The organism is uncultured Massilia sp. (assembly GCF_913773735.1).
Classification (GTDB): domain Bacteria; phylum Pseudomonadota; class Gammaproteobacteria; order Burkholderiales; family Burkholderiaceae_D; genus Telluria.
Window position 1 is genome coordinate 56,352 of the sequence record NZ_CAJYEB010000003.1, and the last position, 54,634, is coordinate 110,985.

At 68.6% G+C, this 54,634-nt stretch carries 55 protein-coding genes and 1 pseudogene (2 of these 56 only partly in view); 30 read left to right on the forward strand and 26 right to left on the reverse strand.

Translation table 11 applies throughout. The features are described from left to right. Positions 1 to 718 carry the 3' portion of a molybdenum ABC transporter ATP-binding protein gene (gene modC, locus QZ749_RS01480; protein WP_296942509.1) on the forward strand. The gene continues 356 nt to the left of window position 1, outside the view, so the window shows 718 of its 1,074 coding nt (coding positions 357–1,074); its start codon lies beyond the left edge, outside the window; its stop codon occupies positions 716 to 718. Between the two features lie 149 nt (positions 719 to 867). Here modC and QZ749_RS01485 read toward each other — a convergent pair whose 3' ends face one another. The 3 genes from QZ749_RS01485 to QZ749_RS01495 form a co-directional block, all read right to left on the reverse strand. Then, positions 868 to 1,533: a beta/gamma crystallin-related protein gene (locus tag QZ749_RS01485; protein ID WP_296942511.1), complete on the reverse strand. Its 666-nt coding sequence runs from the start codon at positions 1,531 to 1,533 to the stop codon at positions 868 to 870. A gap of 99 nt (positions 1,534 to 1,632) precedes the next feature. Next, positions 1,633 to 2,004 (reverse strand): hypothetical protein, encoded by a 372-nt coding sequence (locus QZ749_RS01490; protein ID WP_296942512.1) that lies wholly within the window; start codon positions 2,002 to 2,004, stop codon positions 1,633 to 1,635. Between the two features lie 137 nt (positions 2,005 to 2,141). Then, positions 2,142 to 2,504 (reverse strand): MerR family transcriptional regulator, encoded by a 363-nt coding sequence (locus tag QZ749_RS01495; protein WP_296942514.1) that lies wholly within the window; start codon positions 2,502 to 2,504, stop codon positions 2,142 to 2,144. A 77-nt stretch (positions 2,505 to 2,581) separates the two neighbouring features. On the opposite strand from QZ749_RS01495, the gene QZ749_RS01500 reads away from it, so the two are divergent. Further along, positions 2,582 to 3,010, forward strand: coding sequence for a hypothetical protein (locus QZ749_RS01500; protein ID WP_296942516.1), 429 nt, complete (start codon positions 2,582 to 2,584; stop codon positions 3,008 to 3,010). Here QZ749_RS01500 and QZ749_RS01505 read toward each other — a convergent pair. After that, positions 2,967 to 3,866 (reverse strand): LysR family transcriptional regulator ArgP, encoded by a 900-nt coding sequence (locus tag QZ749_RS01505; protein WP_296942518.1) that lies wholly within the window; start codon positions 3,864 to 3,866, stop codon positions 2,967 to 2,969. The genes QZ749_RS01500 and QZ749_RS01505 overlap by 44 nt on opposite strands. Positions 3,867 to 3,971: 105 nt before the next feature. Here QZ749_RS01505 and QZ749_RS01510 point away from each other — a divergent pair, with 105 nt between their 5' ends. Continuing rightward, positions 3,972 to 4,616, forward strand: coding sequence for a LysE/ArgO family amino acid transporter (locus QZ749_RS01510; RefSeq protein ID WP_296942520.1), 645 nt, complete (start codon positions 3,972 to 3,974; stop codon positions 4,614 to 4,616). Between the two features lie 36 nt (positions 4,617 to 4,652). On the opposite strand, the gene QZ749_RS01515 is transcribed toward QZ749_RS01510, so the two are convergent. Both QZ749_RS01515 and QZ749_RS01520 read right to left on the reverse strand, forming a co-directional pair. Further along, complete coding sequence (locus tag QZ749_RS01515; RefSeq protein ID WP_296942522.1) at positions 4,653 to 4,964, reverse strand: c-type cytochrome; 312 nt, start codon at positions 4,962 to 4,964, stop codon at positions 4,653 to 4,655. A gap of 31 nt (positions 4,965 to 4,995) precedes the next feature. Further along, positions 4,996 to 6,024, reverse strand: coding sequence for an XdhC family protein (locus QZ749_RS01520; RefSeq protein ID WP_296942524.1), 1,029 nt, complete (start codon positions 6,022 to 6,024; stop codon positions 4,996 to 4,998). Between the two features lie 234 nt (positions 6,025 to 6,258). Between QZ749_RS01520 and QZ749_RS01525 the strand changes: the two genes are divergently transcribed. Both QZ749_RS01525 and QZ749_RS01530 read left to right on the forward strand, forming a co-directional pair. Next, positions 6,259 to 7,209, forward strand: coding sequence for a LysR family transcriptional regulator (locus tag QZ749_RS01525; RefSeq protein ID WP_296942526.1), 951 nt, complete (start codon positions 6,259 to 6,261; stop codon positions 7,207 to 7,209). 66 nt (positions 7,210 to 7,275) lie between these two features. Then, complete coding sequence (locus tag QZ749_RS01530; protein WP_296942528.1) at positions 7,276 to 8,070, forward strand: glutaminyl-peptide cyclotransferase; 795 nt, start codon at positions 7,276 to 7,278, stop codon at positions 8,068 to 8,070. Positions 8,071 to 8,373: 303 nt separating this feature from the next. Here the strand turns inward: QZ749_RS01530 and QZ749_RS01535 are convergent, their stop codons facing one another. The 5 genes and pseudogenes from QZ749_RS01535 to QZ749_RS01555 all read right to left on the reverse strand — a co-directional run bounded on the left by QZ749_RS01535 (position 8,374) and on the right by QZ749_RS01555 (position 14,543). After that, complete coding sequence (locus QZ749_RS01535) at positions 8,374 to 10,164, reverse strand: DUF885 domain-containing protein (protein ID WP_296942530.1); 1,791 nt, start codon at positions 10,162 to 10,164, stop codon at positions 8,374 to 8,376. 71 nt (positions 10,165 to 10,235) lie between these two features. After that, positions 10,236 to 10,373, reverse strand: a complete 138-nt coding sequence (locus QZ749_RS01540) for a DUF2269 family protein (protein ID WP_373896767.1) — start codon at positions 10,371 to 10,373, stop codon at positions 10,236 to 10,238. A 17-nt stretch (positions 10,374 to 10,390) separates the two neighbouring features. Next, positions 10,391 to 10,456: pseudogene (locus tag QZ749_RS01545) on the reverse strand (hypothetical protein); the annotation flags it as partial. A 267-nt stretch (positions 10,457 to 10,723) separates the two neighbouring features. Continuing rightward, on the reverse strand, positions 10,724 to 13,180 hold the full coding sequence (locus tag QZ749_RS01550) for a TonB-dependent siderophore receptor (RefSeq protein WP_296942532.1): 2,457 nt from the start codon (positions 13,178 to 13,180) through the stop codon (positions 10,724 to 10,726). 430 nt (positions 13,181 to 13,610) lie between these two features. Then, on the reverse strand, positions 13,611 to 14,543 hold the full coding sequence (locus QZ749_RS01555; protein WP_296942534.1) for a DUF808 domain-containing protein: 933 nt from the start codon (positions 14,541 to 14,543) through the stop codon (positions 13,611 to 13,613). 202 nt (positions 14,544 to 14,745) lie between these two features. Between QZ749_RS01555 and QZ749_RS01560 the strand changes: the two genes are divergently transcribed. The 7 genes from QZ749_RS01560 (at position 14,746) to lipA (ending at position 20,660) form a co-directional block, all read left to right on the forward strand. Continuing rightward, the gene (locus QZ749_RS01560) at positions 14,746 to 14,973 is read left to right on the forward strand and encodes a BrnA antitoxin family protein (RefSeq protein WP_296942536.1); all 228 of its coding nucleotides are present in this window, start codon (positions 14,746 to 14,748) and stop codon (positions 14,971 to 14,973) included. Between the two features lie 110 nt (positions 14,974 to 15,083). Next, entirely contained in the window at positions 15,084 to 15,368 is a 285-nt protein-coding gene (locus QZ749_RS01565; protein WP_296942538.1) for an HU family DNA-binding protein, read from the forward strand. Between the two features lie 121 nt (positions 15,369 to 15,489). Beyond that, entirely contained in the window at positions 15,490 to 16,128 is a 639-nt protein-coding gene (locus QZ749_RS01570) for a LysE family transporter (protein ID WP_296942795.1), read from the forward strand. Between the two features lie 129 nt (positions 16,129 to 16,257). Next, a complete protein-coding gene (locus QZ749_RS01575) occupies positions 16,258 to 18,417 on the forward strand; it encodes a DUF6600 domain-containing protein (RefSeq protein WP_296942540.1) in 2,160 nt (719 codons plus the stop codon). A gap of 135 nt (positions 18,418 to 18,552) precedes the next feature. After that, positions 18,553 to 18,819: a DUF493 family protein gene (locus QZ749_RS01580; protein WP_290414612.1), complete on the forward strand. Its 267-nt coding sequence runs from the start codon at positions 18,553 to 18,555 to the stop codon at positions 18,817 to 18,819. Positions 18,820 to 18,925: 106 nt separating this feature from the next. Continuing rightward, positions 18,926 to 19,642: a lipoyl(octanoyl) transferase LipB gene (gene lipB, locus QZ749_RS01585; protein ID WP_296942543.1), complete on the forward strand. Its 717-nt coding sequence runs from the start codon at positions 18,926 to 18,928 to the stop codon at positions 19,640 to 19,642. A 25-nt stretch (positions 19,643 to 19,667) separates the two neighbouring features. Continuing rightward, entirely contained in the window at positions 19,668 to 20,660 is a 993-nt protein-coding gene (lipA, locus tag QZ749_RS01590) for a lipoyl synthase (protein WP_296942545.1), read from the forward strand. Positions 20,661 to 20,856: 196 nt separating this feature from the next. On the opposite strand, the gene QZ749_RS01595 is transcribed toward lipA, so the two are convergent. The 4 genes from QZ749_RS01595 to QZ749_RS01610 all read right to left on the reverse strand — a co-directional run bounded on the left by QZ749_RS01595 (position 20,857) and on the right by QZ749_RS01610 (position 26,104). Beyond that, positions 20,857 to 21,141, reverse strand: a complete 285-nt coding sequence (locus tag QZ749_RS01595; protein ID WP_296942547.1) for a formate dehydrogenase subunit delta — start codon at positions 21,139 to 21,141, stop codon at positions 20,857 to 20,859. Between the two features lie 10 nt (positions 21,142 to 21,151). Further along, positions 21,152 to 23,962, reverse strand: a complete 2,811-nt coding sequence (gene fdhF, locus QZ749_RS01600) for a formate dehydrogenase subunit alpha (RefSeq protein ID WP_296942797.1) — start codon at positions 23,960 to 23,962, stop codon at positions 21,152 to 21,154. Positions 23,963 to 24,023: 61 nt separating this feature from the next. After that, positions 24,024 to 25,592, reverse strand: a complete 1,569-nt coding sequence (locus QZ749_RS01605; protein WP_296942549.1) for an NADH-quinone oxidoreductase subunit NuoF — start codon at positions 25,590 to 25,592, stop codon at positions 24,024 to 24,026. After that, entirely contained in the window at positions 25,589 to 26,104 is a 516-nt protein-coding gene (locus QZ749_RS01610) for an NAD(P)H-dependent oxidoreductase subunit E (protein WP_296942550.1), read from the reverse strand. The genes QZ749_RS01605 and QZ749_RS01610 overlap by 4 nt, the downstream gene beginning before the upstream one ends. A gap of 113 nt (positions 26,105 to 26,217) precedes the next feature. On the opposite strand from QZ749_RS01610, the gene QZ749_RS01615 reads away from it, so the two are divergent. Both QZ749_RS01615 and frc (QZ749_RS01620) read left to right on the forward strand, forming a co-directional pair. After that, a complete protein-coding gene (locus QZ749_RS01615; RefSeq protein WP_296942552.1) occupies positions 26,218 to 27,282 on the forward strand; it encodes a substrate-binding domain-containing protein in 1,065 nt (354 codons plus the stop codon). A 131-nt stretch (positions 27,283 to 27,413) separates the two neighbouring features. Then, on the forward strand, positions 27,414 to 28,661 hold the full coding sequence (gene frc / locus QZ749_RS01620; protein ID WP_296942554.1) for a formyl-CoA transferase: 1,248 nt from the start codon (positions 27,414 to 27,416) through the stop codon (positions 28,659 to 28,661). Between the two features lie 30 nt (positions 28,662 to 28,691). Here frc (QZ749_RS01620) and QZ749_RS01625 read toward each other — a convergent pair whose 3' ends face one another. After that, on the reverse strand, positions 28,692 to 29,606 hold the full coding sequence (locus QZ749_RS01625; RefSeq protein WP_296942556.1) for a LysR family transcriptional regulator: 915 nt from the start codon (positions 29,604 to 29,606) through the stop codon (positions 28,692 to 28,694). A 137-nt stretch (positions 29,607 to 29,743) separates the two neighbouring features. Between QZ749_RS01625 and gcl the strand changes: the two genes are divergently transcribed. Genes gcl through QZ749_RS01645 form a run of 4 tightly spaced genes read left to right on the forward strand, consistent with a single transcriptional unit; the run spans position 29,744 to position 34,153 of the window. Then, positions 29,744 to 31,486: a glyoxylate carboligase gene (gcl, locus tag QZ749_RS01630; protein ID WP_296942799.1), complete on the forward strand. Its 1,743-nt coding sequence runs from the start codon at positions 29,744 to 29,746 to the stop codon at positions 31,484 to 31,486. A 27-nt stretch (positions 31,487 to 31,513) separates the two neighbouring features. Continuing rightward, positions 31,514 to 32,290 (forward strand): hydroxypyruvate isomerase, encoded by a 777-nt coding sequence (gene hyi, locus QZ749_RS01635; protein ID WP_296942557.1) that lies wholly within the window; start codon positions 31,514 to 31,516, stop codon positions 32,288 to 32,290. Positions 32,291 to 32,316: 26 nt separating this feature from the next. After that, positions 32,317 to 33,204 (forward strand): 2-hydroxy-3-oxopropionate reductase, encoded by an 888-nt coding sequence (locus tag QZ749_RS01640; RefSeq protein WP_296942559.1) that lies wholly within the window; start codon positions 32,317 to 32,319, stop codon positions 33,202 to 33,204. 7 nt (positions 33,205 to 33,211) lie between these two features. Further along, complete coding sequence (locus QZ749_RS01645; RefSeq protein ID WP_296942561.1) at positions 33,212 to 34,153, forward strand: histone deacetylase family protein; 942 nt, start codon at positions 33,212 to 33,214, stop codon at positions 34,151 to 34,153. Positions 34,154 to 34,204: 51 nt separating this feature from the next. Here the strand turns inward: QZ749_RS01645 and QZ749_RS01650 are convergent, their stop codons facing one another. Then, positions 34,205 to 35,140, reverse strand: a complete 936-nt coding sequence (locus QZ749_RS01650) for a LysR family transcriptional regulator (protein ID WP_296942563.1) — start codon at positions 35,138 to 35,140, stop codon at positions 34,205 to 34,207. Positions 35,141 to 35,260: 120 nt separating this feature from the next. Here QZ749_RS01650 and QZ749_RS01655 point away from each other — a divergent pair, with 120 nt between their 5' ends. The 4 genes from QZ749_RS01655 to QZ749_RS01670 all read left to right on the forward strand — a co-directional run bounded on the left by QZ749_RS01655 (position 35,261) and on the right by QZ749_RS01670 (position 39,160). Then, positions 35,261 to 35,590 (forward strand): hypothetical protein, encoded by a 330-nt coding sequence (locus QZ749_RS01655; protein ID WP_296942565.1) that lies wholly within the window; start codon positions 35,261 to 35,263, stop codon positions 35,588 to 35,590. Between the two features lie 348 nt (positions 35,591 to 35,938). After that, the gene (gene oxlT, locus QZ749_RS01660; RefSeq protein WP_296942567.1) at positions 35,939 to 37,285 is read left to right on the forward strand and encodes an oxalate/formate MFS antiporter; all 1,347 of its coding nucleotides are present in this window, start codon (positions 35,939 to 35,941) and stop codon (positions 37,283 to 37,285) included. A 76-nt stretch (positions 37,286 to 37,361) separates the two neighbouring features. Continuing rightward, positions 37,362 to 38,129 carry a fumarylacetoacetate hydrolase family protein gene (locus QZ749_RS01665; protein ID WP_296942569.1) on the forward strand — a complete coding sequence of 256 codons (768 nt, stop codon included), beginning with the start codon at positions 37,362 to 37,364 and terminating at the stop codon, positions 38,127 to 38,129. Positions 38,130 to 38,146: 17 nt separating this feature from the next. Beyond that, positions 38,147 to 39,160 (forward strand): 2-dehydropantoate 2-reductase, encoded by a 1,014-nt coding sequence (locus QZ749_RS01670; protein WP_296942571.1) that lies wholly within the window; start codon positions 38,147 to 38,149, stop codon positions 39,158 to 39,160. A 100-nt stretch (positions 39,161 to 39,260) separates the two neighbouring features. Here QZ749_RS01670 and QZ749_RS01675 read toward each other — a convergent pair whose 3' ends face one another. Together QZ749_RS01675 and QZ749_RS01680 are read right to left on the reverse strand one after the other, a co-directional pair. After that, positions 39,261 to 39,407: a hypothetical protein gene (locus QZ749_RS01675; protein WP_296942573.1), complete on the reverse strand. Its 147-nt coding sequence runs from the start codon at positions 39,405 to 39,407 to the stop codon at positions 39,261 to 39,263. Between the two features lie 177 nt (positions 39,408 to 39,584). Next, positions 39,585 to 40,193 carry a Crp/Fnr family transcriptional regulator gene (locus QZ749_RS01680; protein ID WP_296942575.1) on the reverse strand — a complete coding sequence of 203 codons (609 nt, stop codon included), beginning with the start codon at positions 40,191 to 40,193 and terminating at the stop codon, positions 39,585 to 39,587. Between the two features lie 182 nt (positions 40,194 to 40,375). On the opposite strand from QZ749_RS01680, the gene oxc reads away from it, so the two are divergent. The 7 genes from oxc to QZ749_RS01715 all read left to right on the forward strand — a co-directional run bounded on the left by oxc (position 40,376) and on the right by QZ749_RS01715 (position 48,966). Then, positions 40,376 to 42,079, forward strand: coding sequence for an oxalyl-CoA decarboxylase (oxc, locus tag QZ749_RS01685; RefSeq protein ID WP_296942577.1), 1,704 nt, complete (start codon positions 40,376 to 40,378; stop codon positions 42,077 to 42,079). Positions 42,080 to 42,174: 95 nt separating this feature from the next. Further along, the gene (frc, locus tag QZ749_RS01690; protein ID WP_296942579.1) at positions 42,175 to 43,425 is read left to right on the forward strand and encodes a formyl-CoA transferase; all 1,251 of its coding nucleotides are present in this window, start codon (positions 42,175 to 42,177) and stop codon (positions 43,423 to 43,425) included. A 69-nt stretch (positions 43,426 to 43,494) separates the two neighbouring features. Next, on the forward strand, positions 43,495 to 43,947 hold the full coding sequence (locus tag QZ749_RS01695) for a PAS domain-containing protein (protein WP_296942580.1): 453 nt from the start codon (positions 43,495 to 43,497) through the stop codon (positions 43,945 to 43,947). A 171-nt stretch (positions 43,948 to 44,118) separates the two neighbouring features. Continuing rightward, positions 44,119 to 46,281 carry a TonB-dependent siderophore receptor gene (locus QZ749_RS01700; protein ID WP_296942582.1) on the forward strand — a complete coding sequence of 721 codons (2,163 nt, stop codon included), beginning with the start codon at positions 44,119 to 44,121 and terminating at the stop codon, positions 46,279 to 46,281. Between the two features lie 21 nt (positions 46,282 to 46,302). Next, complete coding sequence (locus QZ749_RS01705; protein WP_296942584.1) at positions 46,303 to 46,596, forward strand: hypothetical protein; 294 nt, start codon at positions 46,303 to 46,305, stop codon at positions 46,594 to 46,596. A 2-nt stretch (positions 46,597 to 46,598) separates the two neighbouring features. Then, complete coding sequence (locus tag QZ749_RS01710; protein WP_296942586.1) at positions 46,599 to 46,898, forward strand: hypothetical protein; 300 nt, start codon at positions 46,599 to 46,601, stop codon at positions 46,896 to 46,898. A gap of 76 nt (positions 46,899 to 46,974) precedes the next feature. Next, complete coding sequence (locus tag QZ749_RS01715) at positions 46,975 to 48,966, forward strand: helicase-related protein (protein WP_296942588.1); 1,992 nt, start codon at positions 46,975 to 46,977, stop codon at positions 48,964 to 48,966. 6 nt (positions 48,967 to 48,972) lie between these two features. On the opposite strand, the gene QZ749_RS01720 is transcribed toward QZ749_RS01715, so the two are convergent. The 7 genes from QZ749_RS01720 to QZ749_RS01750 form a co-directional block, all read right to left on the reverse strand. Further along, positions 48,973 to 49,665, reverse strand: a complete 693-nt coding sequence (locus QZ749_RS01720; RefSeq protein WP_296942590.1) for an MgtC/SapB family protein — start codon at positions 49,663 to 49,665, stop codon at positions 48,973 to 48,975. Between the two features lie 80 nt (positions 49,666 to 49,745). Beyond that, the gene (locus QZ749_RS01725) at positions 49,746 to 50,384 is read right to left on the reverse strand and encodes a hypothetical protein (protein ID WP_296942592.1); all 639 of its coding nucleotides are present in this window, start codon (positions 50,382 to 50,384) and stop codon (positions 49,746 to 49,748) included. A 204-nt stretch (positions 50,385 to 50,588) separates the two neighbouring features. Further along, positions 50,589 to 51,107 (reverse strand): peroxiredoxin, encoded by a 519-nt coding sequence (locus QZ749_RS01730; RefSeq protein WP_296942594.1) that lies wholly within the window; start codon positions 51,105 to 51,107, stop codon positions 50,589 to 50,591. Between the two features lie 65 nt (positions 51,108 to 51,172). Further along, positions 51,173 to 51,820, reverse strand: a complete 648-nt coding sequence (locus tag QZ749_RS01735; RefSeq protein WP_296942596.1) for a BON domain-containing protein — start codon at positions 51,818 to 51,820, stop codon at positions 51,173 to 51,175. Then, a complete protein-coding gene (locus tag QZ749_RS01740) occupies positions 51,810 to 52,406 on the reverse strand; it encodes a phosphoheptose isomerase (RefSeq protein WP_296942598.1) in 597 nt (198 codons plus the stop codon). Before QZ749_RS01740 ends, QZ749_RS01735 begins: the two co-directional genes overlap by 11 nt. 56 nt (positions 52,407 to 52,462) lie before the next feature. Further along, positions 52,463 to 52,822: a YraN family protein gene (locus QZ749_RS01745; protein WP_296942600.1), complete on the reverse strand. Its 360-nt coding sequence runs from the start codon at positions 52,820 to 52,822 to the stop codon at positions 52,463 to 52,465. Between the two features lies 1 nt (position 52,823). Next, positions 52,824 to 54,029, reverse strand: a complete 1,206-nt coding sequence (locus QZ749_RS01750) for a penicillin-binding protein activator (RefSeq protein WP_296942602.1) — start codon at positions 54,027 to 54,029, stop codon at positions 52,824 to 52,826. 173 nt (positions 54,030 to 54,202) lie between these two features. On the opposite strand from QZ749_RS01750, the gene rsmI reads away from it, so the two are divergent. Continuing rightward, a protein-coding gene (gene rsmI / locus QZ749_RS01755) for a 16S rRNA (cytidine(1402)-2'-O)-methyltransferase (RefSeq protein ID WP_296942604.1) crosses the window boundary here: on the forward strand, positions 54,203 to 54,634 show its beginning. It continues 474 nt past the right edge of the window; 432 of the gene's 906 nt are visible here — the first part of the coding sequence; the start codon lies at positions 54,203 to 54,205; its stop codon lies off the right edge, out of view.

Consider the following 54,634-nt stretch of genomic DNA (forward strand, 5'->3'; position numbering starts at 1 on the left):
GCTGCTCGGCATCGGCCACCTGCTGGACCGGCGTCCACACCAGCTGTCGGGCGGCGAGCGCCAGCGCGCGGCCATCGCGCGCGCCCTGCTGGCGTCGCCGCGCCTGCTGCTGATGGACGAACCATTGGCGGCCCTCGACCTGCGCCGCAAGCAGGAAATCCTGCCCTATCTCGAGCGCATGCACGCGGAGCTGGCGATCCCGATCGTCTACGTCAGCCACGCCCCGGACGAGGTGGCGCGCCTGGCCGACCACCTGGTGCTGCTGGATGCCGGCAAGGTCGTCGCCAGCGGTCCCCTGGGCGAGACGCTGGCGCGCGCCGACCTGCCGCCCGCGTTCGCCGACGATGCCGGCGTGGTGCTCGACACGGTACTGGCCGGCCACGCGCCGGACGCGCTGTCGCGCCTGGACTTCGCCGGCGGCACGCTGTACGTGGGCCGGCGCCACGAGCCGCTGGGCAGCCGCCTGCGCTGCCGCATCCACGCGCGCGACGTCAGCCTGGCCCTGGCACGGCCGCAGGGCACCAGCATCGTCAACCTGCTGCCGGCCGTGGTGACGACGGTGGCCGCTACCGACGTGCCCGGCCACGTGCTGGTGCAACTGCGCGTGGGCGCCTCGCCGCTGCTGGCACGCATCACCGAACGCTCGCGCCGCGACCTCGCCATCACCCCCGGCCAGCAACTCTGGGCCCAAGTCAAGGGCGTCGCCCTGCTCACCTGACCCCCCTCAAACCGGGGTCAGAGCCGGGGTCAGAGCCCGAATTTTGGAAAGATCTTGGTGGCAGCAACGTGCTACGCATGCGACATCGCATCTTTGGATGCATTCGGGCTATTGCCAAAAACCGGGCTCGGACCCCGGTTTGAGGGGGATCAGCGGACGCGGCGCATCGAGGAGATGCGGTTGTTCATTTGTTCGAGGAAGGCGTAGCGGCCCGGGCCGAAGACGACGCACTGGCCGCGGAAGTCGGCGTGTTCGCAGAATTCCCAGCGGCCTTCGCGGATGATGATCGAGCCGGCGCGGTCGTTGAAGCCGACGTCGGAGAGCGAGCGCTGGTCGCGCGACAGGCCCACCTGGGCGCCTTCGAAGCGCTGGCTGGAGAACAGTTCGACGTCGTCGCCGCCCCGGCGGTCGTCGCGCCAGCCGCCGCGGTCGCCGCGCCAGTCCCCGTGGTCGCCGCGTTCGTCACGGTCGTCCCAGCGCCCCGGGCCGCCCGGTCCGCGGCCCGGTCCGCGCGTCACTTCGCGGACCGAGGAAATGGCATCGTTAAAATCCGGCAGGTTGCGGTACTCGCCCGGGCCCAGTTCGATGCAGCGGCCGTCGAAGTTCGCGTGTTCGCAGAGTTGCCAGACGCCGGAACGGATCGCGATGCTCGAGACGCGGTCGTTGAAGTTCATGTCGCCCAGGTTGCGGGCATCGCGTTCCAGCGTGACGCGGTTGCCGCGGAAATTGCTGTCGGCGAAAAGGGTCAGTTCGCCGGCAAGGGCGGTGTTGGTCAGGGTGGCCAGCACGGCGGCGGCGGCAAGCAGGCGTTTCATGTCATCTCCATCGTGAACGGTGCGCCATCCGTCGGCGCTCATGCCATTAACGCGTCAGCACCATTACGGGACGACAATCTTCTGTAACAAATTTCCAATTTAAACTTTCACCCGAACGGGCTCGATGTCTTCGTTCCGCAGCAGCGCGACGATGCGGCTGCCCAGCGCCTCCAGTTCCGCATGGCTGGACAGGTTGTAGATGCGCTGGTTCATGCTGCGCCGTTCGTGGATCGAGACCGTCCAGACGATCGGCACGTCCCCGTAGCCGGCGCCGATGCCGCAGCGGCTGGCGCAGCAGATCGTCAGGTTGAGCGCGTCGGACGGCTCGTAGTCCAGGAACCAGGCCCAGTCCTCGTCGTTCGGATAACTGGTGACGATGCCCTGCCGGTTCAGCCCCTGCGCCAGGCACAGGGCGAGCTCGAAACCATAGCGGCCGGGATTCACCTGGCAATCCTCCGGCAGTGTCGGCAAGAACTTTGCCGACACGAATTCGATTCCCCAGTTCATCGATGCCCTCCCCAGGACGATCCATGCGGATCGCGGACGGGCTCGCGGCCCGCTTGTCGTTGTATTGTATCCGTGTCTATCCGCTAAAAAATAGTCTTGCGCTACCGTGCGGCCAGGACCGGGCAATCGGCCGGCGCCGCCAGCTCGCGCGCCAGCCGTTCGCGCAGCACGGCCAGGCCGGCGATGCGGGCGTCGATGTCGGCCAGCTTGCGCGCCAGCGCCGCCCGCAGGCTGGCCGCCGAGGTGTCGGCATCCTGCAGCAGCGGCATGCCGGCCTCGATCTCGGCCAGCGTGAAGCCGAGCGCCTGGGCGCTGCGCAGGTAGCACAGCCATTGCACCGCCTCGTGCGGATAGTCGCGGTAGCCGTTGGCCAGGCGGCGCGCGGCCAGCAGGCCGCGTTTTTCGTAGAAGCGCAGCGTATCCCGGCTCAGGCCGGTCGCGAGGGACAGTTCACCGATGTGCATGGCGGGATCGATCAGGGGTTGACCCTGGAGTGTACTCCAGGGTTCATCATGCGGCGACATTCACCGATGGAGCCGTCATGACCGAATCCGCCTTCCTGAAACTGGTGCGCGCCAGCGCCGCCTACGACCTGCTGCTCACCGCGCCGTTCGCCACGCCGTGGACGTTCGCCCTGGCGCATGCCCACCTGTCCGCCGCGAATACCCGGCTCGGCGGCGCCGCCCTGCCCGCCTTCGGCCCGTTCCACCTGCTGTTCGCCTGCCTGATGGGCAGCGTCGTGCTGGTGTGGTCGGTGCTGCGCCTGCGCGCGCCGAGCATCGCGCTGGGCCGCCACGACGCCGTGGCGCGCCTGCTGTTCGCGGCGTGGATGGCGTGGACGCTGGCGCAGACCGGTGCGCCGCTGCTGTGGCTGTTCCTGGTGCCGGAACTGGCGTGGGGCGTGGCGCAGTCGCTGCCGGCCGGCGTCACGGCGGCGCCAGGGGCAGCAGCACGGCGCGCGCACCCTTGACCAGCGCCGTCCCCATGCGCTCCAGCCGCGGCGGCTGGATCCGCCACGCATGCCAGTACAGCGGCACGTCCACGTGCAGCCCGGGCGCCAGGTCGACCAGCGCGCCGCTCGCCAGCATCGCCGCGCACTGCTCGAGCGGCAGCAGGCCGTAGCCGAGCCCGAGGCGGATCGCCTGCACGTAGGGGTCGCTGGACGGCACGTAATGGAAGGGATACGCGCCTTCCGGCAGGCCGAAATGCTGCAGCAGGAAGGTGGTCTGCAACGTGTCCTTGCGGTCGAACACCATCACCGGCGCATGGCGCGCCGCTTCCCGCGTCATGCCGCCGGGGAACCAGCGCGCGGCGAAGGCCGGCGCGGCCACCATCCGGTAGCGCATCGCGCCCAGCGCCTCGACGGTGCAGCCGCGCATCGGCGCCGTCTCTCCCGACACGCACGCCAGCGCGCGGCCCTGTTCCAGCAGCGCGAAGGTATGGCCCTGGCCGTCCAGCACGAATTCGACCAGCATGCCCTCCCCGACCAGCACCGGCGCCAGCACCGGCAGCAGCCACGTGGCGAGACTGTCGTTGTTGACCGCCAGCGTCACCCGCACGGGCCCGGGATCGTCGCGCTGCTCGGCGAAGAATTCGTCCTCGAGCAGCGCGCGGCGGCGCAGGAACTGCAGCAGGCGCATGCCCGGCGCCGTCGGGCGGCAGGGGCGCGCACGCACCAGCAGCGGCGTGCCCAGGTCCTGCTCGAGGGCGGCGATGCGCTGCGACACCGCCGATGGCGTCACGTTCAGGCGCAGCGCGGCCTGCTCCAGGCTGCCGCTGTCGACGGCGGCCAGGAACGCGTCGCTGCGGCGTGGATCGATGGTCATTGGATTAGCCGGATTTAATGAGGATTAGATTTCATTAATATAATTGATGAGCACCCTCCTGCGCGGCATGCTGTGCCCGATTCGAACCATCCGGGGAACCGCACCATGTTTTCGCAAGCCATCTTCCTGCAGGGGCTGGGCCTGGGCGCCAGCCTGATCATGCCCATCGGCGCCCAGAACGCCCACGTGATCCGCACCGCCGTCGGCGGCCGCCACGTCGCGCTGACGGTGGCCGCCTGCGTGCTCGTCGACATCGCACTGATCGCGCTGGGCATGGCCGGCTTCGGGGCGCTGGTCGCGGCCGCGCCGGGCCTGCTGGCGGCGGCGCGCTGGGGCGGCGCCCTGTTCCTGCTGTGGTACGGCGTGCGCTGCCTGCGCGCGGCCTGGCGCGGCGGCAGCGCGCCGCAGGATCCACGGCAGGGGGCGCGGCAGGACGGACAACAAGGCGCGCGCCGGGACGGCGCCGCCAGGGCGCTGGGCGTGGTGCTGGCGATGTCCCTGCTCAACCCGCACGTCTACCTGGACACGGTGGTGCTGCTGGGCGCGGTCGGCAGCAGCCTGGCGGCGGACCACCGCGGCTCGTTCGCGGCCGGCGCGATGGCGGCCTCGCTGCTGTGGTTCTCGGGACTGGGATGGCTGGCGCGGCGCTGCGCCTTCGTGCTGGCGCGGCCCGCCGTGTGGCGCGCGATCGAGACCTGCACGGGCCTGACGATGCTGGTGCTGGCGGCGCTGCTGCTGCGCGCCGCCTGAGACGATGGACGCGCGGGACGGCGCGTCCCGCGGCGGTCATTTCTGGGCCAGGATCCACTTGGCCAGCGTCGCGGCCTCGTCGTTGCTGACCTGCGGATTGGGCGGCATCGGCACCGGGCCCCACACGCCCTGGCTGCCCTTCTGGATCTTCTGCGCCAGGCGCTCGGCGGCGCCCGCGTCCTTGGCGTACTTGGCGGCGACGTCCTTGTAGGCCGGGCCCACGATCTTGGTGGCCACCGCATGGCACGCCATGCAGTTCTTGGCCTTGGCCAGGTCGGGGCTGGCGAGCGCGCCCTGGGCGGCGCCGGCCAGCGCGCACGCGGCAAGCAGCATGATCCGGATCTTCATCGGGGAGAACTCCTTCTCGTTGGTGGGAAATTCAGGCGGCCAGCGCGTCCGGCGGCGCCTCGGTGGCCGGCTGGCCGGCCATCGCCTTGCCGGCTTCGACCGAGATTTGCAGCGGCAGCGGCACGCCGTTCTTGACGGCGGTGAGCTCGGCCAGGATCGAGACCGCGATCTCGTAGGGCGTCTTGCTGCCGATATAGATGCCGATCGGGCCATGCAGCTTGTCGATCTGTTCCGCGCTGAGGTCGAACTCGCGCAGGCGCTCGCGGCGGCGCGCATTGTTGGCGCGCGAGCCGATCGCGCCGACGTAGAAGGCGTCGGTCTTGAGCGCTTCCATCAGGGCCAGGTCGTCGAGCTTGGGGTCGTGCGTCAGCGCGATCACGGCGCTGCGGCTGTCCAGCTTCATGGCCAGCACCTGGTCGTCCGGCATCGTGTGCACGACCTGCACGCCGGGCAGCGTCCAGCTGCCGCGGTATTCCTCGCGCGGGTCGCACACGGTGACCTGGTATTCCAGGCCGACGGCGATCTGCGCCAGGAATTGCGAGAGCTGGCCGGCGCCGATGATCAGCATGCGCAGGCGCGGGCCGTGGATGCTGACCAGCCGGCCGTCGTCGATGCGCAGCTGCTCGTCGGCGTGGCCCTCGGCCAGGTCGACGGCGCCGCTGTCCAGGTCGAGCGTGCGCCGCGTCAGCACGCGGCGCTGGGCCAGCGCCAGCAGCGCGTCGATGCGGCTGTGCGCGCCCAGCGGCTCGACCACCAGCTGGATCGTGCCGCCGCAGGGCAGGCCGAAGCGGTGCGCCTCATCGGCCGAGATGCCGTAGGTAATGACTTCCGGCTTGCTGCGCGTGATGCCGCGCTCGCGCACGGCGGCGATCAGGTCGTCCTCGATGCAGCCGCCCGAGACCGAGCCGACCACCGTGCCGTCCGCGCGGATCGCCATCGTGGCGCCGACCGGGCGCGGGCTCGATCCCCAGGTGCGCACCACGGTCACGTATTCGCAGGCATGGCCGGCGCGCAGCCAGGCGTTGCAGGCGTGCAGCACTTCGAGGTCGATACTGTCCATTCCGGTTTCCTTTCGCATTCCAGCGCCGCGCGGCGATGGCGCGGCGGGCAGGCGAATGCTAACGCAAAACGGAAAAGCCGGCCGGCCCGGCGCGTGTTCGGCGAACCCGCCTGGCCAGGAAGGTGGCATGGCCGCAGACGTTGCCATGGCGCAGCAGGCGCCGCGCGCGGCGCGGCCACCGCGGTGACATAATGGCGCCTCACATGACCATAACGGATGATGGCGGGAGAACCGATGGAAGAACTGCCGCTGCGCCACGCGGATTTCCGGCGCATCGACCTGAACCTGCTGGTGGCGTTCGACGCGCTGATGCAGGAGCGCCACGTCGGCCGCGCCGCCGCGCGCGTGTTCATCGGCCAGCCGGCGATGAGCCATGCGCTCGGGCGCCTGCGCGAGGCGCTGGGCGACCCGCTGTTCGTCCGCGCCGGCAACCGGATGGAGCCGAGCGCGCTGGCCCTGGCGCTGGCGCCGCGCGTGCGCGCCTGGCTGGAGCAGGCGCACGGCTTCCTGTTCGCGCGCGACGACGTCGACATCGGCCAGGTCCATGCGACGGTCAAGCTGGGCCTGATCGACGGCCTCGACGCGATGCTGCTGCCGCCGCTGGTGCTCAAGCTGCGCGCGCTGGCGCCGGGCCTGCGCGTGTGGTCGCGCCAGTTCAGCCGCAACGCGCTGCCGGGGGCCATCGACGCCGAGGAAGTCGACCTGGCGTTCTGGGTGCCCGAGCCGGGCTACCGCGACTGGCACGGCATGCAGCGCCTGATGCGCTGCGGCTTCGACGCCGTCTATGCGCGCAGCCAGATCCGGCTCGACGGCCCGATGACGCTGGCGGTGGCGATGCGCTATCCGCAGGTGGGACTGGGCTGGCGCGGCGAGGAGGATTCCGTGGTCGACCAGGTGATCGCGGCGCACGGCCTGGCGCGCAACCTGGTGGCGCTGACCGACAGCCAGATGGCCACCGCGCGCCTGCTGGCGGCGATGCCGGCGGTGTCGCTGCAGCCGCGCATCTACAGCAGCATCTACCGCGCCATGCCCGACATGGAGGTGGCGCCGCTCGACGTCGACACGCTGTTCATGGACATGTGCCTGATCTGGCACCGCCGCCGCGAGCACGATCCGGTGCTCGCATTCCTGCGCCGCTGCATCGCCGACATCGTGCAGGACCACGTCGAGCCGCAGGCTCCCTGACGTCGATGGCATACTATGCCGGCGCGCCGGCACTCTTCCCGACCGGTGCCCCGACCCTGGAATACCATGAACAAATCCGCTTCCCTCGCGTTGTCCGCCGTCCTGGCCGTCGCCGTCGCCCTGCCGGCGGCGTCCGTGGCCCGGGCCGCGATCCCCGTGTACGGCTTCGTCGTCAAGAACACCTACCCGCATGACCCGCAGGCCTTCACGCAGGGCCTGTTCTTCAAGGACGGCCACCTGTTCGAGACCACCGGCCAGAAGGGCCAGTCCTCGCTGCGCCGCGTCGAGCTCAAGTCCGGCAAGGTGCTGCAGAAGAAGGACCTGGCGCCGGAATACTTCGGCGAAGGCTCGACCGCCGTGGGCGACGCCATCGTCGGCCTGACCTGGCAGTCGAACGTCGGCTTCGTGTACGACGCGAAGACGTTCGCGCTGAAGAGCCGCTTCAACTACAAGGGCGAAGGCTGGGGCCTGGCCAGCGACGCGAAATACGTCTACATGAGCGACGGCACGCCGGACATCCGCGTGCTCGATCCGAAGACGCTGGAAGAAACCCGCCGCATCCGCGTGACCGCCGAGGGCAAGCCGGTGCCGCAGCTGAACGAGCTGGAAGTCGTCGACGGCGAGCTCTATGCCAACGTCTGGGGTACCGACGTGATCGCGCGCATCGACCCGGCCAGCGGCAACGTGGTCGGCTGGATCGACCTCACCGGCCTGCTGCCGCCGGACCAGCGCGGCACCAGCAACGTCGACGCGGTGCTGAACGGGATCGCCTGGGATGCCAGGGCCAAGCGCCTGTACGTGACGGGCAAGCTGTGGCCGAAGCTGTTCGAGATCGAGCTGGTGAAGGTGCAGCGGCGCTGAGCGGCGGCGACGGCGCCACCACGGCCCTGCCGACGTGCGCGCCGGCCGACGCCCGTCATGCGCTTGGCGTCGCCCGGCAGGATCCGGCAGGCACGCATGCGCGCGCCGGCCCCGGTATCGTCAGTAGCGGCCCACCGTGCGGCCTTCGTGGGTTGGCCTGGCGCCGCCGCGCGACTGGAATTTTTTCCACAGATAGCCGGCGATCGCCATCATGATCATCTTGCGCATGTGAACTCCTGAAAAGGGAATGGAGTGTCCACCTTACCGGGTTCGGCGCGGCGCCGGCGCCGCGTAGCCATGCATCTACTTGCGCGCCAGCTTCGCCTTCTGCGCGGGAATGAAATCCTGCAGGACGGCCTGCTTGAGCAGGGCCGGCGGCAGGATGCCCTGGGCGATCACGAAGTCGTTGAACGCCTTCAGGTCGAAGTCCTTGCCCAGCTCCAGCTCGGCCAGCGTCTTGAGTGAACGCAGCTTCACGTAGCCGTAGTAGTAGGCGGTGGCCTGGCCCGGGCTGCGGTAGGCGTAGCGGTCCACTTCCGACTGCGCGAACGGCTCCGACAGCACGACCTCCTGCATCAGGAAGGCCTTGGCCTGCTGCGGCGTCATGCGGCCCAGGTTGATCTGCGGGTCGAGCAGGGCGCGCGCCATGCGCAGCAGGCGCGCCTGCAGCGACACCAGCTGGCCTTCGGGCGGCATGTAGGGCAGGATCAGCGCTTCCGAATACAGGCCCCAGCCCTCGACGTTGGTGCTGTTGAAGGCATAGCGGGCGCGCGCCACCGACATGCCCTGCTCGACCATCGACGCGAACTGCAGCTCGTGGCCGGGGCGCGCCTCGTGGGCCGCCAGCGTCCAGGCCATCGCGGTGAAGTCGAAGTCGTCCATCCTGTCCTTCGTCTTCGCGTTCGGGTTGCCCAGCGGGATCACGAATTCGCCGTATTCCCCGGTATTGCCGATCAGGCGCGGCGGGCTCATGAACGGCACCGGCGAGCGCGCCGCCTCGGCCGGGGTGGCCACCCGGATGTTGGCCTCGCGCGTGGGCAGCGTGACCAGGTCGTGCGCGCGGATCATGCCCTCGATGTCCTTCAGGCGCTCGCGGTACCAGGGCAGCAGCTGCTCGGGCGGGATGGTGGACGTCTTCAGTTCGCGCAGCACGTCGCGGTAGTCGGTCGTCAGCATCTTCTTCTGCGCGGCGATGGTGGCGGCCACCACCTGCATCTGGTCGCGCACTTCCTGGAAGTCGAAGCCGGCGCGCTCGATCATCTCCTCGGGCGCGATGTCGACGCCGACGTTGGCCAGGCGGTTCACGTAGACCGCTTCCGGCAGGCGTACTTCATGGCGCGCGCGCGGCAGGATGCGCGCCTTGACCCAGGCGTCGTAGTCGGCCACCTGGGCCTTGAGGGCCGCGAAGTCGGCCTCCCAGCCCTGGATGCCGGCTTTCTTGAACAGGTCCTCGATGCCGTCCATGTAGGTGGCGCCGTTGTCCAGGCCATCCTGGACTTCGCCCACGTAGGGGCCGATCAGTCCCTTGGCGGCCAGGCGTTCCTCGCCGCGCGCCTTGGCCAGCACGGCGAGCGGCACGTAGCCGCTTTCCTTGCCGGCATAGCGCTTCAGGCGCACCAGGGCCAGCTTTTGGCGTTCCGGCTTGTTGCGCGGGTCGAGCAGGGCGCGCAGGCCGCCGAACACGAATTCGCCCACGTTCACGTACTCGAGCAGGTACTTGTGCTCCAGCTTCATGGTGGCGATCTTCTTTTCGCGCGAATCGATCAGGATGTCCAGGTCCTGGCGCACCTTGACGTCCTGTTCGGCGGCGCGCTGGCGGCGCAGTTCCTGCAGGCGCTTCTCGGTGTCGGCCAGCTCGCGCTCCCACACGCGCGGCTTGAAGTCGACGATGGCCGTGTCGACGCTCTCGTCGCCCAGCTCGGTCGATTCCTCGGGGACGTACTTGCCGGTATCCTTCAGGACCGGCTGCGTGTAGGCGTCGCTGCGCGCCACCCAGGCCGGCGCAGTCGTGGCCACCGGGGCGGCTAAGGCGGCGCCGGCGGCGACCGAGGTGGCGAAAAGGGCGAAACCGAGCGTGCGGACCGTGTGTGACATGCGTCTCCCTGTATGTGGAAAGCCCCGTGGGCGATACGGGATTCTAATCGGAAACGCCGTGGCGCCGGTCCTTATACCGGCTTGGCCACCATCAGCCAGAAGATGGCGACGAAGGCGAGGAAGGCGGGAATGCCGAGCGCGACCCAGGTGCGGAAATAGCGCCAGTACAGCGGCGGCAGGTCGGTGCCGCCGTCGGCCGCGTGGCGCACACCACCTCGTGGCCTTGTGCCAGCAGGGCGTGCAGCAATCGTCGTCCGATGAAACCGTTCGCTCCGGTGAGCAGGATCCGCATGCGTTCTCCTTTCGGTTTCAATCCCGACGGGCATGCGGCGCGGTGCGCATCCTGCGGCAGCGTAGGGTGGGCAGCTCCACCCTTGCGTTCGCAATGACGCTGCGTCGATGCTGCCCACGCGTGACGTTCGCGTCATGTTGGCGCGTCTTCGTTTGCGGCCGCGAGCCGTGCACGCGTCACGCGTGGGCAGCGCGGACGCAGCGTCATTGCGCACGGCGGGGTGGAGCTGCCCACCCTACGCGAAGGCGATGCCGGCGGTCATGGGCCTCAGAACGCGTAGCTGGCCCGCGCGTAGATGAAGCGCCCGCTGTTGCCGAACGGCGTGTAGTTCGAGAACGGCGTGTTGCCGGTCGTGTTCAGCGCCGGCGGCAGCGTTTCCGAGTACTGGTCGAACACGTTGTCCGCGCCCACGGCCAGCGTCAGCTTCGGCGTGGCGGCGAAGCGCGCTTCCAGGTCGACGATCGTCCTGGCCGACAGCTCGTAGTCGAACGCCGCCGTCGTGCCCGGGGCCAGCACCTCGCCGTAGCGGGTGGCGCGCGCCGTCAGGCCCCACTGGGCCAGCTTCCAGTTCATGCTCGCCGTGACCTTGTTCTTCGGCTGGCCCTTTTCCAGCGTCAGCACGTTGACGCGGTCGAACAGCACCGGCGCCGGGTTCAACGCGGCCAGCTGGGCCGTGGTCGGGACCTTGGTCACTTCGGTCTTGTTGACGTTGCCGGCCAGGGTGAAGTCGAAGCGGCCCGCGGCGCCGGCGTTCCACGGCAGGCTGGCGACGATGTCGACGCCCTGCGTCCTGGTGCTCACGCCGTTGATGAAGAAGCGCCCGCCGCCCACGCCGGCGAAGCCCTGCGAGACGATGTAGTTGCGCACCGCCGCCGAGGTCAGGTTCTCCGACAGCACGATGCGGTCGCGCATGTTGATGCGGTAGGCGTCGATGGTCAGGCTGACCGGGGCCAGGCGCATCACGGCGCCCAGCGAGAAGTTGGTCGACTTCTCGGCCTTCAGGTCCTTGGCGCCCAGCGCCACCGCGACCGGGTCGCTGGGCTTGAACGTGGTGATCTCGTACGGGATGCCGTTGATGAAGTTGGTCGAGGTCGAGGTGAAGTACTGCTGCTGCAGCGAGGGCGCGCGGAAGCCGTTCTGCACCGCGCCGCGCAGCGCGAAGTTCTTGCCGAAGTCGTAGCGGCCCGACAGCTTGCCGGCCAGGCTGCTGCCGAAGTCGGAATAGCGTTCGCCGCGGATCGCCGCCGAGGCCAGGAAGGCGTCGGTGACGTTGGCCTCGGCGTCGGCGAAGAAGCCCACCGCCGTGCGCGAGGTGCTGACGTTGTTGGCCGGACGGAAGCCCGGGAACACCTGGGCGCCCGGCGCGGCCGGGGTGCCGTTGGCCAGCACCGCGCCGCCGTAGCGCCAGGAATCCGGCTCGCCCGCATGCATCTCGTAGCCTTCGCGCCGCACCTCGGTGCCGAGCGCCAGGTTGAGCGGCGACGCCAGGCCCTGCACGTCGAACTTGCGCACGCCGGTCACGTTGTAGACGAGCTGGTTGTACGAAAAGCCGCCGGCGTTGAACTGGGTCTTGCTGGATGGGCCGATCGACGTGTTCAGCGTGTGCTCGATCGAGTAGTTCATGCCGTTCTGGCCGTACACCAGCGAGGCGTCCATGTCCCAGTCGCCCTCGGTCCAGCTGGCGCCGAAGGCGGCGCTGAAGTCCTCGACGGTCGGGGCGATGATCGGCAGGAAGCCGTTCGGATAGATCGCCTGCACGTTGCGCGCATCCTGCGGCAGGCGGAAGTAGCCGGCCGATTCGGCGTCGCGCAGCTGGTAGCTCGCCCAGCCGTAGAGCTTGGCGCCGCCGCCCACGTCGTTGCCGGCGTTGACGAACAGGGTCTTCTGCTGCATCTCCGGCTCGCCGTACCAGGCGTTGAAGCGGTTGATGGTCTGCTCGCGCGGATCGAAGGCGCCGTTCACCTTGGCGTACTGCTGGCGCATGTCGTAGCCGCTGCGTTCCGTGTGGTCCTGGTCCTTGTATTCGGCGGCGATGGTGACGAAGCCGGTTTCGCCCAGCGGCAGGCCCTTCCAGACGCTGGCGGTCCTGGTGCGGCCATCGGTGCGCTTGCGCGAGTTCGGGCCGCTCCAGGTGGCGCCGGCAGGGGCGACGTCGTTCAGCAGGTCGTATTCGGTCTTGCGTTCGCCGAAGGTGACGGTGCCCTCGCCGCCGTCGCGGTCGGTGCGCAGGCGGATGTTGACCACGCCGGAGATGGCGTCCGAGCCGTACTGGGCGGCGGCGCCGTCGCGCAGCACCTCGATGTTGCGTACGATCGCCGACGGGATGGTGTTCATGTCGACGGCGGCCGAGCCGCGGCCGATGCTGCCGTTCAGGTTGACCAGCGAGGACGCGTGGCGGCGCTTCGAGTTGACCAGCACCAGGCTCTGGTCCGGGGCCATGCCGCGCAGGGTGGCGGGGCGGATCGTGTCGGTGCCGTCGGTCAGCGCCGGGCGCGGGAAGTTCAGCGAGGGCAGGGCGACGGCCAGGGCCTGGTTCAGTTCCGTCGAGCCGGTGTTCTTGAGCGTCTCGGCCGAGATGATGTCGACCGGGGAGGCGGTGTCGAGGGCCGTGCGGTTGGCCACGCGGGTGCCCGTCACGACGACGGTGGCGGCGGCATTGTCCTGGGTCTGCGCATGGGCGGGGGCGAAGCCGCCGAACAGGGCGGCGATGGATACGGCGAGCACAGTCTTTTCCGTCACAAATCGTGGTTGCATCTCTTGTCCTTTTTCTGGTCTGATGCCGGCCGCTGAAGGCACGGTCGGCATGAATGCGATACGGCGGTATTCCTGTTCCCTGGTCGGTACTTGGCGGCGGCGCCATCCGGCGCCGGTCGGCGCGGGGACGCTGCGTCGGGCCCGATTGTGACGCGCCCGTCTCGATACTGAGGGGGCGACGTTCACATTGTCAATTCAATCAGCTTGCAAAGGATGCAAGCACACAACAGATGGGTATGCGGGTGGGATGCGGCGGACCGGGTGTGCTGCCGCATGGTGGTGCACAACGAGAGGGAAACAGGCGCGCGGGCGTGCCGGATGCACGCCCGTGGCCGGCAATCGCACCACCGGGGTGCGACGCGGCAGGAACGGAAAAATGCTTGTGGAAACGACGTATGGATCAGTGTTTCTTGCCGCGCAGGCGCTGCACCAGCGTCACCGCGAGCAGCACGACGGCGCCGATCAGCACCCCCGCCACGGCATCGACGGCGGTGGGCGCGATGGCCGCCAGCAGGCCGCCGATGGCCGGCACCCCGGCCACCGCATGGGCCGCGCCCTCGGCCAGGTGGTGCAGCGGCTCGACCGCATGGCCGATGATGCCGCCGCCGACCATGAACATGGCCGCCGTGCCGACCACGGACAGGGTCTTCATCAGGCGCGGCGCCGCCGCCAGCAGCAGGCGGCCGACCGCCTGGGCGAAGGCGCCGGCGCGCCGGCTCAGGTACAGGCCGAGGTCGTCGATCTTGACGATGGCCGCCACCAGGCCGTAGACGCCGACCGTCATCGCGATCGCCACCGCCACCAGCGCCGCCACCTGGGCGCCGAACGTGGTGCCGCTCTCGTTGACCACGCCCAGCGCGATCACGATGATCTCGGCGGACAGGATGAAGTCGGTGCGCACCGCGCCCTTGATCTTGTCCTGCTCGACGGTGCGCATGTCGGCGTTGGACGCCAGCGCGGCGGCCAGTTCCTCCTTGTGGGCGGCGTCCTCGGCGCCGTGCAGGAACTTGTGCGCCAGCTTCTCGAAGCCCTCGAAGCACAGGTAGGCGCCGCCGACCATCAGCAGCGGCGTGATCGCCTGCGGCAGGAAGGCGGAGATGGCCAGCGCCGCCGGCACCAGGATGGCCTTGTTGCGCAGCGAGCCGACGGCCACCGCCCACACCACCGGCAGTTCGCGGTCGGCGTTCACGCCGGTGACCTGCTGGGCATTGAGGGCGAGGTCGTCGCCCAGCACGCCGGCCGTCTTCTTGGCGGCCACCTTGCTCATCAGGGCGACGTCGTCCAGGACGGTCGCGATATCGTCGATCAACGCCAGCAAACTTCCCGCAGCCATGTGTACCCCGTTATCAATATCAAGATGACCACATCTTAACCGACACGGGGCCTGCGTTTGCATCCGCTTCAGGCGTGATTTATGCGTTTCATCCCCGGAAATCTGCATCCCGTCGCTTTTCGAGGGCGCGCGGGCAGGCCGGTACGTATATTTCCAGCATTGGCTGCGGTGCAGCAGCCTTCCCAGACCTGAAGGAGATGCCATGAACCCGAACTTCGCCAACTTCGTCGCGCCCGACCTGTCCACCGCCCCGCGCCGCCGCGCGCGCCCGCCCAAGCGCAAGACCCGCATCACGATCTACCTCGACGACGAGGTGCTCAACGAGTTCCGTTCGCGCGCCGAGCGCACCGGCACCGGCTACCAGACCCTGATCAATGCCGCGCTGCGCCTGCGCCTGGCGGGCCAGGAAGGCGCGCCGGCCGCCGCCTGAATCGCAGAACGCCTGCCAATACAGGGCCTACGGCAAACGCGGTCCGGTATCGAGATTACATACAGCAAGTAATTATGCTAATCTTCCGGCTCTTTCAACCCGGAGGATTTATGAAAAAAGGCGAACTGATCGCTGAATTTGCGAAGCGTACCGAGATGTCGGGCGCCGCTGCCAACGACGCAGTGAACACCATCATCGACATCATCACCGAGCGCCTGAAAAAGGGCGACACGGTCGGCATTACCGGCTTCGGCACGTTCTCGGTCACCAAGCGCGCTGCCCGCAAGGGCCGCAACCCGGCTACCGGCGAAGCGATCAAGATCGCCGCGTCGAAGACCCCGCGCTTCGCTGCCGGCGCCACGCTGAAGGCTGCCGTCAATCCGAAGAAGAAGTAAGAGAAGCAAGCAGTGCCCGCGGCTGGCCGCGGCGGGCCGGGTTTCCCGGCCGCTGCGCGCCATGCCCGCATTTCCCCGCGCGCCGCGCATCCTCCTTTCCTTTCCCGATTCCCGTCCCCGCATGAGCTTCGCCACCTGGATCGCCTTCGTCGTCGCCGGCACCCTGATCGCCATTTCGCCCGGCTCGGGCGCCGTGCTGTCGATGTCACACGGCCTGGCCTACGGCGTGAAGAAGGCCAGCGCCACCGTGCTGGGACTGCAACTCGGCCTGGTGCTGGTGCTGGCGATCGCCGGCGCCGGCGTCGGTTCGCTGCTGATGGCTTCGGAACTCGCCTTCACCGTCGTCAAGACGGTCGGCGCCCTGTACCTGATCTGGCTGGGCATCGGCCAGTGGCGCGCCAGGGCCGAAGCGGCCGGCGTGTCGACGGCCGGCATGGCCGCGCACCCGTCGTTCGGGCGGCGCGTGCTGACCGGCTTCCTCACCAATGCCACCAACCCGAAGGGCATCCTGTTCATGGTCGCGGTGCTGCCGCAGTTCATCGCGCGCGACGCGCCGGTGCTGCCCCAGCTCGCCATCCTGGGCGCGACGATGGTCGCGATCGATTCCACCGTCATGCACGGCTACGCCTTCCTGGCGTCGTCGGCGCAGCGCTGGTTCCGCGACGTGCACGCCGTCAGGATGCAGAACCGCTTCTTCGGCGCCGTGCTGATGGCCATGGGCGGCCTGCTGTTCTTCGTCAAGCGCGGGCATTCGGCCTGACGCATCCATCCTGCCCTGTTTCGCAACCGTTTGTAACGCGTGTAGGCCTTTCGCACGCTCGTGCGTTCTAATCAGGTGGACGCGGTGCGTCCGTACAAGACATCCAACTGGCTGGAGACGGAGAGAACGATGCGAACCCCCATTCTGAAAGCGGTGACGCTGCTGGCGTTGACCACCCTGTCGGCGCTGGCCGTGGCCGCCGATCCGCCGGCGCGCGTCGGCCGCGTCGCGCTGGCCCAGGGCCAGGTCGACGTGCGCGTCGACGACGAGACCAGCGCGGCCCAGGTCAACTGGCCGGTCACCTCGGGCAACACGATCAGCACGGCCGCCGGCGCGCGCACCGAGGTGCGCATCGGCTCCACCTCGATCCGCCTGGACGGCGATTCCGCCCTCGAGGTACTGCAGCTCGACGACGAGACCATGCGCCTGCGCCTGCACTACGGCAGCGCCAGCATCCGCATCGTCAACCAGGACGTGCTGGACGGCTTCGCGCTCGAGACGCCGCAGGCGCGCGTGCGCCTGCAGCAGCCGGGCCGGGTGCGCATCGACGCCGAGCGCGTGCGCGACACCAGTGCCGTCACCGTCTTCGACGGCGTGGCCCTGGTCGAGGCCGGCGCCTCGCAGCTGACGGTCCGCGCCGGCAAGCGCGCCGACGTGGGCGAGGACGACGTGCGCACGCTGGCCGCCAGCCGCGACGCCTTCGACGACTGGGCCGCGGCGCGCGACCGCGTGCAGGACGGCGCCACTTCGGTGCGCTACGTCGACAGCGAGATGACCGGCTACGAAGACCTCGACCGCTACGGCAGCTGGAGCACCAGCGCCGACTACGGTCCGCTGTGGTACCCGAGCGTGGCCGCGTCCTGGGTGCCCTACCGCGACGGCAGCTGGACCTGGCTCGATCCGTGGGGCTGGACCTGGGTCGACAACGCGCCCTGGGGCTACGCCCCGTTCCACTACGGCCGCTGGGTCCAGGTGCGCAACCGCTGGGCCTGGGCGCCGGGCCGCCGCGCCGGCCACGCCGTATGGGCGCCGGCGCTGGTCGGCTGGGTCGGCGGCGCCGGCTGGAACGTCGCCTTCCGCGACCGCACGCGCCATCCGGGCCAGGGCTGGTACCCGCTGACCCCGCACGACCGCTTCGTGCCGACCTGGCACGCGCCGGCGAACCACGTGGCGTGGTGGAACCAGCACGTGCGCCCCGACCCGCGCCGCCCGCACGACTACCGCCCGCCGGGCCTGACGGTGGTGCCGCAGGACCGCTTCAACCATGGCCGGCCGGGCCGCCCGTGGCGCGTCGACGTGCCGCGCGCGCCGCTCGCCACGGTGCCGCCGGGCGGCGTGCACGATGCGCCCGCCGGCGCGCCGCCGGCGCCCCCGCAGCGGCCGGGACGGCCGAACCGTCCGGACCGTCCGGATGGCGCGGGGCGGCCCGACCTGGCGGGGCGTCCGCAGCCGCCGCACGGGCCGGAGCGTCCGGAACGCCCGGAACGCCCCGACGGCGCGGGCCGCCCGGATCGACCGGACATCGCCGGCCGGCCGGATGGCGCCGGCCGTCCCGAGCGCGACGCGTGGAACCGCGGCGACTGGAACCGCGACCAGGGACGCGGCAACGGCGCCGGTCCGGGCCGCATCGAAACCGGCCGCGACGACCGCGACGGCTTCGTGCGTCCGCCCCGTCCCGGCCAGGTCGCGCAGGCCACGCCGGCGCCGGGCCTGGTGCCGCCGGCCGCGCCGGCCCAGCCGCAGCCGGTCGTGAGTCCCACCCCGCACCTGCCGCAGCAACCGCTGAGCACGGTCACCAGCCCGCCGCCGCGCCAGTCGCCGCAGCCCGTGATCACCACGTCGCCGACGCCGCAACAGGGCGTGCCGGAACAGTTCCAGGGCCGGCCGGGCTGGCGCCGCGACGGCGACCATAACGATCGCAATGATCGCAATGATCGCAACGACCGCAACGACCGGGACGAGCGCCGTGAGCGCATGGAGGAATGGCGGCGCAACCGGCCGCAGGCGCCCGCCCAGGCCGCGCAGCCGGCGCCGGTCATGTCGGCCCCGCCGGCGCCCCGTTTCGAGCGCCCGGAGCCGCGTCCCGAGCGCCAGGAACGCCCGGAACGCCAGGAGCGCCCGCAGCGCAGCGCGCCGCCGGTGATGGCGTCTTCCGCCCCGCCTCCCGCGGCGGCGCCGCGCCCGGCGCCGCCGCCGGCACCGTCCGCCCCGCCGCCGCAGCCGCGCGGCGGCGGCGAGGAACGGCGCCAGCACACGGACGGCCACGGCCGCCACCAGCAGGAGCGTTGAAATCCGGCGGACCATGACCATATGGGATACGTAGGGTGGGCACCCCGTGCCCACCAAACGTTTGCATCACGCAACGTTTTGGTGGACACGGGGTGCCCACCCTGCGTTTACAATGCACTTTTTACAGGAGCGGCCATGGACCGGAAAGAATCCCTCATCGAATACCCCAGCGACTTCCCGATCAAGGTGATGGGCGCGACGCACGACGAGTTCGCCGCCACCATCGTCGACGTGGTGGTCGCCCACGATCCGACCTTCCACGCCGGCAAGGTCGAGATGCGCCCCTCGTCGAACGGCAACTACATCGGCCTGACGCTGACGGTGCGCGCCACCAGCCGTGAACAATTGGACAATATTTACCGTGAACTGTCGGGCCACCCGATGGTCAAGATCGTCCTGTAAACGTTGTTTCGCGCGCTTGCCGGGCCATCCTGCGGGAGGGCCGGCAAGCGCGAGCCATCAGGCTGGCTTATAATGACGGGGCACCCCCAGCCCCTGACGACATCCCATGCAAGCGAACCGCCCCGCCGCTCCGGTCATCCGCGAGCTAGGCCGCGCCGACTACGAATCCGTCTTTGCCGAGATGCGCGCCTTCACCGACGCGCGCACGCCCGACACGCCCGACGAACTGTGGATCGTCGAGCACCCGCCCGTGTTCACGCTGGGCCTGGGCGCCGACCGCGGCCACCTGCTGCACGGTCCCGGCGTCCCGGCCAACGACGTGCCCGTGGTGCAGACCGACCGCGGCGGCGAAGTGACCTACCACGGTCCCGGCCAGGTCGTGATCTATCTGCTGATGGACCTGCGCCGCAACAAACCGGGCGGCAAGTTGTATGCCCGGCAGTTCGTCAACAAGATCGAGCAGGCGGTCATCGACGTGCTGGCGGCGTATAATCTGGCCGGCGAACGCGTCGAGGGCGCGCCCGGCATCTATATCGCCGCGGGGCCGCAGTCCAACGGCCATGCCGGCGCCAAGATCGCCGCGCTGGGCCTGAAGGTGCGCGGCAACGGCTGCACCTACCACGGCGTCTCGCTGAACGTGGCGATGGACCTGTCCCCCTTCACCTGGATCAACCCGTGCGGCTATTCCGGGCTGGCCACGGTGGACATGCGCACCATGGGCGTCGACGCGCCGCTGGCCGACGTCCAGCAGGCGCTGGCGCGCGCACTGGTCCACCATCTTTCGACGGCGCCGGCCGAGGCGCAACCCGCAACGACCCATTGAACGCCCGACGAGGGCAGAGAGCCATATGACTTCCGAAATCGATACCGGCACCGCCGCAGCATCCGCGTACAACGCCAGCGAAAAGCAGAAGGGCGCGAGCAAGACGTCGCGCATCCCGATCAAGATCGTCCCGGTCGAGCAGCACGAGCGCCTGAAAAAGCCAGACTGGATCCGCGTCAAGGCCGCCACGGCGTCCTCGCGCTTCTACGAGATCAAGGACATCCTGCGCGCCAACAACCTGGTGACGGTGTGCGAGGAAGCCAGCTGCCCGAACATCGGCGAATGCTTCGGCAAGGGCACCGCGACATTCATGATCATGGGCGACAAGTGCACGCGCCGTTGCCCGTTCTGCGACGTCGGCCACGGCCGTCCGGACCCGCTCGACGTCAATGAGCCGGCCAACCTGGCCAAGACCATCGCCGACCTGCGCCTGTCCTACGTCGTGATCACCTCGGTCGACCGCGACGACCTGCGCGACGGCGGCGCCGGCCACTTCGTCGAATGCATCCAGAAGACCCGCGACCTGTCGCCCAACACCAAGATCGAGGTGCTGGTGCCGGACTTCCGCGGCCGCCTCGACAAGGCGCTGGACATCTTCGCGGCCGGCCTGCCGGACGTGATGAACCACAACCTGGAAACCGTACCGCGCCTGTACAAGGAAGCGCGCCCGGGCGCCGACTACAAGCACTCGCTGGTGCTGCTGCGCGACTTCAAGGCCAAGTACCCGAACGCCGTCACCAAGTCGGGCCTGATGGTGGGCCTGGGCGAGACCGACGAGGAAATCCTGGAAGTGATGCGCGACATGCGCGAGCACGACATCGACATGCTGACCATCGGCCAGTACCTGGCGCCGTCGAACTCGCACCTGCCGGTGCGCCGCTACGTGCACCCGGACACGTTCAAAATGTTCGAGGAAAAGGCCTACGAGATGGGCTTCGTGCACGCTGCCGTGGGGGCCATGGTGCGGTCTTCGTATCATGCGGACCAGCAGGCGCACGAGGCGGGGGTGGCGGCGTAACGGCAGTCGTCGTGCGCGGCGTGCATGCCGTGCGGTTGAACACCGGGGTCAGAGCCCTTTGAAAAGCAACACCGGGCTCTGGCCTCTGCGCTGGCCTCTGCGTTGGCCTCTGCGCTGAGCACCGGGGTCAGAGCCCCTTGAAAGCAACACCGGGCTCTGACCCCTCCCGTCCCGTCCCGTCCCTTCCCTTCCCTTCTTACCCCGCGTCGCCTCCCGTATCCTCGTCGTCCGGCACCGACGTGTCGCCCGTCGGCAGCACGTCGTGCCCGCTGCGGTGCGCCGCGATGGCCGTGAGGACGATCGGGTCCAGTCCGGCGCCGCGCGCGCCGTCCACGTGTTCGTACAGCGTCACGCGCATGCGCGGCGCCCAGTAGCGCTCGATGTGCGTGGCGATGCCGGCGTGCGCCTCGTCGCGGTCCGGGAAGGACGCGAAGAAGGTGCCGATCTGGTTGGCCATCGTGACCAGGTTGTCGATGTTCATCGCTGTCCTTTCACGCCGTCGCGTTCGCGTCGGCCAGCTGCAGCTGGCGGTCGTTGAAGCGGCGGTACTGCAGCTGCCATTCGGACGGCTGCTGCACCGGCGTCACCTGCACCGCCGTCACCTTGTACTCGGGGCAGTTGGTGGCCCAGTCGGAGTTCTCCGTCGTGATCACGTTGGCGCCCGATTCGGGGAAGTGGAACGTGGTGTAGACCACGCCCGGCTGCATCCGCTCGGTGACGACGGCGCGCAGCACCGTGGCGCCGGCGCGGCTCTCGATGCCGACCCAGTCGCCGTCCTTGATGCCGCGCTCCTGGGCGTCGTGCGGATGCAGCTCGAGCCGGTCCTCGGCGTGCCACTGGACGTTTTCCGTGCGCCGCGTCTGCGCGCCCACGTTGTACTGCGACAGGATGCGGCCCGTGGTCAGGATCAGCGGGTACTTGCGCGTCACCTTCTCGGACGTGCCCACGTACTGGGTGATGATGAAGCGGCCCTTGCCGCGCACGAAGGCGTCGACGTGCATCGTCGGCGTGCCTTCCGGCGCGGCGTCGTTGCATGGCCACTGGATGCTGCCCAGCCGCTCCAGCTTGTCGTAGCTGACGCCGCTGAAGGTGGGCGTCAGGCGCGCGATCTCGTCCATGATCTCGGACGGGTGGCGGTAGTCCATCGGGTAGCCCAGGCGGTTCGACAGCGCCACCGTCACTTCCCAGTCGGCGTAGCCGGCGCGCGGCGGCATCACCTTGCGCACGCGCGAGATGCGCCGCTCGGCATTGGTGAAGGTGCCGTCCTTTTCCAGGAACGAGGAGCCGGGCAGCAGCACGTGGGCGAACTTGGCCGTCTCGTTCAGGAAGATGTCCTGCACCACCACGCATTCCATCGCCTGCAGCGCGGCCGTCACGTGCTGGGTGTTCGGGTCCGACTGCACGATGTCCTCGCCCTGGCAGTACAGCCCCAGGAAGCTGCCGTCCAGCGCGGCCTCGAACATGTTCGGGATGCGCAGGCCCGGCTCGGCCTGCAGCGGCACGCCCCAGGCCTGCTCGAACATGCCGCGCACGGTGCCGTCGGACACATGGCGGTAGCCCGGCAGCTCGTGCGGGAAGGAGCCGATGTCGCACGAGCCCTGCACGTTGTTCTGGCCGCGCAGCGGATTCACGCCGACGCCTTCGCGCCCGACGTTCCCGGTCGCCATCGCCAGGTTGGCGATCGCCATCACGGCGGTGGAACCCTGCGCGTGCTCGGTCACGCCCAGGCCGTAGTAGATGGCGGCGTTGCCCCCTAGCGCGTACAGGCGCGCGGCTTCGCGCACCAGTTGCGCCGGCACGCCGGTGATGTCGGCGGTCGCTTCCGGCGACTGCGCCGGCTGCGCCACGAAATCGCGCCACTGGGCAAAGGCCCGTTCCTCGCAGCGTTCGGCGACGAAGTCCGCGGCCAGCAGGCCCTCGGTGACGATCACGTGGGCCAGCGCCGACAGCAGCGCGACGTTGGTGCCGGGCCGCAGCTGCAGGTGGTAGTCGGCGCGCACGTGCGGCGACTTGATCAGGTCGATGCGGCGCGGATCGACCACGATCAGGCGCGCGCCCTGGCGCAGGCGCTTCTTCATGCGCGAGCCGAACACCGGGTGGCCGTCGGTGGGATTGGCGCCGATGACCATGATCACGTCCGACTGCGCCACCGACCTGAAGCTCTGGGTGCCGGCCGACTCGCCCAGCGTCTGCTTGAGGCCGTAGCCCGTGGGCGAGTGGCACACGCGCGCACAGGTGTCGACGTTGTTGTTGCCGAACGCGGCGCGCACCAGCTTCTGCACCAGGTAGCCTTCCTCGTTGGTGCAGCGCGAGGACACGATGCCGCCGATCGCATCGACGCCGTGTTTCGCCTGGATGCGCTTGAATTCGGACGCCGCGTAGTCCAGTGCCTCGTCCCAGCTGACTTCCTTCCACGGATCGGTAATTTTCGCGCGGATCATCGGCTTCAGGATGCGGTCCTTGTGCGTCGCATAGCCCCAGGCGAAGCGGCCTTTCACGCACGCGTGGCCCTCGTTGGCCTGGCCGTCCTTGGCCGGCACCATGCGCACGACCTCGCTGCCCTTCATTTCCGCGTTGAGCGAGCAGCCCACGCCGCAATAGGCGCAGGTGGTGGTGACCTTGTGCTCGGCCTGGCCCAGCCAGATCACCGATTTTTCCTGCAGCGTGGCGGTGGGGCAGGCTTCCACGCAGGCCCCGCACGACACGCATTCGGATTCCATGAACGGCTCGTCCTGGCCCGGCGAGACGCGGGAATCGAACCCGCGTCCGGAGATCGTCAGCGCGAACGTGCCCTGGGTCTCCTCGCAGGCGCGCACGCAGCGGTTGCAGACGATGCACTTCGAGGAATCGAAGGTGAAGTAGGGGTTCGACTCGTCCTTTTCCAGCTTGAGGTGGTTGGCGCCGTCGTCGCCGTAGCGCACCTCGCGCAGGCCGGTCACGCCGGCCATGTCCTGCAGCTCGCAGTTGCCGTTCGAGGGGCAGGTCAGGCAGTCCAGCGGGTGGTCGGAGATGTACAGCTCCATCACGCCCTTGCGCAGCGCCTGCAGCCTGGGCGTCTGGGTGCGCACCACCATGCCGTTTTCGGCCGGCGTGGTGCAGGAGGCGGGATAGCCGCGCCGGCCCTCGATCTCGACCAGGCACAGGCGGCAGGAGCCGAACGGTTCCAGGCTGTCGGTGGCGCACAGTTTCGGGATGTTGATGTCGGACAGCGCGGCGGCGCGCATCACCGAGGTGCCGGCGGGGACCGTGACGCGGGCGCCGTCGATGGTCAAGGTAACGTATTCGACGGCGGCGTCCAGCATGGCGGCGGGCGGCGGCGTGCCCAGGTCGCGGGTCAGGATGGTTTCGATCATGGTCGTCTCCTCAGGCGGCGTGGCGGCTGGCGTCGGCCTGGCCGAAGTCTTCCGGGAAGTGGTTGAGTGCGGACAGCACCGGATACGGGGTCATGCCGCCCATGGCGCACAGCGAGCCGTTGAGCATGGTGTCGCACAGGTCGCGCAGCAGCACCACCTGCTTGACCGGCTGGACGCCGGCGCGCAGCTTGTCGATGACTTCGACGCCGCGGGTGGAACCGATGCGGCAGGGCGTGCACTTGCCGCACGATTCGGCGGCGCAGAATTCCATCGCGTAGCGCGCCAGCGCGGCCATGTCGGCGCTGTCGTCGTGCACGACGATGCCGCCGTGGCCCAGCACCGCCCACAGCGCCGCGAAGGCTTCGTAGTCGAGCGGCGTGTCCCACTGCGATTCGGGCAGGTAGGCGCCCAGCGGACCGCCCACCTGCACCGCCTTGATCGGCCGGCCCGAGGCGCTGCCGCCGCCGTAGTCGTAGAGGATCTCGCGCAGCGTGACGCCGAACGCCAGCTCGATCAGGCCGCCCTGCTTGATGTTCCCGGCCAGCTGTACCGGCAGCGTGCCGCGCGAGCGGCCCATGCCGTAGTCCTGGTAGTACTGCGCGCCCTTGTCGAGGATGAGCGGGACGGCGGCCAGCGACAGCACGTTGTTGATCACGGTGGGCTTGCCGAACAGGCCTGACAGCGCCGGCAGCGGCGGCTTGGCGCGCACGATGCCGCGCTTGCCCTCCAGGCTTTCCAGCAGCGCCGTCTCCTCGCCGCAGATGTAGGCGCCGGCGCCCTTGCGCACCTCGAGCTCGAAGGTGCGGCCGGAACTGAGCAGGTTGCGGCCCAGGAAGCCGTGGCAGCGCGCCGTGTCGATGGCGGCCTCCAGGCGCGCGATCGCGTGCGGGTATTCGCTGCGCACGTAGATGTAGCCGCGCGTGGCGCCGACGGCGATGCCGGCGATCGTCATGCCCTCGATCAGCATGTAGGGATCGTCTTCCATCACGATGCGGTCGGCGAAGGTACCGGAATCGCCCTCGTCGGCATTGCAGACCACGTATTTCTCGGTGCCGGCGGCCTTGAGCACCGTGTTCCACTTGATCCCGGTGGGGAAGGCCGCGCCGCCGCGCCCGCGCAGGCCGGAGCTCGTCACGGCCGCCACGATCTCGGACGGCGCCATCAGGAGGGCGTTGTGCAGGCCGCGCCAGCCGCCGTGCGCCTCGTAGTCCTGCAGCGACAGCGGGTCGGTGATGCCGACGCGCGCGAACGTCAGGCGCTGCTGGCGCGCCAGGTAGGGAATCCGGTCGACCGGGCCGGTGCACAGCGGATGCGTGGCGGCGGCGCTGGCGTGCGCATGGAAGCCGGCGTCGAACAATCCCGCCACGTCGCCGGCCTCCACCGGGCCGAAGCCGATGCGGCCCTGCGCCGTCTCGACCTCGACCAGCGTCTCGAGCCACAGCAGGCCGCGCGTGCCGTTGCGCACGACCTGCACGTCGAGGCCGCGCTGGGCCGCCTCGGCCGCGATGGCGACGGCCACCTCGTCGGCGCCGACCGCCAGCGCGGCCGAGTCGCAGGGAACGAAGATGCGCGTGCTCATACGGCCTCCATGGCGGCTTGGGTAGCCTGGGTGCTGGTGGCGTCGGCGACCAGGCGGTCGAAGCGCGCCGGCGTGACGCGGGCGAACACGGCGTCGTTGATCGTCAGCGCCGGCGCGCTGGCGCACAGGCCCAGGCAGTACACGGGGGCGAGCGAGAACGCGCCGTCCGCGCTGTGGCCGTGCGGACCGCAGCCCAGCGCCTCCTGCGCATGCGCCAGCAGGCGTTCGGCGCCCATGCTGCGGCAGGCCTCGGCCTGGCACACCTGCACCGCGCAGCGGGCCGGCGGCGCGCTGCGGAAATGGTGGTAGAAGGTGATCACGCCATGGACCTCGGCGCGCGACAGGTTGAAGTGCTGCGCGATCGCCGGCACCTGGCCGGGCGGGACGTAGCCGAGCGTGTCCTGCAGCGCGTGCAGCAGCGGCAGGAGCTGGTCCTGGCCGGTGCCGTGCCGGGCGAGGACCGCGGCGGTGATGTCGCCGACAGCGGCGGCGGGGGCAGGCTGTGCGTTCATGGCGTCTCCTTGGTGGCCGCTCATGTTCGGTCGAACATATGCAGGGCCGGTTTAATGTTATAAATCCAGCCTAGCACCCGAAAAATGCGGAATCAATAGGAAATAAATTGCATATGCTGAAGGTCGAAATCCATCCCGACTGGATCCTGCGCGATGCCCGCGGCAACCCCGTCGCGCTGCCCGCGCTGCTGGCACTGCTGGCGGCGGTGGGCCGCACCGGCAGCATTTCCAAGGCCGCCGCGGCCTGCGGGATGTCCTACCGCCATGCCTGGGGCCTGCTGCAGCAGTTCGGCGAGCAGTTCGGCGCCCAGCTGGTGCACAAGGTGCGCGGCCAGGGCACGCTGCTGTCGCCGCTGGCGGAAAAGCTGATCTGGGCCGACCGCCGCATCAGCGCACGCCTGAGCCCGCTGCTGGACAGCCTGGCGTCCGAGCTGCAGCAGGAACTGGCGCGGGTGCTGGCCGCCGACGCCCAGGTGCTGCGCCTGACGGCCTCGCACGGCTTCGCGGTGGCGGCCCTGGTCGCGCAGCTGGGCGAGCAGGGCGTCACGGTCGACATCAAGTACCGCAGCAGCACCGAGGCCGTGGCGGCGCTGGCGCGGGGCGAGTGCGACCTGGCGGGCTTCCACTTGCCGGTGGGCCAGTTCGAGCAGGCCGCGGCGGCCGCGCACCGGCTGTGGCTGGACCCGGACCGGCACGCCTTCCTGCACCTGGCCTACCGCCAGCAGGGGCTGTTCGTCGCCAAGGGCAATCCGCACGGGGTGACGGGGCTGGACGACCTGGTGCGTCCCGGCCTGCGCTTCGTCAACCGCCAGCACGGCTCCGGCACCCGCGTGCTGCTGGAGCTGCTGCTGGCCGACCGCGCGCTCGACCCGGCCCGCATCGCCGGTTTCGACAGCGCCGAATTCACCCACGCGGCGGTGGCGGCCTACGTGGCGAGCGGGATGGCCGACGTCAGCTTCGGCGTCGAGACGGCGGCGCGGCGCTTCGACCTCGACTTCATCCCCGTCTGCCGCGAGCGCTACTTCCTGGCCTGCGACCGCGCGGCGCTGGCCACCCCGCTGCTGGGCGCGGTGCGCGCGGCGCTGGACAGCGCCACCTTCCGCGCCGCGCTGGACGGCTTGCCCGGGTATGACGGAACGTCGTCCGGCGCCCTGGAGACGCCTTTCCAGGAACGGTAGGGAGGGCATGCGAGGCGAGTTTCAGAATCTTGACCGCGATCAAGTGGTAAAAGCTGGACGTTTCGATAAGATGGGCCGGCACCGCCACCTCCGTGGCGCCAGGACAAAAAAAACCCATCGAGGAGACCGGCATGAGCAAGGCACTGGAAGGCGTTCGCGTTCTCGATTTCACCCACGTCCAGTCGGGCCCCACCTGCACGCAGCTGCTGGCCTGGTTCGGCGCCGACGTCATCAAGGTGGAACGGGCGGGAGAGGGCGATGCCACCCGCGCGCAACTGCGCGACATCCCCGGCGTGGACAGCCTGTATTTCACGATGCTGAACCATAACAAGCGTTCGATCACGCTCGACGCCAAGCACCCGGCCGGCAAGGAGGTGCTGGAAACCCTGATCCGCGACTGCGACGTGCTGGTCGAGAATTTCGCGCCCGGCGCGCTGGACCGCATGGGCTTTTCCTGGGAGCGCATCCAGGCGCTCAATCCGCGCATGATCGTCGCGTCCGTGAAGGGCTTCGGCCCCGGCCCGTACGAGCACTGCAAGGTGTACGAGAACGTGGCGCAGTGCACCGGCGGCTCGGCCTCCACCACCGGCTTCGACGACGGCCCGCCGGTCGTCACCGGCGCCCAGATCGGCGACAGCGGCAGCGGCCTGCACCTGGCCCTGGGCATCGTCACCGCCCTGTACCAGCGCCAGGCCACCGGGCGCGGCCAGCGCGTGCTGACGGCGATGCAGGACGCCGTGCTGAACCTGTGCCGCGTCAAGCTGCGCGACCAGCAGCGCCTCGAGCGCAACGGCGTGATGGAAGAATATCCGCAGTACGCGTTCGGCGAGTTCGGCAGCGCGGTGCCGCGCGCCGGCAACGCGTCCGGCGGCGGCCAGCCCGGCTGGATCCTCAAGTGCAAGGGCTGGGACAGCGACCCGAACGCGTACATCTATTTCATCGCCCAGGCCGCGGTATGGCCGGCGATCTGCCGCGTGATCGGGCGCGAGGAGTGGATCACGCATCCCGACTTCGCCACGCCGCGCGCGCGCCTGCCGCGCCTGATGGAGATCTTCGCCACCATCGAGGAGTGGACGAAGACGCTCACCAAGTTCGAGGTGATGGACATCCTGAACCAGTACGACATTCCCTGCGGCCCGATCCTGTCGATGAAGGAGATCGCCGAGGAACCGTCGCTGCGCGCCACCGGCACCATCGTCGAGGTCGAGCATCCCGAGCGCGGCAGCTACCTCACGGTGGGCAACCCGATCAAGCTGTCGGACAGCCCCACCGAGGTGCGCCGCTCGCCGCTGCTGGGCGAGCACACCGACGAAGTGCTGGCGCAGCTCGGCTACAGCGCGGCCCAGATCGCCGCGCTGCGCGAACAGCGCGCGATCTGACCGCCTGCCCGGCCCGGCTTCGCACCGGCGTCAGCGCGCGCCGCGGGTCCAGTACCCCGGCTGCGCGTAGGCCACCTTCAGCGCGTCGATGAAGGCGCGCACGCGCGCCGGCAGGTGGCGCTGCTGCATGTAGACGGCCATGATGTCGTAGGCGGGCAGCGCGTAGTCGTCCAGCACCGTGATCAATTCCCCCGCCTCCAGCTGCGCCTGGATTTCCCAGGTCGAGCGCCAGGCCAGCCCCAGTCCCTCGCTGGCCCAGCGGTGCAGCAATTCCCCGTCGTTGCAATCGAGCTGGCCGTCCACCTTGACCGTGACCGGCCTGCCGTCCTTCTGGAAGTACCAGCCGCGCTGCTGCCCTCCCTGCAGGTTGAAGGCGAGGCAGTTGTGGCGGGCCAGGTCGTCCAGCGTGCGCGGGATGCCGCAGCGTTCGAAATAGGCCGGCGTGCCGCACACCACGCGCCGGTTCGAGGCCAGGCGCACGGCGACGAAGCTCGGGTCGAGCACGCCGCCGATGCGGATGCCCAGCTCGTAGCCCTCGCGCACCAGGTCGACCACCTGGTCGGTGAGGTTGAACGAGATCCGCACCTTCGGATGCGCGGCCAGGAACGGCGGCGCGTGCGGCGCCACGTGCAGGCGCCCGAACGCGGCCGGGGCCGACACGATCAGGTGGCCGCTGGCCTCGCCGCGGCCCTCCGACACGATGGTCTCGGCCACCTCGAGGTCGGCCAGCAGCTTGCGGCAATGTTCGAGGAACAGCGTGCCGGCCTCGGTCAGCGCCAGGTGGCGCGTGGTCCGGTGCAGCAGCTTGACGCCCAGGCGCCGTTCCAGCGCATCGATGCGCCGGCCCAGCATCACGGGGGTGACGTGCTGCGCGAGCGCGGCGCGCGCCAGGCTGCCCTGGTCGACGGCATCGACGAAGGCGCTCATCTCCTTGATCTTGTCCATGTCATCAGTATTCCATACCCCAGGTATCGAATACACCGATTTTTTGTGCGCTTATCAAGGCCGGCGCAACGTCCTAGCATGACGCATCGATTCTCGCGCAATGCAGCGCATTGCATTCACCTTTTGTCGGAGGAATGATGGCCAGGATGACCGCAGCGGAAGCCGCAGTGATGGTGATGGAAAGGGAAGGCGTGAGCGTCGCGTTCGGCGTGCCGGGGGCGGCGATCAATCCGCTGTACGCGGCGCTGCGCAAGCGCGACAGCATCCGCCACATCCTGGCGCGCCACGTCGAGGGCGCCTCGCACATGGCCGAAGGCTATACGCGCGCCAGGCCGGGGAACATCGGCGTGTGCATCGGCACCTCCGGCCCGGCCGGCACCGACATGATCACGGGCCTGTACGCGGCCCACGCCGATTCGGTGCCGATCCTGTGCATCACCGGCCAGGCGCCGCGCGCGCGCCTGTACAAGGAAGACTTCCAGGCGGTCGACATCGAGTCGATCGCGCGCCCCGTCACCAAGTGGTCGGTCACCGTGCGCGAGCCGGCCCTGGTGCCGCAGGTGTTCCAGCAGGCCTTCCACCTGATGCGCTCGAGCCGTCCCGGTCCCGTGCTGATCGACCTGCCGATCGACGTGCAGCTGGCGCAGATCGAGTTCGACATCGAGACCTATGCGCCGCTGCAGCCCTACAAGCCGGCCGCGACCCGCGCCCAGGTCGAGAAGGCGCTGCACATGATGAACGGCGCGCGCCGGCCGCTGCTCACGGCGGGCGGCGGCATCATCAATGCCGACGCGTCCGCGCTGCTGGTCGAGTTCGCGGAAATCACGGGCGTGCCGGTGATCCCGACGCTGATGGGATGGGGTTCGATCCCGGACGACCATCCGCAGATGGCCGGCATGGCGGGCCTGCAGACCAGCCACCGCTACGGCAACGCGACCCTGCTGGCCGCGGACTTCGTGATGGGCATCGGCAACCGCTGGGCCAACCGCCACACCGGCAGCGTCGATGTCTTCACCAAGGACCGCACCTTCGTCCACATCGACATCGAGCCCACCCAGATCGGGCGCGTGTTCGGTCCCGACCTGGGCATCGTCTCGGACGCCGGCGCGGCGCTGGCCCTGCTGGTCGAGGTGGCGCGCGAATGGCGCGAGGCCGGCCGCCTGGCCGACCACTCGGCCTGGCTGGGCGAATGCCAGGAACGCAAGCGCACGCTGCTGCGCCGCAGCGACTACGACAGCGTGCCGGTGCATCCGCTGCGCGTGTACCACGAGATGAACGCCTACTTCGGGCGCGACGTGCGCTACGTCGCCTCGATCGGCCTGTCGCAGATCGCCGCCGCGCAGTTCCTGCACGTGCACCATCCGCGCCACTGGATCAATTGCGGCCAGGCCGGCCCGCTGGGCTGGACCATCCCCGCCGCGCTGGGCGTGCGCGTGGCCGACCCGGACGCCGACATCGTCGCCATCTCGGGCGACTACGACTTCCAGTTCCTGATCGAGGAGCTGGCGGTGGCGGCGCAATTCAAGCTGCCCTACATCCACGTCCTGGTGAACAACGCCTACCTGGGGCTGATCCGCCAGGCGCAGCGCGGCTTCGAGATGGACTACTGCGTGCAGCTGTCGTTCGAGAACGTCAACGCGCCCGAGCTGGAAGGCTATGGCGTCGACCACGTGGCCGTCGTCGAGGGCCTGGGCTGCAAGGCGATCCGCGTGTTCCGCCCGGACGACATCGTGCCGGCGTTCGAACGGGCGCGCGAACTGATGCGCCAGTACGCCGTGCCGGTGGTGGTGGAAGTCATCCTGGAACGCGTGACGAACATCGCGATGGGCACCGAGATCGACGCCCTCAACGAGTTCAACGACGTCCTGACCGTGGCGTGATCGCAGACGACGACCCAAGGAGGAACCATGAAACTGGCCGCCAACCTGACGATGCTGTTTACCGAGTTCGATTTCCTCGAGCGCTTCGAGAAGGCCGCCCAGGCCGGCTTTCGCGGCGTCGAATTCCTGTTTCCCTATGCCTGGCCGGCGCGCCAGATCGCCGAGAAGCTCGACGCCCACCGCCTGGAACTGGTGCTGCACAACCTGCCGGCCGGCGACTGGGCCGCGGGCGAGCGCGGCATCGCCTGCCACCCGGGGCGGCGCGCCGAATTCGAGGAGGGCGTGTCGGTCGCGATCGCCTATGCGCTGGCGCTGGGCGTCAGGCAGCTGAACTGCCTGGCCGGCATCGTGCCGCCCGGCGTCGACCGCGCCGAGGCGCACGACACGCTGGTGGAGAACCTGGCGTTCGCCGCGCGCCGCCTGAAGGAAGCGGGGCTGGCGCTGCTGGTCGAGCCGATCAACACCTTCGACATTCCCGGCTTCTTCCTGAGCGGCACGCGCCAGGCGCTGGACGTCATCCGCGCCACCGGCGCCGACAACCTGTTCCTGCAGTACGACGTCTACCACATGCAGCGCATGGAGGGCGAGCTGGCCGCCACCATCGAGGCGAACCTGGCGTCGATCCGCCACATCCAGGTCGCCGACAACCCGGGCCGCCACGAACCCGGCACCGGCGAGATCAACTACCGCTACCTGCTGGACCGGCTCGACCGCCTCGGCTACACCGGCTGGATCGGCTGCGAATACAAGCCGCGCACCACCACCTACGACGGCCTGGACTGGCTGGTGCAGCACGGTGCCTGACCCCACTTCAACGACAAGGAGACATCATGGACAAAGTCGGATTCATCGGCCTGGGCATCATGGGCGGCCCCATGGCGGGCCACCTGCAGGCGGGCGGCTGCAAGCTCTACCTGCACGACGTGAAGAACCCGCCGCTGGCGCTGGTCGAGGGCGGGGCCACCGTGTGCACCAATGCGGCGGAAGTGGCCAAGCGGGCCGACGTCGTCATCGTGATGGTGCCGGACACGCCGCAGGTGGAAGAGGTGCTGTTCGGCGACCACGGCGTCGCCGCGGCGCTCACGCCCGGCAAGATCGTGGTGGACATGAGTTCCATCTCGCCGCTGGCCACCAAGGAGTTCGCGAAGAAGATCAACAAGCGCAGCTGCGACTACCTCGACGCGCCCGTCTCCGGCGGCGAGGTGGGGGCGAAAGCGGCCTCGCTGACGATCATGGCGGGCGGTGCGCAGGAAGCGTTCGACCGGGTGCTGCCGCTGTTCCGGATGATGGGCAAGAACATCACGCTGGTGGGCGGCAACGGCGACGGCCAGACGGCCAAGGTGGCGAACCAGATCATCGTGGCGCTGACGATCCAGGCGGTGTCCGAGGCGCTGCTGTTCGCCTCGAAGGCGGGCGCCGACCCCGGCCGCGTGCGCGAAGCGCTGATGGGGGGCTTTGCCGCCTCGCGCATCCTCGAGGTGCACGGCGAGCGCATGGTCAAGCGCACGTTCGCGCCGGGTTTCCGCATCGCGCTGCACCAGAAGGACCTGAACCTGGCGCTGCAGGGCGCGAAGAGCCTGGGCGTGGCGCTGCCCAACACGGCGGCGGTGCAGGAGCTGATGAATTCCTGCGCCGCGCACGGCCTGGCGCAGCTCGACCATTCGGCGCTGTGCCAGGCGATCGAGCGCATGTCCAACCACGCCATCGCGGCAGGGTGACGTCGCCATGACCACGCTGGTGATGTTCCATCCGGCCTGCCTGGAGCACCGGCCGGGACCCTCGCATCCGGAGTCGCCGCAGCGCCTGCACGCCGTGATGGAAGCGCTGCGCCGGCCCTGCTTCGAACCGCTGGAGTGGCGCACCGCGCCCATGGGCACGCGCGAGCAGGTGCTGCGCGTGCACGACGCGCACTACGTCGACGCGATCGCGGCGCTGGCGCCGCACACGCCGCAGGACGGCCTGGTGGCGCTGGACGGCGGCGACACCGTGATGTCGACCGGTTCCTGGGACGCGGTCATGGCCTGCGTGGGCGCCGCCTGCGCGGGCGTGGACGCCGTGCTGGCGGGCGAGGCCCATAACGTGTTCTGCGCCACCCGTCCCTGCGGCCACCATGCCGAGCCGGGACGGGCGATGGGCTTCTGCATCTTCAACCAGGCGGCCGTCGCCGCGCTGCACGCGCTGGAATTCCACGGCCTGGCGCGCGTCGCCGTGATCGACTTCGACGTCCACCATGGCAACGGCACCCAGGCCGCGTTCTACCACCGCCCGCAGCTGTTCTTCGGCTCCAGCCACCAGTCGCCGCTGTATCCCGGCACCGGGGCGGCGCGCGAGCGCGGCGACAGCGGCAACGTCGTCAACGTGCCGCTGCCGCCGGGCTGCGGATCGGCCATGTTCCGCGCGCGCGTGGCGCAGGCGCTGCTGCCGGCGCTGCGCGACTTCGCGCCGCAGCTGATCCTGGTGTCGGCCGGCTTCGACGCGCACCGGCTCGATCCGCTCGCGCAGATGGCGCTGGAAGACGAGGACTTCGGCTGGATCACGGAACAGGTGATGGCCATCGCCGCCGACGTGTGCGACGGCCGCATCGTGTCCGTGCTCGAGGGCGGCTACAGCGGCGCGGGACTGGCCGGCGGCTGCGCCGCGCACGTGCGCGCGTTGATGCGTCACTGAGATGCCTCACTGAGATGCCTCCCCGAGGCGCGCCGGGAAGACCGGCCGTCCTTACGCCTGCCGCGGCCGCGACGTGGGGATCAGCGCATCGATGCGCTGCGCGCCCTCGTCCAGCAGGAACGCCTGGAACGCGCGCGCCACCGGCGGCAGGCGCTTTTCGCGGCGGTGCACCACGTACCAGTTCAGCATCAGCGGAAAACCGTCCACCGGCAGCACCACCAGGCTGCCGTCCGCCAGCTCGCGCCCGATCGTGTGGGCGGACAGGAAGCCCAGGCCGATGCCGGCGATGACGGCCTGCTTGATCGTCTCGGTGCTGCGGATCGCCATCGCCACGCGGATGCTGTCCATGTGCGGGCCGAACGCGTCCTCCATCGACTGCCAGGTATCCGAGCCGCGCTCGCGCACCACGAAGGGGTGGCGCAGCAGGGCGTCCATGCCGATGCGCGCGTGGTCCGCCAGCGGGTGGTCCGGGGCCGCCACGATCACGTAGGGGTGCGGGGCGAAGGCCTCGCTGTGCATGTCCTCGCGCGCCGGCGGGCGCACCATCACGGCCAGGTCGGTACGGTTCTCGGCCAGCTGGCCGAGCAGCTCCTCGCGGTTGTGCACGGTGAGGTTCAGCTGCACGCCCGGATGGCGCCGCGCGAACGCCACCATCAGCTGCGGGAAGAAATAGTCGCCGGCGCTGATCACGGCCACGTTCAGCTGGCCGCCCTCGATGCCGCGGTACTGCGCCATGGCGGTGTCGGCCGCCTCGAACTGCTGGATGATGGCGCGCGCGAAGCGCAGCAGCTCGTCGCCGGCCTGCGTGAGGTAGGTCTTCTTCCCGAGCTGCTCGAACAGCGGCAATCCGACGTGGCCTTCGAGCGTGCGGATCTGCGTCGAGACCGCGGGCTGGGTCAGGTGCAGCTCTGCTGCAGCGCGGGAAAAACTGAGGTGTCGAGCAACTGCCTCGAAGACTTTAAGCTGGCGCAGCGTGGCGTTCTTCATCAAGGCTCCGATGTATCAGCGATCCCTAATGATAATCCCTAAAAACTTTAAATTTTTCTAATTATATAAATCCCCTACTATCGCTTGGCAGCCTCTCGACAACCACGATTGGAGAACGCCATGACCCAGCCCCAGACCTTCGCCAGCGACAGCGGACTCGATGCGCAGGTCCGCCGCAACGCCTACAACGCCGCCTTCCTCGAACTGGGACTGAACTGGTTCTGGGACGCCGCCTTCGACGTGCCGTGCGCCGCCGGCGAACGCGAATGCGTGCGCGACTACCTGGCGCAGCACCAGCCGCACCTGCTCAAGGCCTACGACGCCGACTTCCTCGTCGACGCCATCCTGGCCGCCAAGGAGCGCTGCGTGCCGCAACTGACGGCGCCCGGCTGCAACCCGGCCGCCACGATCGACTGGCGCGCACTGCGCCAGCGCCAGGTCGGCGTCTGAGCGCCGCGCGATCCGGCGAATTTTCGATTCTTAACCGCGGTCAAGGATATGGCAAATCCGTTCTTCCACAATCGGCCCATCTGTTGAACTTTACATAAGCGGCGGCATGCCGGACCCGACCGGCGGCCGCGACAACAAACGGTTCCAGAATCCTTTTCGGTAGCTTTCGTGAACCCCTATCTGGAGACAAGGTCATGAGCAACCCTTCGCACCGCAACGCCAGCGGCCCCCGCCTTCATGCAGCCGATCCACCGCATCCTCCCGAGCGCCGGGCCCGGGGCAGACCACGGGCCTGAGCAACGGCACCACATCCAAGCGTAAAAAAAATCAAAGCAACGGAGACATCGCATGAAAACCGAAACGCCGGCAATCGAAAGGCCAGCATCCTTCCGCTGGATGCAACTGATCATGGGCATCGTGTGCATGGCCATGATCGCCAACCTGCAGTACGGCTGGACCCTGTTCGTCAATCCGCTGTCCGAGGCCCACGGCTGGTCGAAGGCGGCCATCCAGGTGGCATTCACCATCTTCATCCTCACCGAGACCTGGCTCGTGCCCATCGAGGGCTGGGCCGTCGACAAGTGGGGCCCGCGTCCCGTCGTGCTGTTCGGCGGCCTGCTGTGCGCCATCGGCTGGGTCATGAACGCCTTCGCTTCCACCCTGTTCGTGCTGTACGTCGCCGCCGCCATCAGCGGCATCGGCGCGGGCGCCGTGTACGGCACCTGCGTGGGTTCGGCGCTGAAATGGTTCCCCGACCGGCGCGGCCTGGCGGCGGGCCTGACGGCGGCCGGCTTCGGCGCCGGCTCGGCCGCCACCATCATCCCGATCTCGATGATGATCGAAAGCCGCGGCTATGCCGACACCTTCCTGTACTTCGGCCTCGGCCAGGGCCTGATCGTGATGCTGCTGGCCGCCATGATGGTGCGTCCGCCGCACCATGCCGCCAAGGTGGCCAAAAAGAAGAACCCCAACGTGCTGCAGACGACGGCCGACTTCACGCCCTCGCAGATGGTGCGTAAGCCGGTGTTCTGGGTGATGTACGTGATGTTCGTGCTGGTCGCCGCCGGCGGCCTGATGGCCACCGCGCAGATGGGACCGATCGCCAAGGACTTCGCGATCGACGGCGTCAAGTTCAACGTCATGGGCATGGTCCTGCCGGCGCTCACCTTCGCCCTGGCGATCGACCGCGTGCTGAACGGCCTGACGCGGCCGTTCTTCGGCTGGGTGTCCGACCAGATCGGCCGCGAGAAGACCATGTTCGTCGCCTTCGCGCTCGAATCGGTCGGCATCATCGCCCTGTACTACCTGGGCCGCGACCCGATCATGTTCGTGATCCTGACCGGCCTGGTGTTCTTCGCCTGGGGCGAGATCTACAGCCTGTTCCCGGCCACCACGGCCGATACCTTCGGCACCCGCAACGCCGCCGGCAACGCGGGCCTGATGTACACCGCCAAGGGCACGGCCTCGATCTTCGTGCCGATCTCCAGCGTGATCACGGCCGCCAGCGGCAGCTGGGAAGCGGTGTTCTTCGTCGGCTGCGGCATGAACGCGGTGGCGGCCATCCTGGCCTGGTGGGTGCTGCGCCCGATGCGCAAGCGCTTCATCGAGGAGTCGATCGGCATCGTCAGCGTGGCCGGGGACGAGCACGTGCCGGGCGCCACGCCCAGCCCGTCGTCCCCGCGCATGGTCAACTGACCCGGCGCCGTACCACGCGCGCGCGGCCGCCACGGCGCGCGCGCGGCCACCACAACATCCCTGAAAGAGGCACCCCATGATCCAGCGCTGGATACGCTTCCTGCATCTCGACACGGTCCGCTTCGGCACGCTCGAGGGCGACAAGATCCGCGTCTTCAAGGGCGACATGTTCGACGGCCCGAGCCGTACCGACATCGCGATCAACCTGGCCGAGGTGACCGTGCTGACGCCGGTCGTACCGGGCAAGGTGCTGGCGATGTGGAACAATTTTCATGCGCTGGGCAAGAAGCTCGGCCTGGCGCCTCCGCCCGAGCCGCTCTACCTGATGAAGCCGCCGACCTCGTACCTGGCGCCGGGCGGCACGATCCGCAAGCCGCGGATCGACGCCAAGGTGGCGTTCGAGGGCGAGCTGGCGGTGGTGATTGGCAGTACCTGCAGCGGCGTCCCGGTCGAGCAGGCGCCGGACCACATCTTCGGCTACACCTGCGCCAACGACGTCACGGTGGGCGAACTCATCAACCGCGACCCGACCTTCCCGCAGTGGGTGCGCGCCAAGGGCTTCGACACCTTCTGCCCGTTCGGCCCCGTGATCGCCACCGGGCTGAACCCGGCGATGCTGGTCGTGCGCACCATCCTGAACGGCGAGGTGCGCCAGGACTACCCGATCAACGACATGGTGTTCAGCGTGGCCCAGCTGGTCAGCATGATTTCGCAGGACATGACATTGGAGCCGGGCGACCTCCTGCTGTGCGGGACGTCGGTCGGCGTGGGCTCGATGCGCCCGGGAAGCAAGATCGAGGTGGAGATCGACGGCATCGGCACGCTCAGCAACCGTTTCGAGTAACCATCAGGGAGTGTGTCATGAAGATCGCAGTGATCGGGGCGGGCGCCATCGGCGGGCTCGTCGGAGCAAGGCTGGCGCTCGCCGGGGAGGACGTGACGTTCCTCGTGCGCGGCGCGAACCTGCAGGCCATCCGCGCGCACGGCATCCGGCTCGTGGAGACGGACGGCACGCAGCGGGCCGCGCAGGTCGCGGCCACCGACGACTATGCCGCGGCGGGACCGCAGGATGTGGTGGTGCTGGCCGTCAAGGCGCACCAGGTGGCCGACGTGGCGGACCGCGTCAAGCTGCTGTTCGGGCCGGAGACGGTCGTGGTGACGATGCAGAACGGGATCCCGTTCTGGTACTTCCACCGCCACGGCGGCGAGTACGAGGGGCGCGCCGTGCGCAGCGTGGACCCGGACGGCGCACTGGCGCGGCAGATCCCGCCGCAGCGCATCCTGGGCTGCGTCGTCTATCCGGCGGCGGAGCTGGTGGCGCCGGGCGTCATCCGGCACATCGAGGGCAGCCGCTTCCCGCTGGGCGAGCTCGACGGCAGCACGAGCGCGCGCAGCGCGCGGGTCGCGGCCTGCTTCGAGCAGGCCGGCTTCAAGTCGCCGGTGCTGGACGACATCCGCGCCGAGATCTGGCTGAAACTGTGGGGCAACCTGTCGTTCAACCCGATCAGCGCGCTGGCGCATTCGACGCTGGTGGACATCTGCCAGCACCCGCTGGCGCGCGACCTGGCGGCCAACATGATGCGCGAGGCCGAGGCGGTGGCGACGCGGCTGGGCATCGCCTTCCGCGTCAGCCTGGAACGCCGCATCGCCGGCGCCGAGAAGATCGGCAAGCACAAGACCTCGATGCTGCAGGACGTGGAAGCGGGCCGCGGTCCGGAAATCGATGCGCTGGTGGGCGCGGTGATCGAACTGGCGCGCATGACGGGCACGTCGACGCCGCACATCGACTCGGCGTATGCGCTGGTCAAGCTGCTGGAGCAGACGATGGTCGAGGCGCGCGGCGGCGTGCGCCTGCAGAAGGCGGTGGAAGCCTGACGGACGAGCGCCCCGGCGCGGCGGATGCCGGGCCGGGGCGCCGAAGCGGTGCCCGCAGGCGACCTGGAATGACCTGGGTTGACCCGAATACGGCCGAGGCTTACATGCCCCAGGTGTGGGCGCCGTCGTCGCGGTTGGCGGCGCTCAGCTTGTCGCGCAGGTTCAGCTGGAACAGGGCGGCGATCAGGGCCGAGAACGAGAAGGAAGAACCGTTTTGTTGCGTCGCGGTGTTGGTGTAGCCATTCATTTTGCAACTCCTTTTAAAGGTCGAAACGATGTATGCCTTTGATTGTAAAGGCAGGACATCCATCGTCCAATTGAACGGCGTGATAGCGGACATTACCCGGATGAATGTCTAGCTATGAAAAAACGCCCAAAAAAGAGGCAAAAAATTTTTTGCGTTGCGTCGCAAAAACCGTTGTTTTCAGATTTTTCCCTGGTGCTTCAGGCGGCTCAAGGTTTCCGGCGAGAGGTTCAGGTAAGCGGCCAGTTCCTTCTTCGGCAGGCGCTCGAACAGCTCGGGATGCTTGCGCATGAAACGGTGCACGCGCCCCGGCGCGTCGAGCAGGTGCAGCGTGATCGTGTGCGCCATGATGCCGCTCATCAGGCTCATCACTTCGAACTCGAACGCTTCCTTCACGAGGCTGTGGCTCTGCAGGAAGTCGACCCATTGCGCCAGCGGCATGCTGGCCACGCGCGCCTTGGTGACGCAGACGATGCTGTACGGCGTGGGCGTCTTGAGGCGCCAGGCGGCGTAGCTGGTCTCGATGTCGCGTTCGGACGAGAAGCGCAGGATCATCTCCTTGGCTTCGTGGTTGGTGACCTGGCGCTTCAGGATGCCGTCGAGGATGAAGTACTGTTCCATCTCGTGCACGCCCTGGTTCAGCAGCAGGTCGCCCTTCTGGTGGTTGGTGACGGTGAGGTAGGGCTCCAGCGCGGCCATCTCGCTGTCGCGCAATTCCTTGAGCACGACGTTCTGCTTCAGCTGCACGCGGATGATGTTGCGTTCGGGGTGGTTGGCAATCAGCGTCATGGGTGGCAGGGGCGATTTTCCGGGGTCTCGACATCATGTGGCGAAACTTGACCGTGGTCAATGATCGAAATCAGGCGTGCTCGCTATGATGGATTTCAGGGCGAGACGGCTGGCCAGGTCGCCTGGACCGACAACGAGGGGTGACGGCACGGCGTTGCAGGCCCCAATAACCGGAGACAACCATGACTCAAAACGTATCGGTAGAAGTCACCGACGGCTTCCACCTGGTGATCGATGCCCTGAAGCACAACGACATCGACACGATCTTCGGCCTGGTGGGCATCCCCATCACGGACCTCGCCCGCCTGGCGCAGGCGGAAGGGATGCGCTTCATTGGCTTTCGCCACGAGCAGAACGCGGGCAATGCCGCCGCCATCGCCGGCTTCATCACGCAAAAGCCCGGGATCTGCCTGACGGTGTCGGCGCCCGGCTTCCTGAACGGCCTCACCGCGCTGGCGAACGCCACCACCAACTGCTTCCCGATGATCCTGATCTCGGGTTCCAGCGAACGCGAGATCGTCGACCTGCAGCAGGGCGACTACGAAGAGATGGACCAGCTCAACGCCGCCAAGCCCTATGCCAAGGCGGCCTACCGCATCAACAAGGCCGAGGACATCGGCATCGGCGTGGCGCGCGCCATCCGCGCCGCCGTCTCGGGCCGCCCGGGCGGCGTCTACCTCGACCTGCCGGCGCAGCTGCTGGCGCAGACCATCGAGGCCGGCCACGGCAAGCGCTCGCTGGTGAAGGTCGTCGATCCGGCGCCGCGCCAGCTGCCGGCGCCCGACGCGGTGCAGCGCGCGCTGGCCCTCATCAAGGGCGCGAAGAAGCCGCTGATCCTGCTCGGCAAGGGCGCCGCCTATGCGCAGGCCGATGCCGAGATCCGCGCCCTGGTCGAGCGCAGCGGCATCCCCTACCTGCCGATGTCGATGGCCAAGGGCCTGCTGCCCGACACCCATGCGCAATCGGCTTCCGCCGCGCGCTCCTTCGTGCTGGCCGAGGCCGACGTGGTGGTGCTGGTCGGCGCGCGCCTGAACTGGCTGCTGGCGCACGGCAAGGGCAAGACCTGGGGCAAGCCCAAGCAGTTCGTGCAGATCGACATCGCCCCGACCGAAGTCGACAGCAACGTGCCGATCGCGGCGCCGCTGATCGGCGACATCGGCTCCTGCGTGTCCGCGCTGCTGGACGGCCTGGACGGCGCCGGCATCGTGGCGCCGGGCGAGGAATGGCTGGGCGCGATCGCCGAGCGCAAGGAAGCCAACCAGGCCAAGATGGCGGCGCTGCTCGACAAGAACCCGGTGCCGATGAACTTCCACAGCGCGCTGCGCGCCATCCGCGACGTGCTCAAGGACCACCCGGACATCAACCTCGTCAACGAGGGCGCCAACACGCTGGACTACGCCCGCAGCATCATCGACCAGTACCAGCCGCGCAAGCGCTTCGACTCCGGCACCTGGGGCATCATGGGCATCGGCATGGGCTTCGCCATCGGTGCTGCCGTCGTCAGCGGCAAGCCGGTGGTGGCCGTCGAGGGCGACAGCGCGTTCGGCTTCTCCGGCATGGAACTGGAAACCATCTGCCGCTACCAGCTGCCGGTCACCACCATCGTCTTCAACAACAACGGCGTCTACAAGGGCACCGACGTGAACCCCACCGGCGGCGCGGACGTGGCGCCCACGGTGTTCGTCAAGAACGCCCGCTACGACAAGATGATCGAGGCCTTCGGCGGCATCGGCTACCACGCCACCACGCCGGAGGAACTCACGCGCGCCCTGCAGGAAGCGATCGCCGCCGGCAAGCCGGCCCTGATCAATGCCGTGATCGACGAGACCGCCGGCACCGAGAGTGGCCGCCTGACCAACCTGAACCCGCAGAGCGCCAAGAAATAAACCGGGAACGCAGCGCAAGGCACGACACCGGCGCCATCGGCGCCGGTGCGAAGGATCCGTCACGTTTGCAGATATCGACAAAGGAGACAGGCATCATGAGCAAACCACTGGAAGGCATCAAGATCATCGACTTCACGCACGTGCAGGCCGGCCCGGCCTGCACGCAACTGCTGGCCTGGTTCGGCGCCGACGTGATCAAGGTCGAGCGCCCCGGCGCCGGCGACGTCACCCGTTCGCAGCTGCGCGACATCCCCGGCGTGGACGCGCTGTACTTCACCATGTTGAACAGCAACAAGCGCTCGCTGACGCTGGACACCAAGACGCCCGAGGGCAAGGAAATCCTGACGAAGCTGATCAAGGAATCCGACGTGCTGGTCGAGAACTTCGGCCCCGGCGCGCTCGACCGCATGGGCTTCACCTGGGAGCACATCAAGGAACTCAATCCGGGCATGATCGTCGCGTCCGTGAAGGGCTTCAGCGACGGCCACCACTACGAGGACCTGAAGGTCTACGAGAACGTGGCGCAGTGCGCCGGCGGCGCGGCGTCCACCACCGGCTTCGACGACGGTCCGCCGACCGTATCGGCCGCGGCGCTGGGCGACAGCAATACCGGCATGCACCTGGCGATCGGCATCCTGACCGCGCTGCGCGCGCGCGACGTCAGCGGCAAGGGCCAGAAGGTGGCCGTGTCGATGCAGGACAGCGTGCTGAACCTGTGCCGCGTGAAGCTGCGCGACCAGCAGCGCCTGGACCGCGTGGGTTACCTGGAAGAGTATCCGCAATACCCGCACGGCACGTTCTCCGACGTGGTGCCGCGCGGCGGCAATGCGGGTGGCGGCGGCCAGCCGGGCTGGGTGCTGAAGTGCAAGGGCTGGGAGACCGACCCGAATGCCTACATCTACTTCACGATCCAGGGCCATGCCTGGGCGCCGATCTGCCGCGCCATCGGCAAGGAAGAATGGATCGACGATCCGGCCTACACGACGGCGCAGGCGCGCCAGGACAAGATCTTCGACATCTTCGGCACCATCGAAGACTGGCTGAAGGACAAGACCAAGTTCGAGGCCGTCGACATCCTGCGCAAGTTCGACATCCCGTGCGCGCCGGTGCTGACGATGAAGGAACTGGCGAACGACGAGTCGCTGCGCGCCAGCGGCACCATCGTCGAGGTCGACCACAAGGAACGCGGCAAGTACCTGACGGTGGGCAGCCCGATCAAGTTCTCGGACATGAAGCCGGAGATCAAGGGTTCGCCGCTGCTGGGCGAGCACACCGACGAGATCCTGGAAGGCATGGGCTACAGCCAGCAGCAGATCAAGGACTTCCACGAGCGCCGCGTGGTCTGACGCCGGCCGCGACCTGACAACGATGCGCGCCCGCACCGCAGGCGCGCATTTTTTCATTCGGGAGAACCCATGCACACCCCACTCGACTTCGAGCAACTGGCGCACGCCATGGGCGACGGCCTCGTCGTCTGCGATGCCGCCGGCACCATCGTGTTCTGGAACGCTGCGGCGACGCGCATCTTCGGCTTCACGCAGGAGGAGGCGCTCGGCACGTCGCTCGACCTGATCATCCCGCAGCGCCAGCAGCAGCGCCACTGGGACGGCTACCACCAGACCATGGCGACGGGCCGGACGCGCTACGGCAGCGACGTGCTGCGCGTGCCGGCCCTGCACAAGGAAGGAAAACCGCTGTCGATCGCCTTCACGGTGGCGCTGCTGCAGGCACCGGACGGCACCGTGTCTGCCATCGCCGCCGTGGTGCGCGACGATACCGCGCGCTGGAGCGAGGAGCGCGCGCTGCGGGCGCGCGTGCGCGAGCTGGAGGCGGCGGCCGCCGTGGCGACGGCGGCGACGGCGCCATGACGATGCGCGCACGTCGCGCGTCGGCAAATCTCACGAAAAATAACACTTAGACAATTTTCTTTACTTCGCAGGGAGCGGGACGCTACTATTTATTCGAGCAACTACCTCTGTCCGATCCCGGGAAGCCGCAGGTACACCTGCGGCTTTTGTTTTTGAATGGTTCGAATGCGCATGACATTGATTTGCCTGCTGACGCTGTGCGCGGCGCAGGCCCAGGCCCAGGTCAAGACCGACCAGGCCCCCCAGCAGGTGACGGTGAACGGCACCCGGACCGACATGGATGCGAGCCGCGACGCCATCGCCGGCAAGATCGTCATCGGCAAGCAGCGCATCGCCGAGAGCGGCGTGCAGAACGTGGGCGAACTGCTGCGCCGCGAACCGGCGATCAGCATCGGCAAGGACGGGCGCCTGGGCCTGCTCGGCCTGCCCGGCTACACGCAGGTGCTGGTGGACGGCCTGCCGCCGCAGGGCGATGCGTTCGCGCTCGACCTGGTGCAGGTGGAGCGCATCGAGATCGTCCGGTCCACCACGGCCGCGACCGGGCCGGTCGGCATCGCCGGCACCATCAACATCGTGCGCCGCAAGGCCGAGCGCAAGGCCTTCAGCCAGGCCAGCGTGGGCGCCACCAGTACCGGCGGGCGGGCAGGCGCGAACGTCTCGTGGATGAACAACCAGGTCGCGGCGGACAGCCCGTTCGTCTACAACCTGTCGCTGTCGGCGCGGCGCACGAAGACGCCCAAGTCCAGCCATTACCTCGAGACGCGCGCCGTGGGCGATACCGGGCCGGTGCCGGAATTCGAGGGCGACAGCGCCGCCTCGAACGTGCTCGACATGGTCAACGCGAGCAGCGAATTCACCTGGACGCTCGACGCGGACAACAAGATCAGCCTGCGCCCCGACATCGGCCGCTTTCGCGTCGTCGACGACGGCATCGAACGGCGCCGCTGGCAGGACGGCCGCCTGCTGGCGCTCGAGCGCGACAACCGCAATACCATGGACACCTGGGGGCTGCCGCTGCAATGGACCCGCCAGCTCGATGCGGACAGCGCGCTGTCGCTGCGCCTGAACATGAACCGCCCGCGCGTGAAGATCGATGCGCCCAGCCTGGAAGCCTGGTCCGATGCGCCGCTGCGCCGGCGCACGTATGCGCAGCGCTGGCGCGGCCGCAATTATTTCGTCGACCTCGACTTCAACACGGTACTGCGCGGCGGCCATGCCATCACGGCCGGCGCCAAGCTGGTGCGCAACGAGAACGACAAGACCTACACCGATCTCGTCGACGGCGTGCAGGACGCCAGCCTGGCCGTATTCGGGCGCGAGAGCGCCACGCGCACGGACAGCGGCCGCCTGTTCCTGCAGGACGAATGGCGCATCGACCGCACGTTCGCCCTGAACGCCGGGTTATCCGTCGAACGGCGCGTCTACGACCTCGCCGAAGGGCCGGTGCGCAACCGCGCCGATTTCAATATGTGGTCGCCGTCGCTGCACCTGTCGAAGAAGATCGGCGGCGACCGCAGGCGCCAGGTGCGCTTGTCGCTGGCGCGCAGCTTCCAGCCGCCGTTCGCCGACCAGCTGCTGCTGCACCCGACTATCAACCCGTTCGCGCCGTGCCAGCCGGGCCGCCCGTGCGGCGCCAACGGCATCGACACGGCCGACCGCGCCGGCAATCCCGCGCTGCAGCCCGAGCGCGCGCTCGGCCTGAACCTGTCGTACACGCACGGCATCGGCAGCGCCAGCGAGGTGATGGTGGAAGGCTATGCGCGCGACATCGCGGACAAGACGGGCTGGGAATACGCGTTCGGCAGCGTGCCCTGGGCCAGCGCGCCGCGCTACGTCTACCGGCCCGTCAACCTCGGCACGGCGACCGTGCGCGGCGTGAACCTGGAAGGCCGCGTGGCGGGCAAGGACTTGTCGACGGACCTGGCCACGCTGGAAATGCACGGCAGCCTGGGGTTCGCCCGTTCGGAACTGAGCGACGTGCCGGGACCGGACAACCGCATCGACGGCCAGTCCCCCTGGCGCGCCAAGTTGGGCGGCAGCTACACGCTCAAGGCGGCGCCGCTGAAGCTGGGCGTCGAGGCCAGCGTGCTGCCGGGAGAATGGACCCGCAGCAGCGCCAGCGAGCGGGTGTACCAGTCGAGCCGGCGCACGCTGGGCATCAACGGCAGCTGGAAGCTCGACGCCAGGTCGAAGGTGACCGTCAACCTCGACAACCTGCTGCACCGGTCGACCACGCGCATCGAGGAATACCGGACCGTGGACGCGCTGCTGCGCCAATCGACCGGCGCGGCCGATCATGCGCGTATCGGCATCAAGTTCGATACATCCCTGTAACCGTCGCCATCGAGGAAGCCCATGAAACATCTCATTGTCTTGCTGGCGGCATGCCTGTGCGCCGCCGGCGCATTCGCCCAGAAGGCGACCACGCGCCAGTATTGCACGCGGACCTGCATCGAGATGGATCCGGACAATCCGAAGAAAGTCCTGCATCTCCAGCGCCTGAAGCAGATCCGCGACAGGATGCAGGCGGAAACCGATCCGGACAAGCGCAAGGCGGTGGCGCAGGAGGAAAGCGCCGAGCGCGAACGGCACCAGGACGCGCTGGAAAACATGTGCGGCCTCATCTGCGCCGGCAATCCCGAAGAATGAGCATGAAGACATCCATCGTCCTGTCGCTGGCCCTGGCCTCATCGGCCGCATGCGCCCAGTGGGGCGACCGCGCCACCACGACGCAGGAATGCACGCGCCGCTGCATCGCTGCGGAAGCGCCGAATGCCCTGCTGTCCCGGTACGACCGGCGCCTGGAACGGCTGCGGGAACGCCGGCAGTCCGCTTCCGGTCCGAAGATGCTGGAAGCACTGGCACGGGAAGAGGCGGCGATCCTCGGCGAGCGGCGCGAGGCGCGCGAGGCGCTGTGCCGCAAGGCGTGCTCGGACAATCCCGACGAATAGTCGATGGGCCCGACGAAATACACAGCGGGAATGTATCCGCTATAGTGCTGCCAACGACACATCAGGCAGCACATCCATGAACCACCCCCGCCATTCCGACGACAACGACACCGACAACCACCAGGCCGACGACGACGCGCTGCTCGAACGCGAGTTGCGGCTGCGCGAGCGCGGCGTCGAACTGGTCCGTCTCGAAGGGCGCGTGTTCCTGCGCTTCGCGGGCGCCGTGCGCGTCGACGGCCTGCACGTCGACTACCGCCTGGTGCCGGCGCGCGGGGTGCTGGCGAAATCGAGCAAGTGGCGCCGCATGGACCTCGATGCGCGCCGCGCGCTGCTCGCCGAACGCGCCACGCGCGACGCCTACGACGACCTGAACCAGGAGACCGAGGAATTCGTGCGCGCCGTCGCCGACACCGCCGACGACGCCGGCTTCGACCCGATGCTGTTCCTGCACGTGCTGGAAGAACTGGAGACGTCCGAGCCGGCCGAGTACGTGTTCGAACGCATCCGCCAGCGCCTCGACCACGCCGTCGAGCGCGAGGCCGAAGAGCGCCATGCGGCGCGCACCAAGGAAAGCATCAACCTGGCCGAATATCCGGCCTCGTTCGAGGCGGCCAGCCGCATGGCGCGCCGCTTCGTCGCGCTGCTCGGCCCCACCAATTCCGGCAAGACCCACAAGGCGATGGAAGCGCTGGCCCAGGCCGGCAGCGGCGTCTATCTCGCCCCGCTGCGCCTGCTGGCGCTGGAAAACTACGAACGCCTGCAGGGCGTGGTGCGCGCCGACGGCAAGCCGCTGGCCGTGAGCCTCGTCACCGGAGAAGAACGCCGCCTGGCCGAGAACGCCACCCACGTGGCCAGCACCGTCGAGATGCTGGATACCCGCACGCCGGTCGAGGTGGCCGTCATCGACGAGATCCAGATGCTGGCCGACCGCGACCGCGGCGCCGCCTGGACCGCCGCCGTGTGCGGCGCGCCGGCCTCGGTCGTCTACCTCGTCGGCGCACCCGAGGCGCGCCGTGCGATCGAGGCGCTGGCCGAGCGCCTCGAGTGTCCGCTCGAAGTGCACGTCCTGAAACGCAAGGCGCCGCTGTCGATGGAACCGTCGGCCGTGCGCAAGATCCGCAACCTGCGCCGCGGCGACGCCGTCATCGCGTTCTCGCGCCGCAACGTGCTGATGTGGCGCGACATGATCACCGAGATGGGCCTGACGGTGGCCACCGTCTACGGCAACCTGTCGCCGGAAGTGCGGCGCGCCCAGGCCGAGCGTTTCCGCGAAGGGCAGGCCGACATCGTGGTCGGCACCGACGCGATCGCGATGGGCCTGAACATGCCGATCCAGCGCATCGTGATGACGACGGCCGTGAAATACAACGGCGTCGAGGAGGAAGAGATTTCGGCGGCGCTGGCCAAGCAGATCGCCGGGCGCGCCGGCCGCTACGGCGTGCACGAGGAGGGCTTCGTGGCCGGCTACGACGACGACACGCACGAGGTCGTGCGCGCGCTGATGAAGGAAAAGATCCCGCCCGTGAAGGCGAGCGGCTTCGCGGTGGCGCCATCGATCGAGCAACTGCACCGGATTTCCGCGGTGACGGGCGAGACCTCGCTGGTGAAGCTCTTGAAACGCTTCGTGCACAATATCGACGTGCCGGACGGCTTTTTTTATCCGAAGATTACCGAGGAGCAGAACGAGCGCGCCGAATGGCTCGACACGCTGGACCTGAGCGTGGCCGAGAAGTTCACGCTGTCGCTGGTGCCGATCTCGACCCGGGTGCCGGTGCTGGAAAGCGCCTGGTCGCACTGGGCGCAGTCGCTGGCCAAACGCAAGGTCTGCAAGCTGCAGCCGCAGCCGCAGGAACTGTTCTGGAAAAACCTGCAGGAAGTCGAGGACACCTGCCGCATGTACTCGGCCTATGCCTGGCTCGGCTACCGCATGCCGGACTTCTTCCCCAGCATCGAGGAAGCGCAGGCGCTGGCGCGCGAGGCGTCCGAACGTGTCGACTCGCTGCTGCAGCAGCAGAACGCGGCGGCGCGCAAGCGCCAATCGAAGAAGGAGCGCGGGCGCTGGTGAACGGCCTCAGCGCGACGCGCGCTGCCCCTTGGCCTCTGCTTCGATCACGCCGGGAATGCGCCGCACCCGGTCGATCATCGTGCGGAACTCGTTCTCGGACATGCGCGACAGCGCGATCAGCACGTCGTCGGTATTGCCCGACTCGGCGTTCTGCTGGACGATGAAGGAACTGATGCGGCTGGTCAGCGGTCCCAACTCCTGTTCCAGCACGTGCAGCGTCAGGCGTCCGCGCTCGGCCGAGATGAGCAGTTCGCGCCGTTGCCGGCTGGCGAAATAGCGCTGCTCCATCGGCTTGATGCCGGCCAGGATGAACAGGATGATGACGGTCGCGCCGAGCGCCGACACGTACAGTCCGCCGCCCACGGCCAGGCCGATCGCGGCCACCGTCCACAGGCTGGCCGCCGTCGTCAGCCCGCGCACGATCTCGCCGCGCAGCAGGATCGAGCCGGCGCCGAGGAAGCCGATGCCCGACACGACCTGGGCCGCCACGCGCGACGGATCGAGGGAGACGTGTTCACGGCCCAGCACGTCCATGAAGCCGTAGGCGGACACGATCATGAACAGGCAGGCGCCCACCGACACCAGCATATGGGTACGCAGGCCGGCCGCCCAGGACAGGCGTTCGCGTTCGAAGCCGATGGCGCCGCCGAGCAGGGCGGCGAGGCCCAGGCGCGCAATGAATTCAAGTTCGAGAAGCATGTGCTTTCCTTGATGAATCATCGAGCATTTCATCTTAGCATGCAGGAAAGAATTGCTCCGGCGCTACTGTGTTATCGGCATCATGGCAGGCAGTGCGATGCGATCCCGGTCCCGCCCAGGCCCGCCAGCGGAATGCTCGACGGTGGGTGGCCATTGCCGAGCACCATGGTGCGGCCGCCTTCGTAGCGCAGGCTGAGTTGCTCGCCGGAATAGCCGGGCAAGCCGCGCGGCACGTAGATGGCGAAGCGGATATCCAGTTCCGGATGGAAGCCGTGGCGGAACACCAGGGCCGGCGCGCCTTCGCCGATTTCGGCGGCGATCGCGGCGGATAGTGCGGGCGTGTCGCGCAGGCTGTTCAGGTCGGTCGTGCCGTCGATGCGCAGCGTGTACGGGCGCAACGGGCCGTAGCGCTGGCCGTCGTACTGGACGCGCAGGCGATCGACGTCGAGATAGACGCTGGGAATGCCGGCGCCGCTGGCGTCGACGCTGCACAGCAGGAACACGGCCCAGAAGCCTTCCGACGCCAGCGGCTGCACGGAGTGCGCCGGCACGGTGCGGTGCGGCAGCGTGACCGGGTTGGAAAAATCGATCCGGTGGACGTTGGCCACATGCTGGTAATGCAGCACGATGGTATCGCGCAGGCCGGCATCGACGCTGCTGCAGCCTGCCGCGGCCAGCAGGCAGGGCAGCACGAGGGAATAGTGGACGAGGTGTCGCATGGCCATCTCCTTTGCCGGAGCAAGTGTGGAACAGCGCTAGCGGGCGCGTCAAGCTTGGGTCAAGCGCGACAGTGGGGTTTGCGGTAGGTCAGAGGTTAGGGGTCAGAGCCCGGTGTTGCTTTTAAAAGGGCTCTGACCCCGGTGTTACGGTGTTGCTTTTAAAAGGGCTCTGACCCCGGTGTTAAACGAAGCCGACCAAAGCCGCTACGTCGAACTCAGCGATTTCTGCAGCAAGGCATGCAACTGCCCGAAATCCGGCTCGCCCAGGTAGCGCTTGAGGATCTTGCCATCCTTGCCGATGACGAAGGTGGTCGGCGTCATGGCGACGTCGCCGAACTGCCTGGCCAGGTCGCCGCCCGAATCGAGCGCCACCTTGAACGGCAGCTTGCGGGTCTCGGTGTAGTTCAGGACGTAGTTGGGCGGATCGTAGCTCATCGCCACCGCGACGAATTCCAGGCCCTGGCCCTTGAACTTGTTGTAGGTCTCGACCATCTGCGGCATTTCCTTCACGCAAGTGGCGCAGGACGTGGCCCAGAAGTTGACCATCACGACCTTGCCGCGCAGGTCTTGCGCGCTGATCTTCTGGCCGTCGATGCTGATGAAGGTGACGTCGGGCGCGTGTTGCTGGCTGCTGAAGGTGGCGAAGCCGATGCCGGCGATCGCGAGGACGGCGGCGCCGATGGCGGCCGGCTTGATCCAGGAACGCGAGGTGGAAGAGGTCATGATGTCAACGCATGCTCGATTGGCGACGAGGCATTATATGCCCGTCGCCATTTTCTTGCCCGCGGTCAGCGCTGCGGCTGGGCTTGCGCCTGCTGCGGCTGCATCGCGCGCAGGTCTTCTTCGCTGATGTACTCGAAGATCTTGACGACACGCATGACGCCGGACACGCCTTTGGCCACGTCGGCCGCGATATTGCCTTCGCGCTGGGTGACCAGGCCCATCAGGTAGACGTTGCCGCGTTCCGTCACGACCTTGAAGGAGTTGGCCGAGATGGTCTGCTTGTCGGCCAGGCTGAGCTTGACCTTGCTGGTGATCAGGGTATCGCTCGAACGCGAGGTGTAGCTCGACGGGCCGGCGATGTCCAGCTCGTTGATCACGTTCTCGACGTTGGCGATCTCGCGCACGCGGTTCTCGACGGCGCGTTTCATCGCCTCGTCGCGCACTTCGCCGGTCAGCAGCACCTTGCGGTTGTAGCTGTTGACGTTGACGTGGCCGAGGTCGCCGGTGACCTCGCCCATGCCGGCTTCGGCCTTCACCGCGATCGCCTTGTCTTCGGTCTGCGCGCCCAGCGTGCGGCGGTCGGCCGTCGCGACGGCGCCGCCCACGGCGGCACCGGCCACGACGGCGATGCAGCCGCTCAGCGAGGACAGCAGGGCCACGCACAGCACGGCCTTCGACAGGGGACGCAGCAGGGAGCCGGCTTCAATTTGCATCTTCTTCTCCGAACAGGGCGACGTCGAGGCCGTCGCAGATACTATGGATCGCGACCAGGTGCACTTCCTGGATGCGTGCGGTGCGTGAATGCGGCACGTTGATGTGGACGTCGGCGTCGGTCAGCATCCGGCCGAGCTTGCCGCCATCCTTGCCGGTCATCGCGACGACGCGCATCTCGCGCTCGAGCGCCGCTTCGACGGCGGCCACGACGTTGCCGGAATTGCCGGAGGTCGAGATCGCCAGCAGGATGTCGCCGGCCTGGCCGAAGGCCTGCACCTGCTTGCTGAAGATTTCGTTGAAGCTGTAGTCGTTGCCGACCGCGGTGATGATCGAGGTGTCGGTGGTCAGCGCGATGCCCGGCAGCGGGAAGCGCTCGCGCTCGAAGCGGCCGACCAGTTCGGCAGCGAAGTGCTGGGCGTCGCCGGCCGAGCCGCCGTTGCCGCAGGCCAGGACCTTATTGCCGTTGGAAAGCGCATTGAACATCAGTTCGATGGCTTGGGAAATCGGTTGTGCCAGGAGCGGCGCCGCCTTCATTTTCAGTTCGGCGCTTTCCTGGAAGTGGGCGAGGATGCGTTGAGTATTCATGGTCGAAGATTATAGTGCAGTGCCCATGGACGACGAGCAACTGCGGAAAAAAATGCTTACACTTCAATGGCATTCCTGAGCCACTCGACATGGTTGCCATCGATCGCGACGACGTCGATGCGGCACGGCGGCATCCGTGCGAAGCGTTGCAGGTAGCACATCGCGGCGCGCACGATGCGGCGGATTTTGGCGGGGCCGATGCTGGCGGCGGCCCCCACCTGGGCGCCCGCCGCGCGCTGGCGCACCTCGACGAACACGAGCGTGTCGCCGTCGCGCAGGATCAGATCGATCTCGCCCAGCTTGCATCGGAAATTTGCTTCGATCAAGACAAGACCGTGGCGTCGAAGATACGCCAGTGCCGTTTCTTCCCCTTGCCGACCCTGTTCCTGCTTGCGCGACAGGCGGGTCGGCCACATCTCAGCCGCCGCTGTCGGCCGGGCGGAAATCGCCGTCGCGGTAGACGGCCGCGGCTTCGCTGCGCTGCAGGCCGGCGCCGTCGGTGCGCAAGCGGCCGGTGACGCCGTCGATGGTGAACGGGGCGGCGGGACGCAGCGCGACTTCGCGCGCCACGCGGAAGGCGTCGATGCCGAGGGCATACAGGCGGCTCATGTACAGCGGCCGGGCGCTCTCGTCGGGGCGCGGATAGCTCATCACGGCGCTATTGTCCGGCTGTACCAGCCAGGGAATGTCGACCACGCGCACGCCGTTCAGTTCCGGCGCGCCCACGCCGGGCGTGCGGCCCGGGTTGATGGAAGACCCGCCGTAGCAGGGAATCGCCGTGCAGGCCTGGGCGCCGTCGTGGGCGGCAAGCTGGCGCAGCTCGATGACGTCGAGGGCGGCGAACAGCAGGTCGGGCGGATCGACTTCCAGGCGGTCGCGCAGGGAATCGATCGTCGACGGCTCGACCCGGCCGCCGGCGGACGGCACCGCGAAGCGCTGGCTGGTGCGGCCCAGCGCGTTCCAGCGCGCCTCGAAGGCGCCCGAGGAACGCTGGGACCAGGTCGAGTTGCCGACCAGGATCAGCGCGCGGCCCTGCGGATGTTCGCGCGCCGCCCAGTCGGCCACCTGGGCCGCCTCGGCCTCGAGCGACAGCCCGGCCACCAGGATGCCCGGAGGGATGGCGCCGCGCTGTTCCGGATGGTTCAGGACGATGGTCGGCTTGCTCACGGTGCCGCCGTCGACCAGCGCGGTGACGGCGGGCCGGGCCAGCGGTCCGACGACGATGTCGTGGCTGGCGGCCGCGCGCGCGTAGGCGGCCAGGGTATCTTCGGGCGAGTCGCCGGTGGGCACCAGTTCGACCTGGAAGCCGCTGCCGTCGCGTTCGGCCCCGGCCATGAAGCCGGCACGCACGGCGTCGGCCGCGCCGCCCAGCGACGGCGAGTCCATCGGCAGCAGCAAGGCGATGCGGGTGACGCCGCCGGCGGGGGCGGCGTTGCCGGCCGGCAGGGCGGACGCGGAGGGCGTGTCCGGTGCCGGCGCCGGCGCATCGCGGTCGAACAGCTGTATCGGCGCGGTACGCACGGTATCGGCGGGATCGGGCTGCGGCGCGGCCGGCCGGACCGGGGCGGCCGGCACGGGAACGGGCGCGGGCACGGCGCGCCCGCCCGCGGGAATCTCGTCCACGCGCGGCGCGCCGCTTGTATAAACCTGGCCCGGCGGGCACACTCTCGGGTCGGGGTCGACACAGATCGAGCTGCAACCGGTTAATATCGATAGCGCCAGCATCGAGAGCGGCAGAAGCGCGGTCGCCTTGACGGTCCGCGTCTTGAGAATTTTTATCAGCATCCTATCCCTACATGACAGTTATCCAGTCCAGCCAGATCGCCCAACTTCCCGTCATGGGCGAGGCTGCCCAGCAGTCCTATCCTACCGCAACGCTGTACGTGGTGGCTACACCCATCGGCAATGTCACCGACATCACGCTGCGCGCATTGCACCTGCTGGCCCTGGCCGACGTGGTCGCCTGCGAGGATACGCGCAAGACCGGCGCGCTGCTGACGCGCTTCGGCCTGTCCAAGCAGATGCTGGCGGCGCACCAGCACAATGAGCGCGAAGTCGCGGAGAAACTGATCGAGCGCTTGCGCCACGGCGAGCGCGTGGCGCTGGTGTCCGACGCCGGCACGCCGGCCGTGTCGGACCCGGGCGCGCGCATCGTCGACGCCGTGCGCGCCGCCGGCCTGAACGTGGTGCCGTTGCCGGGCGCGTCGGCGGCGGTCGCGGCGATCTCG

What these genes read in the sequence shown, in the direction of transcription:
- QZ749_RS01530 (WP_296942528.1), top strand. Translation starts at nt 7,276, where the DNA reads ATGAACAAATCCGCTTCCCTCGCGTTGTCCGCCGTCCTGGCCGTCGCC.
- QZ749_RS01710 (WP_296942586.1), top strand. Translation starts at nt 46,599, where the DNA reads ATGAAGACATCCATCGTCCTGTCGCTGGCCCTGGCCTCATCGGCCGCA.
- QZ749_RS01720 (WP_296942590.1), bottom strand. Translation starts at nt 49,665, where the DNA reads ATGCTTCTCGAACTTGAATTCATTGCGCGCCTGGGCCTCGCCGCCCTG.
- hyi (WP_296942557.1), top strand. Translation starts at nt 31,514, where the DNA reads ATGAAACTGGCCGCCAACCTGACGATGCTGTTTACCGAGTTCGATTTC.
- QZ749_RS01715 (WP_296942588.1), top strand. Translation starts at nt 46,975, where the DNA reads ATGAACCACCCCCGCCATTCCGACGACAACGACACCGACAACCACCAG.
- QZ749_RS01645 (WP_296942561.1), top strand. Translation starts at nt 33,212, where the DNA reads ATGACCACGCTGGTGATGTTCCATCCGGCCTGCCTGGAGCACCGGCCG.
- QZ749_RS01495 (WP_296942514.1), bottom strand. Translation starts at nt 2,504, where the DNA reads ATGCACATCGGTGAACTGTCCCTCGCGACCGGCCTGAGCCGGGATACG.
- QZ749_RS01560 (WP_296942536.1), top strand. Translation starts at nt 14,746, where the DNA reads ATGAACCCGAACTTCGCCAACTTCGTCGCGCCCGACCTGTCCACCGCC.
- QZ749_RS01695 (WP_296942580.1), top strand. Translation starts at nt 43,495, where the DNA reads ATGCACACCCCACTCGACTTCGAGCAACTGGCGCACGCCATGGGCGAC.
- oxlT (WP_296942567.1), top strand. Translation starts at nt 35,939, where the DNA reads ATGAAAACCGAAACGCCGGCAATCGAAAGGCCAGCATCCTTCCGCTGG.
- QZ749_RS01575 (WP_296942540.1), top strand. Translation starts at nt 16,258, where the DNA reads ATGCGAACCCCCATTCTGAAAGCGGTGACGCTGCTGGCGTTGACCACC.
- QZ749_RS01610 (WP_296942550.1), bottom strand. Translation starts at nt 26,104, where the DNA reads ATGAACGCACAGCCTGCCCCCGCCGCCGCTGTCGGCGACATCACCGCC.
- QZ749_RS01520 (WP_296942524.1), bottom strand. Translation starts at nt 6,024, where the DNA reads ATGGACAGTATCGACCTCGAAGTGCTGCACGCCTGCAACGCCTGGCTG.
- QZ749_RS01515 (WP_296942522.1), bottom strand. Translation starts at nt 4,964, where the DNA reads ATGAAGATCCGGATCATGCTGCTTGCCGCGTGCGCGCTGGCCGGCGCC.
- QZ749_RS01555 (WP_296942534.1), bottom strand. Translation starts at nt 14,543, where the DNA reads ATGGCTGCGGGAAGTTTGCTGGCGTTGATCGACGATATCGCGACCGTC.
- QZ749_RS01655 (WP_296942565.1), top strand. Translation starts at nt 35,261, where the DNA reads ATGACCCAGCCCCAGACCTTCGCCAGCGACAGCGGACTCGATGCGCAG.
- QZ749_RS01595 (WP_296942547.1), bottom strand. Translation starts at nt 21,141, where the DNA reads ATGAACATCGACAACCTGGTCACGATGGCCAACCAGATCGGCACCTTC.
- QZ749_RS01670 (WP_296942571.1), top strand. Translation starts at nt 38,147, where the DNA reads ATGAAGATCGCAGTGATCGGGGCGGGCGCCATCGGCGGGCTCGTCGGA.
- frc (WP_296942579.1), top strand. Translation starts at nt 42,175, where the DNA reads ATGAGCAAACCACTGGAAGGCATCAAGATCATCGACTTCACGCACGTG.
- frc (WP_296942554.1), top strand. Translation starts at nt 27,414, where the DNA reads ATGAGCAAGGCACTGGAAGGCGTTCGCGTTCTCGATTTCACCCACGTC.
- QZ749_RS01665 (WP_296942569.1), top strand. Translation starts at nt 37,362, where the DNA reads ATGATCCAGCGCTGGATACGCTTCCTGCATCTCGACACGGTCCGCTTC.
- QZ749_RS01735 (WP_296942596.1), bottom strand. Translation starts at nt 51,820, where the DNA reads ATGCAAATTGAAGCCGGCTCCCTGCTGCGTCCCCTGTCGAAGGCCGTG.
- QZ749_RS01705 (WP_296942584.1), top strand. Translation starts at nt 46,303, where the DNA reads ATGAAACATCTCATTGTCTTGCTGGCGGCATGCCTGTGCGCCGCCGGC.
- QZ749_RS01615 (WP_296942552.1), top strand. Translation starts at nt 26,218, where the DNA reads ATGCTGAAGGTCGAAATCCATCCCGACTGGATCCTGCGCGATGCCCGC.
- QZ749_RS01725 (WP_296942592.1), bottom strand. Translation starts at nt 50,384, where the DNA reads ATGCGACACCTCGTCCACTATTCCCTCGTGCTGCCCTGCCTGCTGGCC.
- QZ749_RS01640 (WP_296942559.1), top strand. Translation starts at nt 32,317, where the DNA reads ATGGACAAAGTCGGATTCATCGGCCTGGGCATCATGGGCGGCCCCATG.
- QZ749_RS01680 (WP_296942575.1), bottom strand. Translation starts at nt 40,193, where the DNA reads ATGACGCTGATTGCCAACCACCCCGAACGCAACATCATCCGCGTGCAG.
- QZ749_RS01730 (WP_296942594.1), bottom strand. Translation starts at nt 51,107, where the DNA reads ATGACCTCTTCCACCTCGCGTTCCTGGATCAAGCCGGCCGCCATCGGC.
- QZ749_RS01675 (WP_296942573.1), bottom strand. Translation starts at nt 39,407, where the DNA reads ATGAATGGCTACACCAACACCGCGACGCAACAAAACGGTTCTTCCTTC.
- QZ749_RS01605 (WP_296942549.1), bottom strand. Translation starts at nt 25,592, where the DNA reads ATGAGCACGCGCATCTTCGTTCCCTGCGACTCGGCCGCGCTGGCGGTC.
- QZ749_RS01485 (WP_296942511.1), bottom strand. Translation starts at nt 1,533, where the DNA reads ATGAAACGCCTGCTTGCCGCCGCCGCCGTGCTGGCCACCCTGACCAAC.
- QZ749_RS01650 (WP_296942563.1), bottom strand. Translation starts at nt 35,140, where the DNA reads ATGAAGAACGCCACGCTGCGCCAGCTTAAAGTCTTCGAGGCAGTTGCT.
- gcl (WP_296942799.1), top strand. Translation starts at nt 29,744, where the DNA reads ATGGCCAGGATGACCGCAGCGGAAGCCGCAGTGATGGTGATGGAAAGG.
- QZ749_RS01510 (WP_296942520.1), top strand. Translation starts at nt 3,972, where the DNA reads ATGTTTTCGCAAGCCATCTTCCTGCAGGGGCTGGGCCTGGGCGCCAGC.
- lipB (WP_296942543.1), top strand. Translation starts at nt 18,926, where the DNA reads ATGCAAGCGAACCGCCCCGCCGCTCCGGTCATCCGCGAGCTAGGCCGC.
- QZ749_RS01700 (WP_296942582.1), top strand. Translation starts at nt 44,119, where the DNA reads ATGACATTGATTTGCCTGCTGACGCTGTGCGCGGCGCAGGCCCAGGCC.
- QZ749_RS01535 (WP_296942530.1), bottom strand. Translation starts at nt 10,164, where the DNA reads ATGTCACACACGGTCCGCACGCTCGGTTTCGCCCTTTTCGCCACCTCG.
- QZ749_RS01565 (WP_296942538.1), top strand. Translation starts at nt 15,084, where the DNA reads ATGAAAAAAGGCGAACTGATCGCTGAATTTGCGAAGCGTACCGAGATG.
- QZ749_RS01525 (WP_296942526.1), top strand. Translation starts at nt 6,259, where the DNA reads ATGGAAGAACTGCCGCTGCGCCACGCGGATTTCCGGCGCATCGACCTG.
- lipA (WP_296942545.1), top strand. Translation starts at nt 19,668, where the DNA reads ATGACTTCCGAAATCGATACCGGCACCGCCGCAGCATCCGCGTACAAC.
- QZ749_RS01500 (WP_296942516.1), top strand. Translation starts at nt 2,582, where the DNA reads ATGACCGAATCCGCCTTCCTGAAACTGGTGCGCGCCAGCGCCGCCTAC.
- QZ749_RS01625 (WP_296942556.1), bottom strand. Translation starts at nt 29,606, where the DNA reads ATGGACAAGATCAAGGAGATGAGCGCCTTCGTCGATGCCGTCGACCAG.
- QZ749_RS01740 (WP_296942598.1), bottom strand. Translation starts at nt 52,406, where the DNA reads ATGAATACTCAACGCATCCTCGCCCACTTCCAGGAAAGCGCCGAACTG.
- fdhF (WP_296942797.1), bottom strand. Translation starts at nt 23,962, where the DNA reads ATGCTGGACGCCGCCGTCGAATACGTTACCTTGACCATCGACGGCGCC.
- QZ749_RS01570 (WP_296942795.1), top strand. Translation starts at nt 15,490, where the DNA reads ATGAGCTTCGCCACCTGGATCGCCTTCGTCGTCGCCGGCACCCTGATC.
- QZ749_RS01745 (WP_296942600.1), bottom strand. Translation starts at nt 52,822, where the DNA reads ATGTGGCCGACCCGCCTGTCGCGCAAGCAGGAACAGGGTCGGCAAGGG.
- QZ749_RS01580 (WP_290414612.1), top strand. Translation starts at nt 18,553, where the DNA reads ATGGACCGGAAAGAATCCCTCATCGAATACCCCAGCGACTTCCCGATC.
- oxc (WP_296942577.1), top strand. Translation starts at nt 40,376, where the DNA reads ATGACTCAAAACGTATCGGTAGAAGTCACCGACGGCTTCCACCTGGTG.
- QZ749_RS01505 (WP_296942518.1), bottom strand. Translation starts at nt 3,866, where the DNA reads ATGACCATCGATCCACGCCGCAGCGACGCGTTCCTGGCCGCCGTCGAC.